Raw genomic sequence first — 57,671 nt, forward strand, 5'->3', positions numbered from 1 at the left:
AAGCTTACTAAACTGAACGAAGCCTGGCGGGATGTTCTGTAGCACTTAGGAGGAATGAACGCCTTATTTCCCGTATTATCGCAAGCCACGATTTTTAAGTTCGGTATTAACTATTTTGGCTTTGGCTTTGACTTTCGTAAGTATGAAGCCATCGCTGCTATTTCGTCTAACAACTCCAGGCATGTGCCTAACTTGGCTATTAAAATTTATCAATTCCATTCGCAGTTCATTTACTGTCATTTTCTGAACTCTCAACCGATAAAGCTTCTTATCTTCTTGGGTTTTAATAAAGCCTCTGATTGTTATGACTGCTATTACAATCATGAATAACGCAAATAGCGCTTCCATCTCTTATGGTTTAGCTATTAAATTGATATCGGTTTCAAAAGGTACAGAAACGGATTGCCATTCATTTAGTGAATAAGTTACCTCTGAAATTCTACCGAAACTCTTTGTGATGGTCAATGTTGTACCCCCGTCTCCTAGATATTCGCCACTGGGGAACAACCTTAAAACAACAGGCTTTTGTCCGGCAATAGTTAGTTTCAACGACTTCTCATAGAATACTAAACTAAGTTCTTTACCCAGCATTCGTTCGGCGACTTTACTATATCTATCATCAGGCTTAACCTGAACATCCGTTATTTTTAAGGTATTCGTATTACAAGAAAATAGTATCACACTGAAAAGTATAAGAGTGATGTGATTTAAGTGTTTCATGCTATGCGGTTTTATATTTGGTTACTTAATTATCGGAAAGACTATTTTAGTAAAATACTGCAATGCGATGTAGTCTGAAAGTGATTCCGTCACCCAATCCGGGTAAACCTCTACAGAGTAGGAAGTTGTTGAATTACCCAAGTCTTTAAACACAGGTTTAGCAAACCCTCTTGTCAAAGTCATGTCGATGATTAGTGTATCTTGCGGGTCGATGAATCCGGGAACATCACAGGAAATTTCGAATTGGTGACGAATTGTGATTGGGGTACTTGCCTGCACTTCTAAAGCTATGGCTTGCGAGTATGCGGGATTGGATTTAGTTAGAGCATACTCCGCTGTCATAACATTGCCAAATGCAGTTTGTGAAGTTAGTTGAGCGGCATCACCGGTGTTAACAGCATTTACTTTAATAAGTACGTCTTTATTGAACTGGTCTAATGATAGCAAATTATTTTGCTTGGTTATAGATAAATACCCTTTCCAGGGCCAGCTTTGATTGGCAGCTTTATAAAGAACTGTGCCGCTGGTTAATGAGACTCTTGAGGGCATTACGTTCGAATCTCTATCGAAGTCCATCGTTAAGTTTTCACCTATGATAGTAACTTTATTAATTCCGGAACCTCCACTGACTGTCGCTATAGCAGCATTAAAGACTTTCTTATTGCAATCAGCATTAGGATTAAAGGTAGAATATTCGACAATAAGTGATTTATCGACTGCCCCCGCATGAATAAATTTAGCATCAATAGCAGCGTTGAGTGGCGTTTGAGGTTGTGCTGGTTGCGTTCCTGACTTCTTACAGGATGCAATTGTTGCCCCGGCGAGTGCGAGGATTAGGAATCTTTTGAACATAAGGTTAATGAATTAAGTTAAGGCACCGATTAGTCCTTATCGGTAGGTTATAAAACACAATAAGCGCAAGGACTGAGCCAGTCCGCGTCTTAAAGGTACCGCAAAGAACCCGACAACAACAAACCAGTCAGCACCTCACGCTTATTTGCGTGGGTGTTGAACTAATTTGTTCTCGTTGTCTAATTAAATTTGCGGTTTCTTAAGACAAGAACAATAAGCTTAACACTTATATCTTTATATGTAATGTTCCTTTATGTATTCAAATAGCTTGATTTTAGTTTTAAATTACAGAAACGAAATTAACAATTAATAGCAAACAAATAAGGTCCGTGGTTGCCCTTATTTGTTTTATCAAAGAGAAGTTGTTACTGCTCAAACTCACTCATCCTCCTTTTGAAGTAATCGTATGCGCTCGAACAAAATTTAATGTCCAAACAGTTCTCAATCATTATCTTAGTGTTAGCTTGCATCGTATGTTTAAAAGCTAATCGGAGTAAAGCATTACTGCTTAACCCACTTCCTTGCTGGTAAGCTTCCTTACCAATAATTAGCAACATTGAGTACTCGCCATTAACACGGGTGATTAACAAGGAACAAAACGAACAAACAAACTCCCTAACGAGGTTTGTGTAATTTAACTGGTGAGAGTGTTGAAACTCAACATATTCTTGTTTCTCTTTAGAAATATGATTGTGTAACATGGCCCTCAAATCCTTTGCGGTGTTGCTGTAGGCATTAAGAATTTCGTGGTTACGTGAGTCATGCGGATTAGTAATTGTGGCAGCATGGGCTTTATTCTGCTTGGGTTTACGTGTTTTTACTTCTGACATGGTAGTGGGTTTAAATTAATAAATGAGTTAAATGAAAACTGCCTGGCGAGTTCGCCAGGCAGTTGAGTTGTTAAATAAGTAAATCCTCTATGCCGGTCGTAGGTGGCTCAATTAATAAAGAAGTATTCAGTGTTTCCCCCTCTAATAGTCGACCGGTCCAATAATCATAATGATTGACTTTCTCGGTGTTCACCTGTAAGCAACCTTCAATATTATATTGTGTGGTTTCCCACATTGTTGCGCGGTAAGCTGCCCTTAAAAGCTGGTCGTAGTTATATCCACCAATCCACTTCTTAATTTCATAATCAGTGTCAAGTTCAATTATTCGGCAATCCTTATAAATTGATAATCGTAGACTGCACATGATGCAGACGAATTCGAAAACTACGTTATGAGTGGATTGCTCTTCGATTGGGGTGTAGCTGACTAAATAACGCCTAGCTTCTTCATGGGTGAGTCGGGAAAGCAAATAGCGGATGTCCTTGTTGATTCCGTTGTAAACTCGGGAGATTTCAAGGTTCTTTGCATTAAGGTCATTTGAGGGAGTTAATTTAACAATTTGAAGCGCCGAACTTTCATAATTCGGCGCTTCCAGAAACTTGATGATTTCCTGGTTCATGATAAAGGATAGCCTAAGCCTCTTTCTTTAGTAATTCGACTGTTACCTTTTTGCAGCCAGCAAAACCTTTATCAAGCAAGTCTTTAGCCTCCTTGTAATCCTCGGTTCTGAACATGCACACATTAAGCGAATCTTCGATGTTCACTTCTGTTGCCGATGCAGCTGTATTTTTAAAAATAACTCTGGTCAGTATTGTGTCCAAGTAGTTCCCTACTTGCTGTTTGAAGTTAAAGTTCTTGGCATAGTAGATAGAGCATTCACCTGTATGGCCCTCGAACCGTAGGTGAATTAGTGGAGAGTAGAAGCCATAATTGTTGCTGTAGCCTGTGCTTGAGTAATCTACCTCTAAGTATGTACGTAAGTACTCACTGGAGTAAAGTGGAATCAGCTGTTTAATCTCTGATAAGATGGCGAAGAACGCTTTCTTTACAGCTTCATTTTTAGCTTTAAGAGTTTCTTCTGCTGTTGCCTCCGTGGATGGTGTTACTACTGTTGTTTTCATTTTAATGAATTTTAATGGTTAAGAAATAATGATATGTTGGGATGGAAAAGTGGGTGGTTGGATAAGTGGGTGGGGTTCACTTATGAGCGAGGTTGAAAAGCTGCTTTTTACCTGTGGGTGGCAAGCAATAGGTGTTGTTTTAGTAAAACAGCTGAACCGGTAGCTCCTCGATAACTTGTCGTTGAATGAAAATCGTTTGTTCTACAGCCTAACGAATTCCATGAGCACGGGGATTTTCAAATCGATGGGCACTATGGATTAGTGATTTAGCCTGTGGGAAACGATTTTCAATCAAGCTTATGGGGAGGTACTATCGTGGTATACCCGGGGGACATGTAGCTCACAGTGAATTTTTAAAATGAAAATAAATTTGGTAATGAAAAAGCCTTGGCTTATTCGGCCAAGGCTGGGTAAAGACACTATTTTAGATAGGGGTATAAGGAGAGCATTTCCAGAAAACTTGTCTTATCACACAAATTTCGACCGTAATATCCGGCGACCTTTAACCTCTCTACCGTCGTGTGTCCAACCCAATGTAGTTCGTGGGGAAATATCAAAGTAGTGTGCTAATAACTTGACGCTTGGCCGTAATCGCAAACCGTGCCTTTTAATGCCATAGTCGAGTATTTTAATAATTTTGTTTGTTGAATAACTATTTCCTACCCTAAAAGCACGCTTTAATAAAGTGATAAATTGAAAACTATTTTTATCTACTTCTTGCTTTTTATCTTCTACAGCATTATTAATCAATGCCGGCTTAAATTCCAGTTCAGCCATTTTATCGTAACCTAATAATCTATATGCCTCGCATATTGCAGGGAACAACTTCTGAAGCTCACTTTTAACTAAATAAGCACTGAAGTTATATTGGTGCGATTTCAAGTCAATGTTGCTTAATGATTCTGCTACCGCTTGATAAACGGCTTTTAAGGATATACCCGATTTCAGTTTATTATTTTTAATATCATCAAGCGAATATTCTTCCGGCTGAAAGTTTATTGTAAAGCGCTTTGTGATTTCGTATGCATGTCTTAACGTTTCTGCGGTGTGATAATATCCATTTACTCGATTAATATGGATTTCATTATCTACCATATAGTAGTTTTTATTCCCGTTGTTCTGATTGATAAATCGGGCAAATTCAACAAGCTTTAAACACTCGTCTAAGGTGTCCCTTGCGCCCTGAGTTGTCGCAGATGTTCTTAACAATTTTATGGTATTATATGCGGACTCACACCCATCCAAATAGCTTAGTACCTGGTCTTTCGGTCTTGCAATAAGCGTTTCTTTTAGATTTGAGATATGTGTTACGTCTTTCACGCCGTTACGTAACCTGCCAACAATTTGAATAACCTCCGTATAAGGGTCGACCATTGAGTGCAATGCCTTTTGTAAATCTGAAATAATTAAGATATTGGGTTTAAAATCAACCTTTAAATCTACAGCCGAGAAGAACCTGCTTGAGAAGAAATTGTACTTTTTCAGTTTAGTAGCATCAAACATATCGCTAACGCACATAATATCATTAACTTTTAGTTTTATCTTACTTTCCCGTGCACAAAAGATATAGCTTTCACTCTTAATATCTAATGTTTTAATAACTGAGGCAATAGTCTCGGTTGAGTTTAAAAATATAAAGTAGTGGTCACTATGTTTAGTTTTAAAGTACTTCTTTAAAGATAACAAAATGTTATTAGTCGGTATCAAGTCGATAGGCATAGGTGTGTCAAAATTAGGCTTGATATAATAAGGTTTAAACTTATTAAGAGTAAACCTCGGGTCGGATGGCATTATGGGGGTTGCAGAAATGAAAGCACTATTTTTAAAAATAAAGAAGTCATCCATAGGCAATATAATATTCGGCCTGTAACTAACGTCTTGTATGGTTCGCTCGCACTCGTCGAAAAGCAGAAAAAAGTCATTATATAAATCCATCCCTACTTCTTCAATCGCATCTTTCACTTTCTGGTACGATTCAGGCGTAACCAATATCTTTTTGTATTCAACATCAGAATTGAGATAATCTATTACGTCCTCTTTATAAATACCCTCTGACACCCCAAATATTTCTTTTGTGCGCTTGCCAACAATTACAGGCACATTAGGCTCAATAAGAATACTATTCCGTTTGCAGATGGTAGCATCTGCTTCTAAAGTTGAGGCACCTATTCCAGTTAAGGTTTTAAAAATGATTGATTTTGACGGTAATTTATCCAGTAAATCACTTAGATACTGGCCTTTAGATATGTAAATTGTTTGTGGCTTTTTCATGTTATTATGGCAATAAAAGTCCTATAGGCATTATTAAGCCTTTTCGGATTGATTAAGAATTTGATTGATAATAAAAAGGGGGCAGGTGCGCCCCCTTTTCTTAGTTAGGAATTTGTTTCCTGTGCTTCAAGAAACAATTGGTTTATGTCAAAATCAGGAACAATAAGACCTAATTGATAATGCTTAACAAATGTGTCAAGTTCTCCAGCCATAACCACCTTAAACTCTTGCCTTGATTGTGCAAGTGCGAAGATTAGCCACATATATTTATTACCGTATTTGTCGGTTCTGATATATGGTAAGCTGTTTAACTTTTGCTTGTTTTGCATATATTCAAGCATAAGCTTGAAATTACGTCTTTCATTGTCCCGCAATGAAGTAAACCACGGTGTAAACGACTCCTTTTTAAAGTAACCGTCATTTTGGTCGGTACTAAAGAATAGACTTGCCTTTACTTTATTAGCACTTGTTCTATCTTTCGTTGCGAGTAAATCGCATATATCGATTTTGCCATCCTTGAGGCTATCGATTTCGGCTTGCTCTAAGCCGGTTTCCATTGTTTCTGACATTTATTTATGTCTTAAGTTGTAAATAACTCTGTTGATTAGCAAAGGGCGCGCGCTCCGTTGTACAACACAAAGGATGTGCACCTCCCCGTGTTGGTTCAACAAAATTAGATAGCTCCAGATATTTTGTTTCAGAAACGAAATGTTCGTAGGTGAGTTTGTTCTGCCAACTTAATGGCGATTATTTATATAAGGTGTCTCTTATCTTTTCCCTGTAGTTCTTAATATGGTCACCATCAACTTCTATTTTCGGAGTTACCAATCCCAAAACTTCAAACACATCATAAATTAATTCAAGCTGGCGCTTAGAGCCTAATCTGGCTCGTTGATTAATTAATAAGTTATTATCATTTAAAAATCTAATGAGAGTGTCGGCCCCTTTTAAAATGTAGTACTCTCGGTGGTCAATAACCTTTTTGTTATATTCATTTGCTATTGATTTAAGTTTTGAATTAGATGTTAGGGGATTGTTTAACAACTCTAACAAGGGAATGCCGGCTACATCAGAACCGGAAAGTTGAAGCGAAGAAGTCATGGCATTCATTACGTTTTCTAATAATGGATGCATCCATTGTAAATTATTGAAAGTCGCTGTGGTGCCATCTTCTGATTTAATTATAATCTCAACATTATCAATGTTGCCGCGAGAAATTCGTTTTGCGGTAAAGAGGTTGGCTATATTGATTTTGCGGGCGTTATCGAGGTATAGATACTCCGGTGTGCAATCTAATCCCGCTTTTATATATAGCGCCATAAATAGTAAGTTATTGCAATTTATGGGGTCTATCAGTTTTTCCTTAAGAATTTGGCTTATTTGACTGAACTTTCGTTTCGCAACATTCAGCATTAAGTCATAATGATTTTGCCCCTCCTTATATAAGGGTTGTAGCTTTATTTCATTTATAGTAATAAGTTCATCTTCGCTGAAACTAAACTCAATTTGACAGATGTCTTCATCAATTATATGAAAGACCAAGTTTTCAAAGTCTGTTTTAACGTAATCTAGTGCCTTCTTTTCAATTCTTATATAACCCATTCGCTACTGATATTAAAATAAAGGTAAATTAAAAATCCCGCCCCTCTGAATAGGAGCAGGATTTAAGTATCAAGCATCAAACATTTTATTCTCCCAACTTTCAATTACTCCCTTTTCAAATTCATCGAGGTAGGTCTGCGTCTGCTCTTGTGTGGCGTGGCCTAAGGCCTCGGTTATATAACTTGTATTAGCGCCCGAGCGTTTTAAACCTGTCGCGTAACTATGTCGCCCCACGTTTGTCGTAAGCTTCAAATTAGGCTCATCTATTAATTTAGCTAGCTTTTTAAGGTTATCGTTTACGGCTTTAATAGCAGTTTTCTTGCGAGTATATTGCTGTTTAAGGGTTTTGTGAATTAGTGGGTTAAGTATCGGGAAGACGTAGCCACCTGTAATTTGATAACGACTTTTAAAATATTGCAATATAGGTTTATTGTAATCATTTAAAGGGATTTCAAATTTACCTCTCGTCTTCTTACGGGTATAAGATATATGAGTTTCCGATATATCTTTCCATGTAAGATAAGTCATATCTACAAAATTCATCCCTCTTGTATAATAGCTAAACAAGAACATTTGTTGGGCTAAATGCTTACCCGAATCCTCTTTTAAAACGAGGGCTTTAAGCTTGCTGATTTTGTCCAGTGCAATAGCTATCTTCTTTGTTTTGCTATCAAGGCGTTTGTTAATGCTGTATTTCTTTTCTCCAAATGGGTAGGCCTCTCGTTTGAAAAACTTGTCCTCAATAGCCTGGTTAATCACTCTCTGTAAGTTGCGCATTTTTACACTAATAGTAGTGTCCTTATTCCCACGCTCGTTACGCATCCAATATTCAAAGCTTTCAAGAAAACGGATATTTACATCGGAAAGCAATGCATTTGGTTTGAACTTATGTAAAATGCGTTGAACTTCGAGATATAGGCCTGATAAACCCACTCTGCCTTGTTCATCTAAGATGTTAATCTGTAGAGTATAATAATCTTGTAGAGATGTAATTACAGTTACTTCTTTATGCTTCAAATCTGATTCAAACAATTCAAAGTCAAAAGCAATTTGCTGTTCATCGTAACGTTTCAGTATCGCCCGGGCTTCAGATAGCTTGGTTTCAAGAATTACATTAGCTTCTTTATAAAGGCTATAACTCTTTCTGAATTTCCCCAATCCGTTATCCTCTGCTTGTGCTGGTTTCCAATGTACTAGGCTGCATCTAAATTTAATAGACTGATTGGTTAATAAACTGTTAATTGTAAAATATTTTCTTTTGTAATCGTGAGTCACCCTTAAAGTAACGGGATGTTCGTCATTAGAAAGCTTTTTAGTGTTGTTTAAAATGATAGCTACATTGGCCATAAATTTGGTTGTTGTAGCTTAGAATTTGGGAGTACAAACAGGAGTACAAATACTGTTTAAATCGTTGACTTATTCAGTATGTTTAAGATGTAAAAAGTGTTCAGATTGCTATTTAAGGCTGTTTTTACGATAACTTGGAAAGCACCCCATGCTGGCGCGATACCGGGCTACGCTACATCCCGAAAGGGCTACAAATATATATTATCCGGTAGAAATTCCTAAAAAATCATTTAAATCTTTGCGGGTGCCTGTTTTTAATATTTGACCGTTTGTGTCAATTCAAAAATATCAAAATTTTAACATTTATAGGGGACAGACAAAACCTGAATTGACATTTATGACTTCGTGCGATTTATGGAGCGATGTTGAGACTTGCGTATAATTAATTTTGAATTACAAATTCAACCATGCTGCTATAAGCACAACGAACGGCTTTCCCTCCTCTACGAGCTGGTTTCCATCTACCAGAACTCTGAAGAAGTCTAAGAGCTTCTTTGTCTAAATCTGGATCAATTCCTCGAGCTATTTTAAGGTTAGTAAGGCGGCCATCCCTTTCAACTACAAATGACATTATGACTCTGCCCTGGGTACTTTCCTTTTTTGCTTTTTCAGGATACTTAAGGTTCGCTTGTACAAATTTATTCCAATCCGTATAGCTTTCGCCAAACATTGGTACAACCTCAACACTTGTGTAGATACGATTTGTGTCAATAGGAGGTTCATTTACTGGCTCGTCTATGATAACATCCCGGTCTATTCTCTTTTGTCCGTGATGAACGTATTCGTAAAACTCTTCGCTTTGAATCGATTGTGATACATTTTCGTCATAGATTGATTTGTTTTTATTCCAATCTTGTATGTTTCGTTCAGATAAATCAAAGGTAGCTTGATCGATTTTAATATATAGTGTATTCAGGTCAGGATTTACCTTAATGAAATATTTATGCTTATCAACGCGGTAATACAGCGTCAACATTACGGGTACGTCCGGAAAGTGAAATGTGAAATGACCTTTAGCATCTGTTGTGCTACCGATACCAGTTCCTGCGAAGAGTAAAGTACAATCACCAACAGGTTGATTGCTTTTGTCCACTACTGTGCCAATGATAGTTCGGAATTTATAAACGTGACGCTGTTGAGCGACAGCCAAAAGGCTGCTTAGCAACATCAACAGAGCTATGTGATACTTCATGAGTTTAAGTTTGATCAAAGATATAATATGATTAGGAATATGCAATTTTCTTATCTTATAGCCGCAGTTCAAATCCTGAATTGAGATTTCCAACTTTCCAGTTTTGCATGCGACATTGCCCTTGTATAGGAGATTACAAACTTTAAGGAAATATTGGAAGCTAGTTAAGATATGCATTTAATAGGTTCGTGATTCCATTTGGTTCTATTCCAGATACAAATGACGCCAAACGCCCAAAATCCACGAATAAATCAGGGTTGGCTAAAAGCAATGAAAGGTATCAGAAGCAAGAACTTTTACTACGAGTGAATATACAAGTGGCGTTGATAGTTCATTCTTTTACCCTCCCATGATAATCACCCCTTCCACTGCAAACATTTCTATCGTATATTTGTAAGGTAAACTTATTAGTTTGCTTTACTATTAAATGAACAATCAAACAAACATCCAATTTGCATCCGACTTGAGGACAGCAACAACAAGGCTGATAAAAAAACTCCGCAAGGAATCGCCAACCGGGTTACAGCTATCGTTAACCGAGCGGTCGACCATGGCGCAGCTTTATCAAAACAAAAGCATGTTGCCCAGCGAGCTGGCGGCTAATGAGATGATTACCAACCAATCCATGTCGCAGGTTTTAAATCATTTGTTTGAGCTTGGGTATATTGTGCGTGTGGCCTCGGAGACGGATAAACGCAAAGTAAATGTTTCGCTATCCGAACACGGGGAGCACACTTTGCTGCAATTCCGGCATGAGCGGGATGAATGGCTGGCGGCAGCTATAACGGTTGTGTGTTCGCCGGAAGAACAGGCGGCGCTGAAGGTGGCGATAGGGGCGCTGGTGAAGATTGTGGGACACACTCAGGGCGTCATTGAGGAACGATCCGCCAGCTGGCGGACTGCACATGCAAATCAATGAAGCAAAAGCATTTTGTTGACCTATCAGCCGCGTTTTGGTCACCCCAATTATCCGGGTTAGTGAATGTCCTAAGTAGAGGTTGCTTCGTTCCTCGCAATGACGAGCTAATTAACTCGCAATGAAATGGTTATAAGATTAACGGGGGAGAGATATAATTAATGACAACAGAAACACTAACATCATTCAGACTATTCAGGGCTTTTAAGAGTCGCAATTACAGTTTATATTTTGCCGGGCAGTCGGTTTCGTTGATCGGCACGTGGATGCAGCGGACGGCGGTTAGTTGGGTTATCTATTCGCTAACACATTCAACCTTGATGCTGGGGGTAACGCTTTTCGCCAGCCTTTTTCCTTCTTTTTTATTTTCGCTGATAGGCGGCGTGGTGAGCGACCGCTATAACCGTTACAAGGTATTGCTTATTACACAAATCGCCTCGCTGGCGCAGGCGGGACTGCTGGCCATATTGATATTGCTTAACCATTACCAGGTTTGGGAAATCATCGGCCTCAGCGTTTTGTTGGGGATCATTAATGCCTTTGATGTGCCGGCCCGGCAGTCGCTGGTTTATGAGATGGTCGACGATAAAAAAGATTTGCCTAATGCGCTGGCATTAAATTCGTCGATGGTAAACTTGTCGCGCATTGTTGGCCCGGCGCTGGCCGGTTTGGTGCTGGAAGGGTTGGGCGATGGTATTTGTTTTTTACTAAATGCGCTAAGTTTCGTAGCGGTAATTGCATCGTTGTTAATGATGCGGTTGGCCAAATTCATTAAGAAAGAGCACAAAAAAGACGTTTTCGGCGAGTTAAAAGAAGGTTTTGCTTATATAAAACGTACGCCCTCGATTGCTTTTGTACTGGTGATGCTTGCCCTGGTGGGCCTGATGGTTTTGCCGTTTAACACACTGATTGCCTATTATGCAAAAGACGTATTTAAAGGTACAGCATCAACATTCGGTGTAATTGACAGTTTTATCGGGCTGGGTGCATTTTCGGGGGGCATCTTCCTGGCATCGCAAAAGGCGGGGGCTAATCTTAAAAAAATATTGTTTATCAATACGCTGGTGTTTGGCACCGGGCTTATTTTGTTTTCGCACGCGCACATTTACGGGCTTGCCCTGGCTTTTGCCACAATAGCCGGCTTTGGGATGATGTCGCAAATTACGGTGAGTAGTACCCTGATACAAACTACCGTGGAGCCCGATATGCGGGGCCGGGTTATCAGCTTTTATGTGATGGCGTTTTTTGGGATGCAACCGCTCGGTGGATTGCTGGTGGGTGTCGTTTCCAAATGGATTGGCCCTGCCGACACCCTGATGTGCGAAGGCATAGCCGCATTACTGATCGGTCTGCTGCACTGGCGCTATTTACGCCGCGAGAAACTTAAACATGCCGCGGATTTAGTGTTGAAGAAAGAGGAAAATCAGTTGCAAGCCGTTTAATTATCCGCCGCATTAAAATCTGACACTACAATACAGCCCCGGGCGCTCTTTCTAATTATTATCAGGGGGTTATGACACCTGCATCAATCTTTAATTGTGAGGCATCGTTGACGTATATTGCGGGCTTGCCTTTATAATCTACAATTTTACCGGAAAGGCATACACTGCGGCCCTTAAAGTCGCGCTCGGGGTGCCAATTGAATTTGGGGTTTTCGGGCCCTTTTACCAGTGCCGTTAAATATTGACCAGTTTCGCTGCCCAGGTAAAGCAGTGTAACGTTTTCGCCTTTTACCACCGCGGTGGCGTAAACTTTATCACATATCATCAAAGTTTCGCCCGAATGCTTTAAGGCATCTTTAGCGGCAATCTTTTTTTGTGCCGAACAGCTAAATGCGAGCAATATAAAAGCGGGGATCAAGACTAACGATTTCATTAGATAAAGTTACTAAAATGAATGTACACCTATAAACGCTGTTTGGTAAAAAGAATTGTTTTCGAAGATGCCAAATAAAAAAGCCGCCCTATGTTTAAAACAAGGCGGCTTTTCTATTTAAATGAAGCTTACTTCTGAGTTTTCACAAGTGTCGAATCTTTTTTCTTGCTTGTTGAATCCTTCTTCATTGGTTTGGTTTTCTTTTTCTTTGATGTGTCAGTTTGCATTGTGTTTGTTTTGCTTACTGTTGCATGTGCATATACACTTCCGAATGAGATTGCTGCTAAAGCAATCATACTAATTAGTTTTTTCATGGGTTTTTTCAATTTAGTGATAACAGTATATACATAACGGTGCCAAACGGCTGAATTGCCGCCAATTGCCTGATTGTTATATTGTTATATATTCTGCATTAAAAACGATGTGTGGAGTTTCGCCACAATCTGGCGATGTTTTCACCAAAAAATGGAGGAATAATGTCTGTTTGCTCAATTTGTCCCGGGCGGCGTGACAAGCCTTGGAAGGGCATAGGTGCGCTGGTTCCGTAAAAAGCGGCGCAGGTTGGCGCGTATCATAGCTACAAATTCGTACTCAGTGGCTGTCTTGGTGGTATAAAATCCCGGGCGGTAGCGCGTCATAAACGCCGTAAGCTTATCATCTGCCAGGCCGGTAATATGGCCCACGTAGGTGCGGTTAAAACGGTAGTCGATGGTGTTTTGCTCAAAGTCGGTCTCGATGGTGTTGCGCAGACGCTCGGCATTGCGGCCGCTTTTACTGATGGAGTTCCACAAAGCGTCGATGCTTAACCCCGCGCCACTACCCGGCGATGTGCTCAAAAAATCACCGTATGCAAGTGAGCCATAGGCCTTGCTGAATTGCTGTTTGGTGGCTATCAGCCTGCGCTCAGGACTAAACGCAGTATCGTGTATGGTTACCTCGCGCAGGCGTATGGCCTGAGGCGCCATGTAAATGGCCAGTGGGGTGTTGTCTTTAATTTTAACGGTATCGGGGTGGTACTCGGCGCGGGCAAAAACGAGCTGGTCGCCGGCCTGGGCCGCTATAGTAAATTCGCCTTTTAAATTGTCATACGCAACTATGCCTGTGGTGATGTTATGGACGCTTACGGTTGCAATGCGGTCGTGGCTCTCTTTATCGAAAACAATACCCGAAACCGTTTTTCCATCGCCTGGCACAGCAACCGCAGCTGCTTTATCCTGCGAAAAACATTTGCCTGCAATTATTAAAAAGAAAAAAATTAAACCCCATTTCATTTGCGACACTAAAACTACAGCTTTCAGCTAATCTTACGGATACTATTTAACAATAATTAACAGCATTTCGACGAATTTGGCAGGGGGCTTAAAAAACAATATCGAATGATGAAGCATAGCCACCATTCGATATTCAAGATTTATTGTTTGTTTAAAAAACCTCTCTTCGTTGTTTTAATGCGCTTCCTTACCGCGTCACCACAATCTTCTGACCAACTTTTACAGTATTACCCGCAATATTGTTAATCGATTTCAGGCTGTCGACAGCTATCCCAAAACGTTTGGAAATGTTGTATAGTGTGTCGCCGGGTTTTATAACGTATGTTTTAGTGGTTATTGGCGGATTTTGGATCGAGTCTTTCGCGGCCTTATCTTCTTTTTTGTCGATAGTCGTGAACACGCGGTCTACCCTTTTAATTTTAGCTACTTCGCTATCGGGGCTATCGTACTGGTCAAGGTTATATTTTTCGATGATATTAATCAGCATCTGAGGGTATTTAGGGTTGGTGGCATAGCCGCCTTTTTTAAGCCCATAAGCCCAGCCTTTATAATCGTTTTTATCAAGCTCAAATAAATGTGCGTAATTTTTCTTCTGTAGAAAAAGGGAGTGATCGCGGAAAGAGTCTTCCGGTTTATCGTACACACGGAAAGGATCGTTGGCGTTATCATCATCCTTGTAATACACTTTACCCGTCCAGGTTGGCGATGTTTTGATGCCGAAATGGTTATTGGCAATACGGGCCAGCGTGCCATTACCGCTGCCCGACTCAAACAAGCCCTGCGCCAATGTTATACTTGCGGGTATGCCGTACTGGTTCATCTCCCGTATGGCGATGTCCTTATATCTTTCAATATATTGTACTGATGTTTGCGGCTTGAAATCAGCCGCTGCGGCCGCGCCACGCTCTTTTTGAATACTCCGGTTATTTTTACGGGCAGCCCTGTCATTAACGGAACCTTTACGTGCCGAACAACCCGTTGCAAAAAATAACCCTATAAATAAATATACGATTTTCCTCATCTCAATAATAAATCAATATCAAGGGCCTGGTTTGTCCGGGCCCTAATTATGCCTTATAACGGAGTTTGTGGTAAGTAGGTTGCATTAAGCAGCAAAAACCGGTGTTTTTTACCTGTTTTGTGCTATTTCGGCCTGGTTTGACTGATTTTCAGCCGCATCCGGGTTTTCGTCGAAATTATAAAGATGGTATTTTTTGATGATGCCCATTACCTGCGATGCCCAGGTATGACTGCTGCAATAGCCGCGTTTTTGAATACCACGCGCCCAGCCTGTATAATCTGTATGGGTAAATTTAGCGGCCAGGCCACTAAACTCGCTGCGCTCGGTCATGATGCGGGCGAAATCCTGGAAGGAATCATATACCGATTGGTAGCGTTTATATTTTGTTTTTACAACCTTGTTATGTTTAACGAATGTTGCGCCGCCGCCGCCCTTTACCCCAAACTGGTTGTTAAGGTTTTGCGCCAGCGTGCTGTTGCCACAACCCGATTCGTGCATGGCAACTCCTAAAACTATGCTGGCCGGCACGCCGGTTTGGTGCATAATTTTTATGGCATCATCTTTAAACTGATCGATATACGATTTGGGGGTGTGTTTTTGCGCAACGGCCAATAGTGCTGAAGACAGCAACATTGTAACTAGTACGAGTTTCTTCATAATTTACTTTTTTCTGATGACCAGCAATCCATCACGCACGGGCAGAATCATTTTTTCTACACGGCTGTCTACGGAAATGCGGTCATTTAGTTCGCGGATGAGCGCTGTGTCGGCGTCATTATCTTCGCCATACACTTTCCCTTTCCACAAAACATTATCAATTATTATTAATCCTCCGGACCTTACTTTGTTAAATACAAGTTGAAAATATGTATAATTATTCTTTTTATCGGCATCAATAAACACCAAATCCCATTTTTTAACGTCTAAAGCGGGAATTATTGCGGTGGCATCGCCAAAATGCTGTTTTATTTTTTTGCTAACATTTGTTAACTTAAAGTGTGAATTGAGCATCGGCTCCAATTCGCGGTTAACTTCTATAGTATGGATAACGCCGTCTTCGGTTAAGCCTTCGGCCAGGCAAATGGTAGCATACCCGGTAAATGTGCCGACCTCCAAAATTGATTCCGGCTGCACCATTTTACTCAAAAAACTAAGTACCCGCCCCTGGTAATGGCCCGATAGCATATGCGGCCGCAACACCTTTAAATAAGTCTCGCGGTTGATAACCTGCAGCGCTTCCGGCTCGGGCTCGCAGTGGTTATCGAGGTACGTTTGGAGGGCGGGATCCAAAATTTCCATGGCGCAAAAATAGGAAATTTATTTTTAATGGGAATTTATCGTCAATCCAATTCCTGCTAAATAGCTATATATTAATATATTGCGATCAAAAAAGCCATTAAAACATTCGCCGGTTCATATAGGATTGTAGTAGTATCACGGCTGATATCGTATCCACCAACTCCTTATTTTGCCGGTGTTTTTTGTTCATTCCGCTTTGGGCAATAGTGGCTGATGCCATTTTTGAGGTAAACCGTTCGTCGAGCATTTCGACGGGTATTTCGGGAAAGGTTTTGTTGAGCAGGTTTACAAAACCTTTTACGTGTATGGCCGATTGGGAAGGGGTATTATCCATCTGCTTGGGTTCCCCTACAATAAAGCGTTCAACCTGTTCGGTTTGGAGGTATTTTTTCAGGTAGTCGATAATATGCATAGGGTGCACGGTGTCAAGCCCTGTTGCTATGATCTGCATCGGGTCGGTAACGGCAATGCCGATACGTTTGGTACCGTAGTCGAAGGCCATTATTCTCATTTGGTTGGAGAGATTAGCGGTTGGAGGTTAGAGATTAGGCTGTACATGTGGCAAAGATAAACCGTTGATTTTTATGATTGGTGTTGATTGCTCCGATTTTTTTACCGTTGATTTCTTTGATTGCGTTGATTTCGCTGGCATGGTGGGCAGGAATTTATAAATGAAGAAACAACACAAAAGCCCCAACGGGGCACAATCCGTCAGCACAGGTCGCAGGCCTGTGCGATGCGAAAGGCCCCACATAACTTTTTTCTTCTTTTAAAATAAAATCTCCTAATTTCAATGATAATTATAAACAGGCCTTTCGTCCATCTTTCCATTCCGCCTGCATTACCGATATAAAACCAATTATCCCGATGAAACCCTATATAGTTGTAGTGGGAAGCTCAAATACCGACATGGTTGTTAAAGCCGCGCGTTTGCCGGCGCCCGGCGAAACCGTTTTAGGCGGCACCTTTATGATGAATGCTGGCGGCAAAGGCGCCAACCAGGCCGTCGCAGCAGCACGGCTTGGCGGCAATGTTATATTTATCGCCAAAACAGGCGAAGACATTTTTGGGAAACAGGCAATTGAATTATTCAAGCAGGAAGGCATAGACACAAGTTTTATTATCCCCGATGCTGAAAACCCATCGGGTGTGGCGCTGATAACGGTTGACGCTAACGGCGAGAACTGTATCGTGGTGGCATCGGGTGCCAATGCCGCCTTAAAACCGGCCGATCTGCAACCTGCAGAACATATTATTGAAAATGCCAGCCTGGTATTGGTACAGCTCGAAATCCCCCTGGAAACAGTTGAATATGTTGTAAACCAGGCAGCAGCAAAAAATGTAAACGTAGTCCTCAACCCGGCCCCGGCATGCTTTCTGTCTGACGATCTGCTGCGCAATATTTCTATCATCACCCCAAACGAAACCGAGGCCACTTTACTTACCGGCATTAAAGTTACCAGTCGCGAAAGCGCGGAAGCTGCAGCCAGGGAGCTTGCTGCAAAGGGCATCGAAATGGTTATTATTACTATGGGCGCCGAAGGGGCCTTGCTGCTGCACAATGGCGCGTGTGATTTTTTTGCTGCGCCGGTTTGCAAGGCCGTTGATACCACCGCTGCCGGCGACGTTTTTAGCGGGGCCCTGGTTGTAGCACTTTTTAACGGGCAAGGCATTTTGGATGCTGTGCCATTTGCCATCCGGGCTGCATCCATCTCCGTGTGCCGTATGGGGGCACAGGCTTCAGCACCGTACCTGCACGAATTAAACGGATTTTAAACCTAATTAATTACGATATGTTTATCATTTCAACCTATCCTGTAGCCGTAATATTTTGTGTCATCACCATGATTTGCTGGGGTTCCTGGGCCAACACCCAGAAAATTGCCGGCAAAAACTGGCGCTTCGAGCTGTTTTATTGGGACTATGTTATCGGCGTGGTGCTTTTTTCGCTGCTTTCGGCATTAACGCTGGGCAGCTATGGGCATGGCGGACGCAGCTTTTTAGCCGACTTAAAACATGCCGACAGCAGCAACCTGGTCAAAGCCTTAATAGGTGGCGTAATATTTAACGCGGCAAATATTTTATTATCGGCGGCCATTTCTATTGCGGGTATGGCGGTGGCCTTCCCCGTGGGTATTGGTATTGCGCTGGTGGTAGGTGTTGTGGTCAATTATGCATCGGCGCCGCAGGGAAACCTGCAGTATATTATTATCGGCATAGTTTTAATTATGGCCGCCATAATTGTAAACGCCGTTGCCTATCAAAAATCAAATAAAAGCAATAAAAAGCTCTCGTTCAAGGGGCTGCTGTTATCCGTATTGGCGGGGCTGCTGATGTCGTTGTTTTACCGGCTTATTGCGTCCTCAATGGACCTGTCGAATTTCGAGCAGCCAGCCGTTGGGAAAATGACGCCTTATACCGCGGTGTTTATTTTTTCGCTTGGCATATTTATCAGCAATTTTGTATTCAACAGCATCCTTATTTATAAACCGTTTGAAGGCGCCCCAACCAGCTATGGCGCCTGGTTTAAAGGCAAATTCACGCTGCATCTTACAGGCATACTCGGTGGACTAATCTGGGGTGTCGGTAATTCATTTAACCTGATTGCTGCCGGCAAAGCCGGGCCGGCCATATCATACGGCCTCGGCCAGGGCGCAACTATGGTGGCCGCTTTTTGGGGCGTTTTTATCTGGAAAGAATTTAAACAAAAAGACACTTCAACTAGCGGACCGATTACGGCGATGTTTCTGCTATTTATTGCAGGGTTGGGAATGTTGATCTATTCGGGGGTATAGCGGCACACGCCGAAAGCGTTCCATTTTTACACGCGGAACACCCGGAACGCTGTGAAACATGCTGATTATCAGCTGCTCCAGTTTTGCCGTAAGTGTAGTTAGCTGATGATAACCTGCGGACAAATACATCTACCCAAAACACCGCGGCAAAACTTATAAAATAAATCCCCTCCGGATTATGGTACCTTCGAATGACTATGCCTGGAGACTCTGTCTCCACAATTTTCCGCTGTGCCCCAGGCACGCTTCTGTGGGCCATTGGTTAAATTCAAGTTATCAATCACTACTTTTGATATTTGAACGGGTTTATGGAATCCGCATGTTAATTGCATCTGATAATAACAGCTGTTATTTATACTTAAAATGATGAAAAATTTAAAGGGTGCATTGAAGGTATCAGGCTTTCTTATATCGATATGGTTTTGTCCCGGCTTTACCGCCGGCTACGCACAGGCCCACAAGAAATTACCGCCCGACGTAACGGACCCTTGCGGGTGCCCGGTAATGATCTATACAAAGTCGCCGCCACCAAATTATACACCATTATCCGGGCACATTTCCTATGCTGAGTTTCAAAAGTTCAATCAATGGAAACTGCCAAACGGCGTTACAACCTTCAATTCACTTTCGGCCACGGGAGAATCGTATACAGGACACGGAGACGATTTTTTTGAGAGATTAAACATCATATCTTCAAGCGGGCCTATTAAGCTTGTTCATCCCGCAGGAACTTTCTCCCTTAACCTCACTCCCTGCGCAGATCAATATCACAGTTACGTTTTGCCTGTTTCTGTCGGCTGTAAGCCATCCTTTGCCGGTGAAATAAGGGACTTTGATTTTACAAAATTTGAAAACACCTCCCTGGGCTATGTACACCTGTATTTTCGAATGGCCTGGGTGTCACCCTATAAAATGATCCGTTCAGCATTTAAGCAATGGGCACAAAATTATGAGCTAAATGGCGTGAATGGGGCTATAACAAAAATCAACCTGGCCTACAACACCAGGATACCGCTGACTACAGAGAAAAACTACGCCGATTCGCTGATGATCTCGGCTGTTATAGATTCCGTGGTTTCAAAAAAGTTAAACCCCGAACAAGTTTTCAATACCGGCTTTGTCCTTTCTGAACCGGGTGTACATTCGCCAACCTACGATGAAAAATACCACATCGAAATACTCTTTCAACCATATGCCCCTTACAGGGCTGCCGAGTTATTTAATATACGGAAATTTCTTCCCGATTACACTGTCGAGCTTGAAACCAGGCAGGCTTTAGTAGAAATATCATCAAAAATTCTGTCCCCGGCTATCCGTTCGAAAGAAGGCCAGGCGCCATACACTAACATTAATATAGAAATGTGTTCGGCATTTTTCAATAACGAATCGATGATAAGGATCGATTGTGAATCTGACGCTTGCCTGCCTTCTTCTGTTATTACAGGTACAAATATTACTGTCGACTTTGATCATGCTTTTTTATATTCCGAACAACTTAATACCATGCCCGGTTGGGATTGCGTTCCGTACGAGGAATTTGCCAGGGACACAAACGCTTACAAGGCGTATCCGCCAAAAAAGTGGGAATTGTACGATACTCTGTTCACCCATTTCACCGGCCTTGTGATACGCAATGCAACCTTCAGGATGCCGTATGGCAAAACCCGGCTCGTATTTAAAGGCCATGATGTCATCATTAACAATCGTGTAATAGCCGGCCATCTCGACATCGACCTTGATCTAAAGACAAAAGCAAAGCCGTTTTACAAAAGGCCAACGGAAGGACACGTATCGTCCACGTATCTGAATTATTAACGGCGCTGAATAAGGAAGGGTTGAACAACCTGGTTACTAAAACTGATCAAAAACAGTTACATGTATACTTCAAGAAAACACCTGGCTAATCTTCTTTAAGGATTCATCCCCCGCTCCTGCAAGCGTTTTTCCTCTTCGCTTCCGCCTCGATTTATCAGGGTAGCTCGCTGACAGGTAACAAAGCGACAACTATCGCTTGACCTCAATTACCGAGATTATTGTCGCTGCCAGGTTTTCGGAGCAGGCCCGACAAAATTTTTATTGATAAACCTGAGATTGCTAATATGATAAATAGCGGGAACCAACTATTTCATCCATGGATTTATTGAGTTTATAAGTTAATCCATTTACCTTGATCCGGTGACCGTTACAAACTACCAGTCGCTCATCTTTGTCGGTATAAGTTATTTTTAATAAATATGTGGTCTTGAACACAGCCGGATCTAGTTCTCCTTTATTTAGTTCTCTCATCATCTTTCCTATTTCGTTCTGATCTGAAACAATTTTAAAACTTGAAACATGGTTAAAAGTCTGAATTTCAACGGTTTTAATATTATCTGATGGAATTACCTTTGACTGCCTAACACATCCTGAAATTATGTTAATAATTAACGCCGATATAAAAATTGATTTTCCTTTCATGCTTTCATGACAATTTGCTTAATTTACTATCTTTTCTGCCTTTTTTTGCGTCATACCGCCCCCAGCTCCCGCAGCGTTTTCATTTCTCTGCCGCCGCAAGGCTCCAGACTTGTGGCCCGCTGACAGGTAACCAGGCGACAACTATCGCTTTACCTCAATTACGGGAATCCCTGTCGCTGCCTGGTTTTCGGAGTAGGCCGGACAAAATTTTTATTGATAAACCTGAGATTGCTAATACGATAAATAGCGGGATAACAATTGCATAATCCCCGATCTTTACTTGCAATATTTCGTAAAAGAAATATACGAAAGAGATCAATATAAAAGAAATGAGCAAGATTAACACATTTCTTAGGGCGGGTCTGCCTTTACACTGAAATATTATTAATAAGGTTCCTGTCAATGAATAAAGCCCGATCAAAATTAAATACAGTACATTCTCCGCATCCTTTAAACTTATAGAATGTCCGGACGCCCCGAATAATATTATCAGAAAGAAGGCAAATAAGTACAAAAGTATACTGAGTATATAAATGGTCTTTTTCATCCGCTACTTTTTTTTCGTTTAAGAATGTAGTCGTTATACTCTGCTCCCGCAAGCGTTTTTCCTTTTCGCTGCCGCCCCGATTTATCGGGGTGCCCCGCTGACACGTAACCAAGCGACAAGTATCCAACCAGCCATCCAACAACAAATAAAAGTACAAATTTCCATCACTAACCACCTACTTTAAGGGGCAAAACGTAGCTGTTTCAACATTAAGCGCCGCATCGGTTAGCTGCACCTTCACCCATCCGCTCATCTGCCCACTGTAAAAATCTCGCGCCTCACATCTCAAATCTCATATCTAATAGCTAATTTGCACCGATGCAGTTTAAGCAAATAGTTGGTCAGGATGCTATAAAGCAGCGCCTGGTTACTTCGGTTAAGGAGAACCGGGTAAGCCATGCACAGTTGTTTTTGGGGCCGGGCGGGAGCGGGAGTTTGCCGCTGGCAGTGGCGTATGCGCAATATTTATCGTGCGAGGACAAGCTGGCCGACGATTCGTGCGGCGAATGTTCATCGTGCCGTAAATACCAGAAACTGATGCACCCCGATCTGCATTTTTCGTACCCTTTCTTCGCCAAACATAAAGAGGATACAGCCATTACTTTTATTGAGCAATGGCGCGATGCATTTTTGGCCAACCCTTATTTAAGCCTCGACGCCTGGCGCGGCTATTTGGATGCCGAAAATAAACAGGCCAACATCAATATTGCCGAGTGCCACCAGATCATCAAAAAACTGAGCTTTAAGCCGTTTGAGTCGCCCTATAAAATTTTGATTTTATGGCTGCCGGAATACCTTGATAAATCGGGCAATGCGCTGTTGAAGATCATAGAAGAACCGCAGCCCAACACGCTGTTTATATTGGTGGCCCAAAACCAGGACCAGATTTTAAATACCATTTTAAGTCGCACACAGCTGATAAAAATTCCACCATTGGAATTTGAAGATATAAAAAAACACCTGATAACGCAGCACAACCAAACGGTGGAAGCCGCTACCGAAATTGCCTACCTGGCCGAGGGCAGCCTTACCGAGGCGCTGAACATGTTGCAATACGATAACAAGGGCTACCACGAACAATTTGTGCAGTGGCTGCGCCTGTGTTTTGCCAACAAGGGGCTGGAGGTGATGAGCTTTGTCGACGTTGCCGCCAAGATGGGCCGCGAAAACCAGAAGAACTTTTTGCGCTATGGTATAAACTTTTTGCGCGAGTGTTGTTTATTACTTTCAGGAGCGGGTAGCCTGGTGCATTTACCGGCTGGTGAGCTGGAAACGGCACAAAAAATGGCCAACGTGATGATTGTTGAAGAGGCAGAGGCCATAGTTGCCGAGCTTGAAAAGGCCCATTATCATGTTGAACGAAATGGTAACCCTAAAATTTTATTTTTAGATGTATCTTTACAGATTATAAAAATACTTAGCTTTAAAATTATCCGCCAGGGGCGGTCTCAATATATGCCGAATTAATTATGGGATGTGGAAGTTGTTCAACGGGGGGCGGATGTTCGCCTGCCGGCTGCAAAAGTAACGGCTCGTGCCTTACTAACGGTTGCAGTAAATTAGATGTTTACGATTGGCTGAGCCACATGGACATGCCGACAAATTATAAGCCTTTTGGCATCGTTGAAGTAAAATTTAAGGGGTCGAGGAAGGAGTTTTATCATAACCCGGATAATATTTACCTGGAGGCCGGCGAACTGGTTGTGGTTGAAGCTGCCACCGGCGGCTACGATGTGGGCCATGTATCGATAACCGGCGAACTGGTGCGCATGCAGATGGTAAAGCGCCGTGTTAGGGAAGACGACGTTGCCAAAAAAATATATCGCAAAGCCACCGTTGCCGATGTCGACAAGTGGAAGGCTGCCAAAGATTTGGAGTGGGAAACCATGCACAAATCGCGCACGCTGGCTCTTCAGCTTAACCTGAGCATGAAGCTGAGCGATGTGGACTACCAGGGTGATAAAACCAAAGCTACTTTTTACTATACTGCCGAAGGCCGCGTGGATTTCCGCGAGCTAATTAAAAAAATGGCCGAAACATTCCGTATCCGTATCGAGATGCGGCAGATCGGTATGCGCCAGGAGGCGAGTCGTTTGGGCGGGATTGGATCATGTGGCCGCGAGCTTTGCTGCTCCACCTGGCTTACTGATTTTAAAACGGTATCGACCTCTGCAGCACGCTATCAAAACCTTTCGTTAAACACGCTGAAACTGGCCGGCCAATGCGGCAAGCTGAAGTGCTGTTTAAACTATGAGCTGGATACGTATATGGATGCGCTGAAGCACATCCCCGATAATGTAAACGTGCTGAAAACCGAGCGCGGCGACGCCCGTTTGCAAAAGACGGATATATTTAAAAAGCTGATGTGGTTTAGCTACCCGCGGGAAGAATCGTGGATACCGTTGCCGATCAGCCGTGTCAAGGAAATACAGCAAATGAACCGCGATGGCGTTATCCCGCCTGATTTGGGTGTGGTTGTTGAGGTAGAATCGGCACCGGTTAAAGTACTTGACTACGAAAACGTGGTTGGCCAGGATAGCCTTACCCGCCTCGACGAGCGCCGCAACCAAAACAAGAAGAAGAGCAAAAACCGCAACAGGGGCGATCGTCCCGGCGGGCAGCAGGGTGAGCGTGGCGGGAATCCCCGCCCGGAAGCCGGCGCAAACCATAACCAGGGACCGAGGCCGCAACAACCACCGCGTCCGCAGCAACAGCCGAGGCCACCACGCCCGGAAGGCGCAGCCCGGCCGGAGGGACCACGACCAGAAGGCGGAAGGCCTGAAGGTGGCGGCAACCCGAACCGCAACAGGAAAAACAGGCCAAACAGGAATAATCAAAACCGCGGCGGCGGACCAAACGGGAACCGTGAGGGCGGAAATCAGCCAGGTACTACGGAATGAAAAAAGGGCTAATTTTATGTTTTTTAATGCTGTGGGCAAGCGTGCAGCTGTTTAGCGGCTGCACCGACCGCAATACAATCATCGATCAAAACTCGGAAATAACAGGGCATAACTGGACGTATCTAAACCGTTTTAAATTCACCTTTAAAATTGATGACGAGAACGCCGCCTACAACCTGTATGTAAACCTGCGCGTTACCGGCGACTATAAATATTCTAATCTCTTCGTGCTGGTTTCGCAAACGGGCCCCGGCATAAAGGATGCCGTTAAGCGCTACGAGATGAAACTGGCCAATAAAGATGGCGAGTGGCTGGGCAAAGGCTCGGGCAATTTGTACAGCTACCAGGAGCCGTTTTTAGTGAACCATAAATTTGCCGCCAAAGGCACATATACTTTCATTATTGAGCAAAATATGCGCGATAACCCACTAAGGGAAGTTAGCGATGTTGGGCTGAGGGTGGAGAAGAGCCCCCGGACCCCCTGAAGGGGCGTTTGACTAATACGTTTTGTACTTGTCACCATTGAATGACTGGTGTTAGCTGTTCTTACTCCGCGCGTCATTGCGAGGAACGAAGCAATCTCTGCACGTGCAAATCAATGGAACAATAGCTTTAGGGTGACCTATCAGCCGCATTTCGGTCGCCACAAACATTAAGGTTCGTTATCGTCCTGCGTAAAGATTGCTTCGTTCCTCGCAATGACGCGGGGGAATATCTAATACTCTTACAAAAATGGAATTATACATTTTAATCGCCTCGATTATCATCCTTTTACTTGCTGTTGTTTTATTTTTAAAGAAGCCGAAAAGCAGCAATGGTATATCATCAGATGATATGATGTTGCTGGAAAAAGAGAACCGGGCACTCCAAATTGAACTTGCCACATCCAGGCAATATGCCACCGGGTTAATCGCCGAAAAAGAGAGCATTACAAACCTGTTAAAAGAAGAGAAGGGCCGCTTGCTGGACGAGTTGGTTTACGAGCGGTCGCAATTGTCGACGGCAAACCAGTCGCTGGAAAGTGCGCGGGCATATTATAAATCACAACAGGAAAAAATACAGGAGCAAAAAATTGAGGTCGACCAGATCCGGAAGGATTTCCAGCTGGAGTTTCAGAACATCGCCAATAAACTGCTCGACGAAAAATCGCAGAAGTTTATTGAGACCAACCGCAGCAATTTGGATGTGTTGCTAAATCCGCTAAAAGAAAACATTAAGGCTTTTGAAGATAAGGTAGAGAAGGTTTACAACATGGAGGCCGCCGAGCGTAACACGCTAAAGGGTGTTATTACCCAATTGATGGATTTAAACAAGCTCATCAGCAGTGAGGCACAAAACCTTACCAAAGCACTAAAGGGCGATAACAAAAAGCAGGGCAACTGGGGCGAGGTGATCCTCGAAAAAGTACTGGAACGCTCGGGCTTGGTGAAGGGCCAGGAGTACCGTCTGCAAGCCAGCATTACCACAACAGACGGCACCCGCCTGCAACCGGACGCGATTATTGATTTACCGGACGATAAGCATTTGGTGATCGACTCCAAGGTATCGTTAATTGCTTATGAACGATTGGTAAACTGCGAGACGGAGGAAGAGCGGAGGTTATTTTCAAAAGCGCATGTAGAGTCCATTCGTGGTCATGTGAGTAATTTGTCCGCTAAAAACTATCATGATCTGTACCAGATAAACTCCCCCGATTTTGTGCTGCTTTTTGTGCCGATAGAATCATCGTTTAGTTTTGCCGTGCAGCTGGATGCGGAACTTTTCAGCGATGCCTGGGATAAACGGGTGGTAATTGTTAGTCCGTCTACTTTGCTTGCCACATTACGCACTATCGCCAGCATCTGGAAACAGGAGCGCCAGAACCGCAACGTGCTGGAGATTGCACGGTTGAGTGGTGCCATGTACGATAAGTTTGTCGGCTTTGTTGGAGATATGGAAGGCATCGGCAAAAACATTAAACTAAGCCAGTCGGCTTATGATAATGCGCTTAACAAGCTGAGTGAAGGGTCGGGCAATTTGATAAAAACAGCGGAAAAAATTAAAGGGTTGGGCGCAAAGGCAAATAAGCAGATTGACCAGAAATATGCCCCCCAGGCTCCGTCAGATGGCGGGGGAGCAGAAGAATAACTGCTGTATTTTATACCTTTTTAAATAATTCGTGAAATTCGATTTAATTCGTGCTAATTTGTGTTTTATATGGCAGCGGAGTTAAAAATAATACCGACACTTCTTTTGGATGAATACCGCCGGCTCGTCAGTATCGATTTACAAACCTCCTTTGAAAGTTTGAAGGAAGCCGAAATATCCACCGAAACTTTCAGTTTCTACACTTCCGTATCGGCAATCGCTTCGTCCCGTATTGAGGGAGAACAAATGGAGATAGACAGCTACATAAAGCACAAAATGCTGGATATTGAATACCTGCCCAACCTTGTCGAAAAACCAAACGATCTATACCTGGCATATGTTTTCGCCCAACAAAACCACTTGACGGCAGCAAACTTTTTGCATGCGCATAAATTGCTCGCCACGCACCTTTTACCTGCACGCAAACAAGGCAAATTTCGCACCGGCAATATGGTTATAATGGAACATAATACCGGTCGCATACAATTTGAAGCCGCGCCGGCTGGCCTGGTAAGCGGGCTTCTTGATTTGTTATGGGATGACATCGAATATTTGAAAACACAATCTTTAAGTTGCGCTGATGTTTTCTATTACGCTTCCTTTATTCATATTGTGTTTGTAAATATTCATCCGTTCGAAGATGGCAATGGGCGTGCGGGGCGACTGCTTGAAAAATGGTTTATTGCCGAAAAGCTGGGCAGCAAGGCATGGTTCCTGCAAAGCGAGTTAAACTATTATAAGAACGTAAACAACTATTATAAAAACCTTAACAAGCTCGGCGTATTTTATGATGACCTCGATTATTCAAAAGCCTTGCCTTTTTTGTTGATGCTGCCTAATGCCTTTTCCCCCCAGCCTCCGCCAGCTGGCGGAGGAGCTTCTGAATAAACGCTTACTGCTGTTCGTTCTGCCGCTAAATAATTCGTGTAATTCGAATTAATTCGCGCTAATTTGTGGCCATGAATATCGGCATTTTCACCTATGGCACGCGCGGCGATGTGCAGCCTTATATTGCTTTGGCTTTGGGCCTTATGGCCCGCGGTCACCTGGTTACCATAGCGGCACCGGAAAACTTTAAAGATTTGGTTGATGGGTATGGGGTGGCATTTCACCCGCTGTACGGCAATGCCGAAGAAATGATGAACCGGCCCGAAGGACAAAGTGTGTTGAAAGCTGAAAACACCATTAAGCTGATGAAGTATTTTTTTAAGGTACTTAACAGCGCCAAAGTCCCGCTGCGGCAATCATATATTGAGGGTTTTGCTAAGGTCGACTTTATTATTGCAAACCTGGCTACCCTGCAAATTACCGGGGCTCTTGCCGAAAAGCAGGGCAAGAAAATAGCTCTTACTTATTTTATGCCGCCTGTGGTTCCCACTGCCGAGTTTCCGCTGGCCGACTTTGATTTTTTTAACTTTCCCTGGTATAATAAGTTTACTTATAAGCTGGCCCATGCTTTTTATTGGAAGTTTGTTAAACAGGAAACAAACGAGTTCAGGCAGGAAATTGGTTTGGCCCCGTTAAAGGAAACCCTTGTTCAGCACATTGCGAAGCAAAACCCGCTGGACTTATACTGCCTAAGCCCCAACCTTATACCTCAGCCAAAAGATTGGGCAGGCAACTCCAAAATAACCGGGTTTTTAACCGTGCCCGACGTTCCGCAGGAAAACAAAGATGACGCTGCGTTGAAAGCCTGGCTTACAGAAGGCGGCAAGCCGGTATACATGGGCTTCGGCAGTAATGGCGTGGGTAATACCGAAAAATTTGAGGCGATACTAAACGACGTATTAACAAAAACCAACGAGCGTATTTTGTTTTGCACGGGATGGTCGGTGTTTGATAATTTGCCGGTGCATAAAAATCTGTTTGTCACCAAATACGTAAATCACCACACGGTTTTACCGCAATGCAAAGCCGGCATATTTCACGGCGGGGCGGGCACGCTGGCGGCTATGCTGCGAAATAATTTGCCGGTAATTATTATTTCGTTTTATACCGACCAGCCAACCTGGGGTAAAATAATTGAACGGATGGGCCTGGGGGTTCATATCCCTGTTAAAAAACTTACTTCGGGCAAATTGATTGATGCGTTGGTTAAGATTGATAACGATGAAGTTCAGGAAAATGTATTGATAATTGGCGAAAAGATCAGGAATGAGAATGGGTTGGAAAATGCGGTAAGGGAGATTGAGGGGTATTTTTCCGTGGTTTAATTTTTTTGTCATTGCGAGCGCAGAGCGGCAACCGCGAACTATACATAGCGAAGTGAACGGTATAAAATATGCTGGACTATTCTTTTTGCTCGACACCAAATCGCTATTTTAGTTTATGAAAGTACATGCCTATTATATCTATATAATCACGAATAAAGCTAACACGGTTCTTTATATTGGGGTTACAAATAGTCTTGAATCACGCATTTACGACCATAAACATAAAACGTTCAACGGTTTTTCTGCTAAGTACGAGTGCAATAAATTGGTTTATTATGAAGAGTTTCAGTGGATACAAGATGCAATTGCACGGGAGAAGCAGCTTAAGGCGGGTTCTCGACAAAAGAAAGTCGATTTGATTGTGAGGGATAATCCGTCCTGAAACGATTTAAGTGAGGGGTGGTACGATTAGCCAGCGGATTGGCTTGGGGGAGATACATAGCGTGCGGTTGCCGCGCTCGTTCCTCGCTCGCAATGACAAATTTTTTAGCCCCATCCTGTCATTGAGGAACAGAGCCGTCGCGAACTATGCATGACAGCTCTGTAAAGTTCGCGGTTGCCGCGCTCGTACCTCGCTCGCAATGACAAATTTTCAGACTCGTCCTTATCCAACCTGCGTACCAAACGCATTCCACCCCTGCGCCTTTAACTCATGCACAGTTCCGCTTTTGGTGACTAAATTGCAGCCCGCTGAGGGCTCGGTGATATAGCCGATGATGGTGATATCCATTTTAAACTTAATCTTGTCGTAGTCGGCTTGCTTTACGGTGAAGAGGAGTTCGTAGTCTTCGCCACCACTCAGGGCGCACACAGTTGGATCGAGGTTAAATTCGCGGGCGGTTTCGAAGGTCATTGGGTCCAGCGGGATTTTTTCTTCGTACAGGTTGCAGCCTTTGTTGCTTTGTTTGCATATATGCAGCAGCTCGGATGCCAAACCATCGGAGATATCGATCATCGCTGTTGGCTTCACTTCTATTTCTTTTAGCAAGTCGATGATGTCTCTCCGGGCCTCTGGTTTTAGCTGGCGTTCAACTATGTAGTCTTTGCCTTCAAGATCGGGTTGAATTTTGGGGTTCTCCAGGTAGATCAGCTTTTCGCGTTCCAGCAGCTGCAGGCCGGTGTAGGCGCCGCCCAGATCCCCGGATACACAAATCAAATCGCCCTCTTCGGCCCCATTGCGGTAAACCACATCCTTTTCATCGGCATAACCAATAGATGTTACGCTGATAACCAGCCCCTGCTTTGACGATGAAGTATCGCCGCCCACCAAATCAACATTATATTTATCGCAGGCCAGGTAAATGCCGTCATATAATTCTTCCACGGCTTCCAGCGGAAATTTGCTGCTGATACCGATTGAAACCGTTACCTGCGATGCGGTGCCGTTCATGGCGTAAATATCGCTCAGGTTTACCTGTATAGCCTTGTAGCCCAGATGTTTCAATGGTGTATATGCCAAATCAAAATGGATCCCTTCTAAAAGTAAATCCGTTGATATCAGCGTTTTCTTGCCGTCAAAATCAAGCACGGCGGCATCATCGCCAACACCTTTGGTGGTGCTTTTCTGGGTAAGCTTTATATTTTTCGTCAAATAGTCTATCAGGCCAAATTCGCCTAACGCTTCAATATTTGTTCTTTCTTTATTATCAAACATAGTTTTACTGGTGATTACACCGATTGTTTTTTTGATTACACCGATTTTGAAAAATCGCGCAACCTGGTTAACATCATATTCTCCGGAGGCGGGAAAAATTTTTTAGATTTTAACCCCTTATCGGCGAGCCTGCAAAAATACGAAAGGAAAACGCATTTATGGCTATAAGCCCATCTAAATCCAACAGCAGCAGGTTGCGGGACTGTGCAACCAACCTTTTCTTAACACATAATATAAATTATCTTAATATTAATATAATAATTATTAAACAATATTTGCGCTTGCTATATTTACCTTTAAATAAATTATTTAACCAAATTTTTATCTATGAAAATCATTTACAAATTTCTTCATCCCGCGTGTATTGCATTTGTTGCAGGTTTATTACTGGTTGGCTGTAATAAAAATCAAATTGCGCCTGTAAAAACAGCTGCTACTGAAAACATCGCCGGCACGAAACTTCACACTGATGCTGTTTCGCTAACCCAGGGTTTCGAGGTTGGTGCAACCAGCCCAAAAACAGCTTATGATGTTACACCGACAGGGTCATCGAGCGGCGACAACGTAACGCTTAGCGGAAATTCGTGGAATATGTTTGATGCGTTGATCGGCAACCTGGCCGGCGATTTAAAGGCTGGTTCATGGTCGGCACGCATACGTAACACAGGTAAAATTACCATGTTGTTTGATGTTACTACCGGTATCAGCACAGTTACTATAAAACATGGAACCTACAGCAGCGACGGTGCCAGCACCTGGGGTTTATGGTATTCTGTTAATGGTGGCAGTACCTGGACCCAAAGCGGCAGCAATATCACCACTACTACTACATTGCAAACTCAATCGTTCACCATTACCCAAACAGGTAATGTACGTTTGGAAATACGCAAGCTTACCGGTGGCACCAACCGTATCAATATCGACGATATCACTATTAACGATAACAGCGGTGGTGGCGGTACCGGCGGCGGTACAATTGTTACCGGGAAAAAATTCTTATTTGATGCTACCAAATATGAAAATGCAGGCAGTGCAGACTGGCAGATTGATGCCGACGGTACAGAAAATGTTCCGCTTTATACCGGCGGCACAACAGTTGAAACCAAGGCACAGCGCGTACCAACACCTTCTTATACCGGCATAACATCAACCACTGCCGAAACTTATTGGAAAGGTGCACTTTCTTCATGGGCAGTAGCGCTTGTTAAAGACGGCGAACTTGTTGAAACGCTGCCAAATGGTGGCGCCATAACTTACGGCAACTCAAGCAACGCACAGGATTTAAGTAACTATGATGTTTTTGTGGTGTGCGAACCAAACCGCTTATTTTCAGCAGCCGAAAAAACTGCCATTATGAATTTCATCGCTGCCGGCGGCGGCCTGATGATGGTTGCCGACCATACCGCGGCTACTACCGGCGGCACCGATGCCAATGGCTATAACCCAAGCGACAGGGACGGTGATGGTTTCGATTCTCCACGCGTTTGGAACGATTTGATGACCAACAACGGCATCAACAATACCCATCCTTTCGGCTTTAATATCGATTATATCGACATTAACGATCAGCCAAGCAGCAACGTTTACACCGGCACCAATACCAATGCACAAAAAGCGTTGAACGGCGCGGCAGGTACTGCATCGAAAATGGCTTTTTATGATGGCACAACAGCTACGCTATTCCCTGGCGACAATGCTAATGTGCAGGGCCTTTTCTGGCGCAGCAGCTTTACCAATGGCGGCACTACCGGCGTAATGGCGTTATTATCAACTTATGGCAGCGGTCGTGTTGTGTTTATCGGCGACAGCTCGGATGCTGATGATGGCACGGGCGACACCGGCGACAGCTTGTTTAACGGCTGGTCGGGCGATGCGCCATCAGGGTTTACTTCGCACCCTGCGTTTCATTTAAACGCTTCATTGTGGCTGGCTAAAGCTATATAGTTTTTGTGATTTCACCGATTATACTTTTGTGATTTCACCGATTAAAAAAAGATTAGTCTGATTTAGAAAAAACACCGGTTGTTGATGAAGCAGCCGGTGTTTTTTGTGGTGTTTTTTTAACCCGGCGCACCCTGAAATTACGAATAAACAAAAGTTATCAATAAACAATATATTGTAGCAGTTTTGAATATAAACTACAATATTCACGAAGATGGCAACAACTATTTCTTATGAAAATGATCTTGAACAACCAATCACGGCAGTACAAAAGGAACAACTTGATCGCTATATTAAAGTAACTACTGTGGCTGGGCTTGTTAAGATTAAAGAGGAGTTTTATAAAGACGCGATAGTTTATTTAATATATTATAAAGACCCTTCTGAACTTACAAATAGAATTTTAGAAACTTATTACTCCATTCCGGATGTAGAAATTAGAGAACGGCAAGCCGTTGGAAACTATACGCTGGTAAATGCCGAAGGTTATAACCGGGGAATTTTAATATTCAAGGGTAAGGTTGTGTTTGATCAGGCAGGGCGTGAAATTTATTCAAGTCCGATTGACGCTATTTCTAACATTCATAATTTCGAGGAGACTAATAAGTATTTTTATGATCCTGTAACTGGGGAACAAATGTATGTTTTTTGGTATGGAACAAATGGCGCACTAAGCTCTATGGATAGCTACAATCCTATTCACTACGCTTATATCAATCCGTTTAAAGATCACTTTCACCCACATGAATTACCTACGTTGAAAGGTTTGGATTGGCCGAATATGACTTACTTCCACGCAGCAGACCCGATTATACCTATAGAAGTCCATTTAGAAACACATTTACCGACTGACACACACCTGTCGATTGTAACTAAGATTCATAGGATTTTTCGCAGATTTTTTTTACGGCGTTGAAGATGGGTTTGCTGTAAGTAATTTGGTTTTGTAATAAAACATCGATAATCGATGAGGCCATCGATTCTTTTTTTCACATTTATTGCAGTTGGCGCAGAAAAATCGCGCAACCCGGACCATTATATCCGCCGTAGGCGGGAAAAATTTTTTGTGTTTTACGCTGTACAAAATCTACACTTGTCATTGCGAGGTACGAAGCAACCGCGAACTGTGCAAGTCCGCCCTGTACAGTTCGCGGTTGCCGCGCTCGTTCCTCGCTCGCAATGACAATTTTTTATACCGCCGATTGTAGATGGCCTAAATACAATAGTTTACCAGTTCCGCTATCTTACCCGTTCCAATATAACTCATCTTATCGGCCGCATAAAACTCCCCAATGAATGTGCGTGGCGCCGGTGGGGCGTATACCGGTCGCTTAGGTTTTGCCAGCGTATTGGTCACCTTTTCAAACCGGCTGGTAAGTAAACGTACCAGCGCGATTTTATGGCGTATCGCATATTCAATTGCACCGGATTGGAAGCCTGATGTAGAAAATAATATACCCTTCTGCGCTCCTGTCGACCGTAACTTATCGTTTAATATTTGAATCTTTTCCCTGGTAACGGGGTTCGTGTAATGTTTGCATTCTATCAGCACAATCATATTAACGTTTAATTCTGTATAGCTAGCCAGTATATCTGCCTGGTAAATGCCATCGGTACCGGTTACGCGTGTATTGTGTGCTACCTTAAATCCCGGTAGGTTTTGGCCGAGCTCCGCAATATACTTATATACTGTTTCTTCAAACTCTGTGGGCGTCATTTGCTCCACGTAGTCATCGCCGGCTATGCTGGTGCCGGTGAATGAATTATCTCTCATTTATCGGTTTTATTTTGTGTGATAGAAAAGTAGAAAAAATCGTGCAACCCGGACCATTATATCCGCCGTAGGCGGGAAAAATTTTTTGGATTTTAGGGCTTCTACCTATCACACTCGTCATTGCGAGGAATGAAGCAATCTCTACGTATGCAAATCCAAGAAGCAATAGTTTTATGGTGAACTATCAGCCGTTTTTAGTTCACCATCAGGATAAAGTTTCATGAATGTCCTAAGTAGAGGTTGCTTCGTTCCTCGCAATGACGCGCGGGAGGGCTGTTTTATAACCCCAACCTGGCCGATATCTCCAGCATTCGCTCAATAGGTTTTACCGCCTTTTCAATAATATGCTGCGGTACGGTAACTTCAGGATAGCCGTTTTTTAAACATAAATACAGTTTCTCCAATGTATTACGTTTCATGTGCGGGCAATCGTTACAGGCGCAGTTGTTGTTTGGAGGGGCCGGGATAAACGTTTTATCCGGATTTTCCTTTTGCATCTGGTGCAAAATACCCGCTTCGGTTGCTACTATAAATTCTTTATCCGGGTGATTGGTTGCGTATTTTAATATGCCGGTTGTTGAACCTATGTAATCGGCCATCTGCAAAATAACTTCCTCGCATTCAGGATGGGCCAACAGCTTGGCACCAGGATGACGCTCTTTTAATTTGGTTATCTTCTCTCTCGAAAATATCTCGTGTACCATACAGGCGCCGTTCCATAAAACCAAATCACGTCCCGTTTTTTTGGCTACATAAGCCCCCAGGTTTTTATCAGGGCCGAAGATTATTTTCTGGTCTTTTGGCAGGCTTTCCACAATCCCTACAGCATTGCTGCTGGTGCAAACTATGTCGCTCATAGCTTTTAGCTCGGCTGTGCAGTTTACGTAAGTTATTACCAAATGGTCTGGATATTGCTCCTTAAACTTTTTAAACAAATGCGGTGGACAGCTGTCGGCTAATGAGCAGCCGGCCTTTACGTCGGGTAGTAAAACTTTTTTTGAAGGAGATAAAATCTTTGCTGTCTCGGCCATGAAGTGCACACCGGCGAAAACGATAATGTCGGCATCAGTTTTTGCAGCTTGTTGCGATAGCCCAAGGCTGTCGCCAATATAGTCAGCAATATCCTGTATATCGGGTTCCTGGTAGTAGTGAGCAAGGATAACAGCATTTTTTTCCTTTTTAAGTTTATCAATTTCATCAAACAGGTCCAGTGAGGGGTCAATATCTTCCTCAACAAAACCTTTCACATTTATTTCTTCGAAGGTATCCATTTCAACAATTCAATTAATAACAACTAATTTTATATATAAATAAAACTATTATTTATTAGTGTGTTAGTTATGTTTAAAACTACTTTTAAAAGATGGCTAAAAAGTTTTTTTTAATAATTTATTAACATTAAATGTACTTTTTATTTCATCTATCCTTTTGATTTTTAGATTTCTATAATAAGCTAATTTTACTTTCAAAAGTTATTTGTTAATACTTTTTTACTTTTCAAAATGTTAGCTTTGGCGCTTATCGGGCTCATAAGTCAGTTAAAATTAGTTGTAAAAGTGGCCAAAAATTGGAGTTATCCACTAAGCAAATACTTATTAGGTTTTTGCTTACACAAAATTAACATCTTTTACCCGGCTTATTAACAACATATATAATTTTACACATAGTACATATAAATGATGGCCAAATCTGTTGATTTCCTGGTGGTAGGTTCGGGTATTGCCGGTTTAAGTTTTGCCCTTAAGGCAGCCAAACACGGTAAAGTTCTGATAGTTACAAAGAGCAATGAAGACGAGTCGAACACTAAGTATGCCCAGGGCGGCGTTGCGGTAGTTGTGGATAAAAAGGAAGATTCCTTCGAAAAACACATAGAAGATACCTTAATTGCCGGCGACGGCCTTTGTGATGTTGAAGCAGTGCGTGCCGTAGTTACTGAAGGCCCGGCAAGAATTAATGAAATTATTGACTACGGAACCAATTTCGACAAGACAAAAGAAGGTATCTACGACCTGGCCAAAGAAGGAGGTCATTCCGAATTCCGTGTGCTGCATTATAAGGATATCACCGGGTATGAAATTGAACGGTCGTTATTAGAACAAATACACAATAACCCTAATATTGAAATACTTACCCATTATTTCGCGGTTGATTTAATTACGCAGCACCATTTAGGTGAGTTTGTTGATAAATCTTCTACCGATATAACCTGCTACGGTATTTATGCATTCAATAATGAAACAAAAAATGTTGAGAAAATACTCTCGAAAATTACGGTAATGGCATCAGGTGGGGCTGGGCATATTTACTCTATAACCACCAATCCTACCATTGCTACCGGTGATGGTGTTGCCATGGTTTACCGGGCAAAAGGAAAAGTAAGGAATATGGAATTTATCCAGTTTCACCCTACTGCTTTATATAATCCCGGTGAATATCCTTCTTTCCTTGTGTCTGAAGCTGTAAGGGGCATGGGTGGTGTTTTAAAACGCACTAATGGCGAAGAATTTATGCAGGAATATGATGAGCGTAGATCATTAGCACCCAGGGATATTGTTGCCAGGGCCATAGATGCCGAGATAAAAAAATCGGGTGAGGATTTTGTTTATTTGGATATAACCCATCGCAGTAAAAAGGATATCCTGGCGCATTTTCCTAATATTTACGCTAAATGTTTAGAGATAGGTATTGATATGACACGTGATATGATACCGGTTGCACCCGCCTGTCATTATATGTGCGGCGGTGTTATGGTCGATCATGTTGGCCGTTCATCCTTAATGCGTTTATATGCCTGTGGAGAATGCTCGTCAACTGGTTTACATGGTGCTAACAGGCTGGCATCCAATTCGTTATTAGAGGCTTTGGTATTTGCGCACCGTATTTATAAAGATGCAATTGAACAAATTAAAGATATAACCATTCCTGATAATATACCCGACTGGGACGAGAAGGGTGTGCAGTTGTCGAATGAAGACATCCTGGTTACCCACAACGTACGCGAAATGCAAAAGCTGATGAATGACTACGTGGGTATTGTAAGGTCAGATTTCAGGCTCGAAAGGGCTATGCGCCGCTTAGGGTTGTTACACGAAGAAACTGAAGACTTTTATAAAAAAACAAAACTTTCTGTAAAACTTTGTGAATTAAGGAATTTGATACAGGTATCGTACCTGGTAGTCAAATCTGCGATGATGCGGAAAGAAAGCAGGGGGCTGCATTATACTACTGATTATGCTCCGCATGCTCAGGAAGTACATGATACGGTTTGTTAAACTAAGATTTTTTGGATTTGTAGGATTATAAGATTCTGTTAATGAGCTTATTTAATTTTTTTAGAAGAAAAAAGAAAGTAAAATTCGATATAAATAATAGTTCTTTAAGTGAACTGCTTGGTCATGGATTATTATTTGAAGACAATAGTAAGTTTCTGGAATGGGGTGTGCCAATAAAACAACTATCGAAAGAGATAGAAGTGAAGGAAAAGCTTTTTGCCGATAGGTCTGTTTATAACTGGGGCGAACATACTATTTTAAGAGGGCTTACTTTACCATTTACAACTACTTACTGGAACCACCGCGAGGATAGTGTTTATAAAATATTTAACTCAATAATTTTTTATGTAACCGGTAATGAAGAAGCAAAGCAGAGTTTAGATCTAATAAAGACCCATATTCAAAAATTATTTGGTGAGCCGCAAAATAAAGAGATAACGGAAACAGAAATAATTTTAGAATGGATTGTAAATAATACCAGGCTATGTATTCATTACTTTGAGCAATACACCAATAAGCTGACGTTTGAGATAAACAGGCTCTAGTGACAAACCACTGTCAGCACTTTTTTAAAGTGCTTATGCCAATATTTGAATCTGTCCGGAGATTTAGTGAGCGGAAAACGGGATTCGAACCCGCGGCCTTCAGTTTGGGAAACGGATGCTCTACCAACTGAGCTATTTCCGCTTATAAGTTTAACGTTCAAATATAGTATTAATCAGATAATTTATTAATTAACTTTTATATCGGAAACTTTCCCCTTGATATGAGCTTTGTCTTGTTTTGGATGATGTGTTGGATAAATTGATATTATGCTGATGTATTCCATTCCGGTACTTAGTTCTTTTTTAATACCTGCTGATTTAATAACTTCAGGATCAAAATAATATGTAGCTGGTTTATTTGCTATTGTGCTGTCAATAAACACAGGTAAATTTTTATTAGTGATTCTAAAGCCCTCAAGTAATTCGCTAAGTATTTTAATTTTAAGGACTTTCTTTGTTTTTAAAATTATAACGCCGTTTTTTGCTTTTTGGCCGTATTCTTCTACCGACGCAATGTCTTTACGCACATTTATAGATTCAATATCTTCAGGTTTTATTACAATACCCGAGGCCTCTATTTGGTTGGTAAGCGGTGGTTGCAAAATATAAAGCGGCGCATTTTTAAAGTGAGTGGTATCTTTGTTGAGTTCGTTATGGGTTTGTCCATAGGAAACCACCAATCCAAACAAAAAGAAAATTGTTAACGATAACTTTATCATAGTTGGGAGGTTTATAAGTAAGTTTGGGTTTTATCAAACTTACTTAAATAATTAGAATAACTCACTAATTCACTAATTAAAAGATGCCTGTAATCCTGCCGGTTAAAAATATAAGCCCCTCATGGGGAAATGATTGTTTTATTGCGCCAAATGCTACCATTGTAGGTGATGTCGAGATTGGTGATAACTGCTCCATTTGGTTTAATGCTGTTATACGCGGGGATGTACATTATATTAAGATTGGAAATAATACCAATATACAGGATGGTGCCTGTATCCATTGCACCTATATGTATGCACCAACCCACATAGGTAACAATGTATCTATTGGCCACAACGCCCTGGTACATGGCTGCACGCTTAAAGATAACGTGCTGATAGGTATGGGCGCTATAGTGATGGATCACGCCATTGTTGAAGAATATGTAATTATTGCTGCGGGGTCGGTTGTGCTCGAGAAAACGATCTGTGAATCTGGTTTCCTTTATGCAGGCACACCGGCAAAAAAAATAAAACCTATAACTCCCGAGCAGCGCACCTTGCTTGATGAGTTGCCCGGAAGATATATTATGTATTCCGGTTGGTTTAAGGAGTAGTTGGTTCCCTGGGCACAGTTATAGGCGTAACCTGTTCCCAGTTAGCCCGAAGGGTTATGGGGGTCTCATCTATCCAAATATTTTCGGGTTGCTGTTTCAGCTTCACATTGCCGCTATCCCATCTACCGTTGTTGTTAGCGTCATAAATCACTTTAACATTGTACTTCCCTGTTAAGTAGTTTTTATAAACCAATGATGCAGTTTTATGTATAGCATCGCTGCGTAAAAGTTGTTTATTTTCGTTATATAACTCAACAATGTATGATTTACCGGTATCTGAGACGGTAACTGCGAGGGTAAGCAGGCTGTAATTTTCCTGCTTATCTATTGTGAATTTTTTTACAGGGGGACGTTTATTTTTTTCTCCATAAATATCAGTTACAGCACTGTTTTCGATGGTGAGTGTATAATTGTCATTTTGCTTCCAGCGATATTTCAATACCAGGTTTCTCAGGTCGGTGGTATCTTTCTGTATGGTATAATTACTTGCTTCTGCAGAATCTTCTTTCAAACTAAAAAGGTTGCTATCAAAATTCTCAATAGGATAATTTGATTTTATAATGAGGTCGGTTCCCGGTTTAAGATGATTATCGTTGGTAATATTATAACTGAAATAAATAGTACGGCTATAGGTTTCTTTTAAACGTTTCCGAAAGTAAACGGTATCGATAGGTTTATTTTTATCGAGTATAGCAACACTCAGGGAGTCGAATGCCAGGTTACGCATAAACAAACTTACGGTGTCGTGAGTGGGGGTAAAGTTTGCAATTTTGTACTTGTCGAAATCGGCGGGATATAGAATCTTTAAAGAAGGGTTATCCGGTCTGCGATTAAATGTCATTACCATCCGGCTGTCGGCGTCACTTCTTCGCTCAACCCTGAATTTGGCCGGCGCTTGTTTAAATAGCTTTAATTCAATATTTGCGCTGTCACGTTCCAGGTGGATAATCTTTTTACTAAAAGCAATAAGTTCATCGTCCTTATTATAAATTTTATCAGGGGCCTGTTCTTTCAAAGCGTAGATACGATAATCGTCGGGATGCAGGTTGTTTAAAGAAAAATTACCGGCGCTGTCGGTTGTCGCGTAAATGCTTGGTTTCTTTTTGCCAAATAAAAGCGAATCCTGTTTTAATGTAAAAAGCATAACCGTGGCATCTTTTTCTTTTAGCCCGGTGGATGTATTAAACACGGTTCCCGAAACACTCAATGAATCGATGTGTTCGCCGGTTGAAAAAACGTACGTAAAGTTTTTTAAAACGTTCGACTCATTTACGTCGCCGATAGCTTTACCAAAATTTATTACGTAGGTCGTATTTTTTTCCAGCGTGTCTTTAAGATTTATAATTAAGCTCTTGTCTTTTATTTTATACTCGGGTAATTTAGCCGGGGTAGGGCTCATGGTAACTTCCGAGTAGGTATTTGTCATTCTAAAATATTCGTCAAAATCGAGCTTGATTGTTTTCGCCGAAAAATGCCGGGTCATATTTTCCGGGGTCGCCTTCAATAATTTTGGTGGATCGTGGTCGCGTGGCCCACCCTGGGGTAATTGGCGGTTTGCACACCCAAAACTGAGTAAAATGGCACAAAAAACACAAAATAGTAACCCGGAAAAAGGCGGCTTTTTATTTAACATGGTTTTTAAACGCTATAATCGATTTTTTTATTTTGACGAGCTGTAATATTAAAAATTTAAAATAATTAATCTAACGAGAAATTTTTATAAATGGCTAATTATCAATTAATTATAGTACTATCTGGTGATGTGAACCATTAAAACCGATATGTCCGACGGTGTTACCCCCGAAATCCTGGATGCCTGCCCTAAAGTGCGTGGTTTTATTTTCATCAATTTTTCACGCGCCTCTTTCGACAGGGAAACCAGGTGGTTGTAATCGAAGCCGGGGTTTATTTCCTTGTCTTCCATTTTCTTCATCTTGGCCACAATCTCCAGTTCTTTTTCAAAATAGCTTTCATATTTAATTTTAATTTCTGCTTGTTCTATTGTTTCTTTATCGTAGACAGACAGCAACTCATTAAGTGATGTATCCGCCTTACGCAAATCTTCAAAACCAATTTGTGGGCGACTTATTAAATTAAACAGTTTTGTGTTTTGGGTAAGGGAACTGGTGTCAAGGCTTTCAAGCAAAGAATTAACGTCGGCCGGTGCTATTGATTTTGATCGGGTATAGGCAACTATTTCGTCGGAGTTTTTTATTTTGTTGTTTACTTTTTCAAGCCGCGCGTCATTGACCAAACCAAGTTCATGGCCTATTGGGCTCAACCGAATATCGGCATTGTCTTGCCTTAATAATAAACGATGTTCAGCCCGCGATGTAAACATGCGGTAAGGCTCTTCGGTTCCTTTGGTCACCAGGTCATCAATCAATACACCGATGTATGACTCAGAACGCTTCATAATGAGTTCGTGCTTATCATGGATTTTTTGATGAGCGTTAATACCCGCAATGAAACCCTGTGATGCGGCTTCCTCGTAGCCTGTTGTTCCATTAATTTGCCCGGCGAAATATAGATTGCTTATCAATTTTGTTTCGAGTGTTAAGCCAAGTTGGGTAGGGGGAAAGTAGTCGTACTCTATGGCGTAGCCCGGCCTGAACATTTTTGCTTTTTCAAATCCGGGTATTTGTATCAGTGCTTTATATTGTATATCCTCTGGTAGTGAGGTGGAAAATCCATTAACATAAATTTCGACGGTATCCCAACCTTCAGGCTCAACAAAAATCTGATGGCGGTCACGCTCTGCAAAGCGGTTTATTTTATCTTCGATTGATGGGCAATACCTGGGGCCTAATCCTTTTATACGCCCGGTAAACATGGGTGACTTTTCGAAACCCTCTTTTAATGTTTCGTGTACGGCTGTGTTGGTATAGGTTATCCAGCAGCAGCGTTGTTCTTTTGGTTGTTCAACGTCGGTAAATGAAAAGCGGCCACGTTCTTCGTCTCCCCATTGTTCTTCCATTAAGCTATAGTTCAGGCTGCGACCATCAACACGGGGAGGGGTACCGGTCTTCATCCTGCCGGATTCGAAACCTAATTCAACCAATTGCTCCGTTAGGCCGGTAGCTGCTTTCTCTGCAGTACGACCACCTCCAAACCTTTTCTCGCCTATATGTATTAATCCATTCAAGAATGTGCCATTGGTTAGTACTACAGCATCGGCTTCGATCTCAATACCCAGTGATGTTTTTACGCCGGAAATGGTGTTGTTTTTTACTAATAGAGAAGTAACCGTATCCTGCCAGAAGTCGACATTAGGTATGCGTTCTAAAGCCAGGCGCCATTCTTCCGCGAAGCGCATGCGGTCACTTTGTGCACGCGGACTCCACATGGCGGGGCCTTTCGAGCGGTTGAGCATACGGAACTGAACCGAAGTTTTATCTGTGATAATTCCGGAGTAACCCCCCATAGCATCAATCTCGCGCACTATTTGCCCTTTAGCAACTCCGCCCATAGCAGGATTACAGCTCATTTGCGCTATAACCCCCATGTTCATAGTGATTAATAGTACAGATGAGCCAAGATTGGCCGCTGCCGCAGCTGCTTCGCAACCGGCGTGACCGGCGCCTACAACTATTACATTATACTTTTTAAACATTTTAATTATATGTTCCACGTGGAACATGTTTTAATTATTGATCTTTTTCTGTCGATGTTCCACGTGGAACATTAAACAATGATAGCAGAGCTACGAATCCCCAAACACCTTCCAGTATAACAAAGGGGTAAAACTTTATTAAATAAGATGAAAGGCAACATATTCCCGCACCTATAAAATTGATTAAACTATAAGTTTTACTCTGGGAGGGTAGCTTTTTATATAAATTTAGTAAAAAGGCTACGAGTAATATTATTACACCAATAGAGGCCAATACATCCGAAGTTTTCATAGTTAAGCCTCTTTTAATTCTGTTAACTCAATCCAACGGAAGCTTTTTTCATCCAGTTGGCTATTTAGTGTTTGTATTTGCTGTAGTATTTCGTTTAATTTCGCCGGCTGTATACCTACCACATTAAGCGCATCATTCCGTTCTTTTAATTGTTTTTCAATTGATGCTATCTCGCTTTCGAGGTTATCCAGTTCTTTTTGCTCCTTGAAATTAAGTTTATTCTTTTTTACTTCTGCCTTGGGTGTTTCAATAACGGGGTTGCGCTTGTTTTGTTGCTTGTTTTCTTCCAGCTCAAGCCTGTACGAGGAGTAATTTCCATTGTATATTTTTACATGGCCGCCGTCTTCCATAATAAAAAGCTGGTCGGTTAACTTATCGAGTAAGTACCTGTCGTGCGATACTATCATTAGAACACCGGTGTAGTTGGTTAAAAATTCTTCCAGTACGTTCAGTGTATCGATATCAAGGTCATTTGTCGGCTCATCCAGGATAAGAAAATTTGGATTTTTCATCAGGATACTCATCAACTGCAAACGTTTTTTCTCGCCGCCGCTTAGTTTTGATATAAATCCATACTGTTTGGCCGGGGGAAAAAGGAACAATGTGAGTAGGGCAGAGGCAGAGATTAACTTGCCGTCGGCCATAGTAATAAACTCAGCTACGTTTTTTACGATATCGATAACGCGCTCGTCTTCTTTAAAAGTTATTCCCTGCTGATGAAAATATCCAATTACAGTAGTCTCTCCTTTGTCTATTACACCCTTATCAGGTTCCAGGCCACCGGTTATTAAGTTTAGCAGCGTTGATTTACCACTACCGTTTTTTCCGGCTAAACCAATCCGGTCACCTTTTTTGAATATATAGCTGAAGTTGTTTATGAAAGTTTGGCCGCGGAATGCCTTATAGAGGTGGTTCATCTCCATAATTTTATTTCCCTGGCGCGCTGTTTTCACACTTAATTCAACTTTTTGCTTAGCGCCACCATTTTTGGTTTTCTCCTCCAAATCGTAAAAGGCATCAATACGCGCTTTTGATTTGGTACCCCGGGCTTGTGGCTGACGGCGCATCCACTCCAGCTCTTTGCGTAATAAATTACTGTTTTTTTGGAAAGATGCTTCATCAGCACTTTCGCGTTCCGCCTTTTTTTCTAAATAATAGCCGTAGTTGCCTACATAGGGGATTATCTTACCCTTATCTATCTCTAAAATTTCGTTACACACATTATCCAGGAAGTACCTGTCGTGGGTAACCATCAGGATGGTTTTTGAGCCGTCAGTCAGTAATTTCTCCAGCCATTCAATGGTGTCTATATCCAAATGGTTGGTTGGCTCATCCAAAATGTAGATGTCCGGATCTTCTATCAATAGCTTAGCAAGTGCCAAACGTTTCTTCTGACCACCTGATAGTGTATTTATTTTTTGATTAAGGTGATGAATATCCAACCGGCCCAAAATGGTCTTTATTTTATATTCATATTCCCAGGCATCCACATTGCTCATTTCTTCCATCACATTGGCGATGGCCTTTTCGTTTTCAGGGTCGTTTTCCAGCAATTCTTCATACTTGCGTATCATTTGCTGCTGAATATCGTCCGCGTGGAAGATATAGTCGCTTATAGTTACTGCATCTTTAAACCAGGGGTCTTGTTCCAGATAGCCCAGGTTTAAATCGCGCATTTGGGCAACTTTGCCCTCGGTTGGTTTTAAGCTACCGGACAGTAGTTTTAAAAGCGTGGTTTTCCCCGCTCCGTTAATGCCCACAAGGGCTACGCGACGGCCACGGTTAATGCCGATGGACACATTTCTGAAAAGCCAGTGGTCGTGAAAGGAGTGACCTAAATTTTCTGCTGATATATAATTACTCACGCTAGTTCTTTTATTTTATCTGAAGGGTAAATGTGTACCCCTGGTTCATTCTTTAATGATTGATTGTACATGGCTTTTGCAACTGTGGCAGCAGCTATGCTCTTGTATTTTCTTAAACTTCCAAACAACAGTGGGTCGACTAACTTCATCACTACTGAAAAGAAACTTTCCATTGGCCTGCTCTCGTTCCGCTTACCTGCTAAAAATGATGGCCGGTAAATATGCAATCCAGGCAATCCGACCTTAATAATATCCTGCTCCGTTTCGCCTTTCATTTTTGTATAAAAATTAGACGAACCAGCGTCGGCGCCAATTGCCGACACTAAATGGTATTGGCTTATGTTATTAGCCAGGCCAATTTGCGCCAATTGCAGCGGATAATCATGGTCAATCTTCCGGTATTCGGTTAAGTCAGGCGTTTTTTTCCGGTTGAACCAAGACAGCAAAACAGCGTATCGCCTGTAATTGCTGCCGAATAGTGATGCAACCTATTAAAATCAACAACCAATTGTGTTAACTTAGGGTGTTTTAGCGATAATTCCTTTCGCACTAAAATTAAAACCTCATCATAGCCGGGCGAAGAGAGTAAAATATTTAAAAGTTCGCCGCCCACTAATCCGCCTGCACCCACCACTATAGCCTTGTTAACCATTTGGCACCCAATTTTTTGCAAAAATACGAATAATTAAACTGGACTATCTATCGGTATTTTAAACAGGACTGGCTGTTTTATAAGGGAATTGCTATGAAACACTATTTATACGATCCTTGAAATTGTATATAAACAATTGATTTACAGAATATTATAAAATATTTAGAGCTAAACAACTTTACTTGTTCTTCCGGAGATGCGGGTATCAAACAGATTTAATGAAAGATAGCAAAACAAAATAAGCGATATGCTGACACTGTTTTGACAGCACTGCATATTCAATCACCCCAGTCGGCATAACTGTTTTGTTCTAAAATAAGCTTAAATATTGTAGTTCAAACCGGTAGATTCAAGCTAAATATCGCATTCACACAATCCGCTTCTTATTGTCCTGCACAAAAGTATCCCAGCCGGAGTATGATTTTTTGCTGCCACCGCCTTTGCCCGTGGGTACGCGCTGGAATGAATGACAAACAGCCACTGCCAGTCCATCTGTAGCATCAAGAAAATCGGGAGTTTCGGTAAATTTGAGCAGGGTTTGCAGCATGGCGGCAACCTGCTCTTTTGTGGCGTTGCCATTACCGGTGATGGATTGTTTTATCTTTCGTGGCGCGTATTCGGTAATATCCAAATTCCGCGACAGTGCGGCTGCAATAGCCATGCCCTGGGCCCGGCCAAGCTTCAGCATCACCTGTATGTTTTTACCATAAAACGGGGCCTCAATGGCCAGGCAATCCGGGTTGTAGTTATCAATAAGAGCGACGGTTTTTTCAAAAATGCGCTGCAGCTTCAGCATGTGGTCGTCAATTTTTTCCATCTTCACCACACCAAGGCTTATCAGTTCAATTTTAGTGCCTACCTCTTTTACCAGGCCGTAGCCCATTACCGCGGTGCCGGGGTCGATGCCTAGTATTATTCGTTCTTTTTTGGTCTCCATGCTTTAAGTTGGCAGTTTTGAGTTGGCAGTTTTACAGTGAAAAAATGCTTGAATGCCAGGTGCGGACCGGCAACTGCAAACTACGGCATTTTTTGGTGGGAATAAAACTGCATTTTATACCGAAGGGCTTTCCAGTACCGATGTATACTCCGAACGGCTTACTATTCTCGCACCCATCGATTCCAAATGCGGGGTGTGTACCTGGCAATCTATCAAATTATATTTCCCGCTTTTGCACAAGTAAATCAGCGCGGTCTTTGAGGCATTGCTTACTTTGCTAAACATGCTTTCGCCGCAAAAAACGTTGTTTACTTGTACCCCATACAAGCCGCCAACCAGTTCGCCATTCTCCCATACCTCAACAGAATGGGCATAGCCTTTTTTATTAAGGGTGATGTATGCGGCCTGCATGTCTGCCGTTATCCACGTACCGTCCTGGCCTGGGCGCGGGGCTTTTGAACAGGCTGCTATAACCGCTTCAAAAGCTTTATTTATGGTGATGCTAAACCTGCCCGATTTTAACACCCGCTGCATTGATTTTGACACCTTCAATTCATCCGGGTAAAGCACAAACCGCTCGTGCGGCGAAAACCACAGGATCGGTTCGTCCTCGCTGTACCAGGGGAAAATGCCATTTTGATAGGCCAACATCAGGCGTTCGGTCGATAAATCGCCGCCGATAGCCAGCAAGCCATCATCCTCGGCTAAAGCCGGGTTGGGAAACAGCAAACGTTCATCGAGCCTGAAAATCATCAGGCAAATTTACGCCTTGCGCTTTATTACCCGCTTTAATAATTGTGCTTAATTTTTTATGAGTAAAAAAATTCAATATCGTATAAACCAGGAATCCGATCGAGAAAAATATGCCGGTATCTAAAGATTGTGAGAAAATATATGTTATTAAAACAATTAAGACAGCAATACCTATGGCAATTAACGCCTTAAACAGGTTTTTGAGTCGATATAAAACCCTAAACAAGGTGATTTGCAAAACAATACCTATAAACAAAAGAAAACAGAACGCCAAAATAAATCCACCACCGGGAAGGAAATCAACCAGGCTTCTGTTTTGTTTAAAATAAAGATCTTCCACAAAACTTACAACGTCGCAAAGGAATAATACGCCTAATACTCCAACTACTGAGCAAGTTATACCCAACAATGCTTTTTTCTGATTCATCGGTTAGTTTTCTTCAAATCAAGCATCAATTTTGTTAAAAATTCCGGTAATCAACAGTATCAAATTTACGCCTTGCGCTTTATTACCAGCTTTTTATTTTGTGCCCGGGCCACTGCGTCAATATATTGCTGCAGCTCGGTGTATTTTGCAGCTGGTATAACGTGGTTGTTTATGTTAAACTTGGCGGTGCTCACTACCTGGTTTTTAGCTGCATTATAAACGTAGGTAATGTCATAATTACCATATGTAAATTTCAACGACTGGTTAGCCGGAAGTGTTTCCACCTCAAAACCTGCCGGTAATTCAATAGTGGTAACGCACGATTTTTGCATGGGCGAGTTAAAGTAAAAGTCTGATTTCCTTTTTTCCTCAATCGGTACGCTAAAGGCGCAAAGATCAAATGCCCGGGGCTTATAAAACTGTTTATCGCCAGCCATTACATCGCAAAACTTATCGTACTCCAGTTCCAAATCCACTTCCTTAACGCCGCCAATATCGTTGCCGCTGGTGATGTTAAATGTACTCGGCTGTTTAATATTCAGCATGCGCAAATAAGATTCCTTCTGGTCGTCAACTTTTGTTGCAGCCAGGTTTATATAATCAAAGCGGTATTCGCCGGTTGATAAAATTTTTACCTGCGTTTTAGCACCACCATCGGCACCCAATACTATGTGGGCCTCACTGTTAAACTGGTTGTCTTCCATTTTGCTGCGCGGGGTATTTACCAGCTTACCGCCATCGTCACTAATTAACAATGCTGTGCGGTTTTCAGTAAACGGGCCCAATTTGCCAAATTTGGTTATACTGCTGGTGCATTCCAGCCATGTTGTATCGCCCTTAAATGGGATACACAAAATAACGTGGTTAAACCCGTTATACGGAAACGAAAAATCGGCCGGCTCTTTATTTGCCTCTGCATTTATTACAGCATAATTCGATGGGATATGAACCGCCTTAAGTAATGCATACATATAATTTGAAAGTGCTTTGCAATCGCCATATTTCTGTTGGTCAACGAACGTTGCGGGGAATGGCTTCAGGCCGCCAATACCCAGCTGCACGCTAACATATCGCATGCTTTTTTGCATATAATTGTATAAAAACTCTGCCTTCGCCTTGTCGGTTTTTATTGTGTCGGTCATTCGCCGTATTTCTTCCACGCGCTGCGGCGATAACGAGCACACATCGGCATTGAGGCCTTTTATAAACTTGCCGAACTCGGTCCAAGTGCTGAAATTGCCCTTTACCCCATAAAACTCAAAATTATTATCAGCAAAATATATACGTGGCAATACCCGCCACGGCACCGCGCCATCTTCAATTTTAAAAGCCTTTATGTTGCTTACTTTCCAGGTGTAATCATCAAGGTTTTCGACAGCCTTCTTTTCGGGTGTTATTTTGATGTTTTTTGCGAGGTAGCGAAAACCTGCATCGTTGCTAATCTGCAGGTGCACAAACGCATTTTGTACCGATTGTTCATTACCCTGAAAATCCCATCCGCCTAAATCAACCAGGCTGGTAATGTCTTCTTCATATTCAGTTTCAACTGTGGCCGGGTATGAGGCTATGGTATGCCTTACGCCTAAAAAACGCTCATCGGATACCAGTTCACCGCCGCTTGCGGCACCGTCATACATATCGCCTTTATGATATTTTTTTAGCGATACGCCTTTTTCGTTATAAATACGCATCTCAATATCGCTAAAGGTGTCGTACTTTTTGTTGTAGCCCAGCACCATCACCGCTTCGCGGTCGGCCTTTTCATTTAAAACGGTCACAATATTATGCACACGCTTGATCATCTTACCCGGCCCCTTAACAACTATATCAGTTGCTGAATAACGTACTACCGAGTTGGCGCCCTCCTTTAACGAGTCGGGTATGCTGGCGGCACTGTATAGAGCGGGGTCTATTTTTTTGTCCTGGCTATAGGTTTTTGCTGACAGCGTTATCGCTGCTGCAGTAATTAAAAGATAGCTTAAATATTTATTCTGCATGGTTCTTATCCTTTTTTCAACACAACTTGTTCATTCAGCATTTCATACATTTTCTTTAAAAATTCATGAAATTCTGCATAGTTCTCCTTAAAATATATCGACCGCCTAAATGATATGTAGTAGCGCATCGCAATTGTGCCGTCTTCTTCGCTTACAATCCGTTTGAAGCTGATACTGTTATCTGGCATAGTCATGGTGGCGCTCTTTGGCAGCGCATCGGTTTTGTAGCCGGGTGGAATTTTAAACGTGCCGTTTAGCGCATAGCTGTTCGGGTAGCTAAAATCAATGTCGGTAACACGGGTATCACTTAAAAAAGGGTTTTTGCGGAACTGCGTAAACAGGTTTGAATTAAAGTAGATATAATTTTCGTCTGATCCGGTAAGTTCCTGGTTAAAGTCAATAACCTGTAACAATGGCAACGAGTCAACCTCCATATTCTCAAACTTTAGCGCTCCTATGCCCAGGCTGTTATCCTTATCCAGCAGGTACTCGATATACTTTTTTTCACCATCGGTTTTATATCTTTTTATGGCATCAATCCGGTTCTGGCTATAACTGTTTATATGGGCGTTGCCGGTCATTTTACCGCCCGGCTTAATTTCGGCATTTATGGTGACCATTTGTTTTACGGGTTCCGTTTTATTTAAAAAAAACAGGTCGTATTTTTCGTGGTCGTCGTCGATATAAAAACCCATCCCGTTTAGTAATGGCACCGGTATTTCGTTGTAAACGTTGTATTTACCGGTGGCATCAAGCACGTAAAAATTTGCATCATCGCCAGGCACGTAGGCAACTGTGCGGTTAAATATGTACGGATTAGGGTACCCCGGGTTAACCTTACCATGTTCGCGTGTACTCACCATCATCGGCAGCGCATTTATGCCCGCCTTATGTAATAAATGATACAATATTAAATTGATTTCGGTTGAGTTGCCCGATTTCTTTGTCCACGCTTCCGAAGTACCGTCTTGTGTGTAAGGTTCATCAATCTCATTCCACTTCATGGCATTTTTTACCTCGTTAAATATAAAAGCAATTTTTGCCGAGGTATCTTTTATGGCCTTTGCCTTATCAAGTATAACGCGCTCTCCGGACAAGCCCCTGTCCATTTGCTGCCCGAAGTCGGTATACCTGATTTCAGCCTTCCCTATTTGTTTCCAGGTATTGCCGTACTCGTTTGTGCCCCCCGAAATACGTTGCGCGCTTCCCAAAAGATACTGAATGTGCTGCAGGTTGTCTTTACGGGCGCCCATAAAGGGCTCATCCCGTAATGATGGGATATTTACCATCGCTTTAATTTCCTCGGTATTTTTAGCGTATGGCTGGCTAACTTTTTCCAGTGGTTTGTAGTAAACCTCGCCGGGTATAGCCGCCTTAAACTCGCTGTAACGGGTAGGTATCGACGATTGAAAATACCAATCGGGGAAAAGGTTAAGGTTATGCGAAAAGACGGTGTATTGTATATCGAGCACAGACCCCGGCTGAACATTAGGCAACGAAAATGCTATGGTATAGAACGTCCTGTCGGCCCGCTGTTTGTATAAATCTTTTTTATCCACCTTAAAAATCTCAATGTTTCCATTGTTGAGGTTTATCGTTTCGGCTTCAATGTCGGTAATCTGTTGAATTTCACTGACCCCTATGTACTCAATCTTCTGGCTTCCCCAGTCTTTGCCTCTGTCATTAAAAATCTTGATGCGCACATGCCTTTTATAGGCAATACCCGCACTAAACGATACATCGCCTTTGTCAAAAAGCACCTCGGCATTGGCATCGGGCTCAAAATCGCACGACTTCATCTCCAAGTCCTCCTTGCTTACTTTGCCAAATGGCATGGTAACAGGCAATTCGCCTGGCGACTTTTGCCCTTTAGCATTAAACCCAATTATGCATATACTGCATATTAAAAAAAGCTTTTTCATTATTTAACCCTTGTTCTTTTCGTTCAATTCCTAACTCTTTTCTCTTGATTCTCGACTCTTGATTCTTGGTTCTTGACTCTTGGTTCTTGACTCTTTCTCCCTATCCCTTTTTCAAAACAATTACTTCGTTCAGCATTTCGTGCATTTTCTTAAAAAAGGCATAAAAATCGGGGTAATTGGCTTTGGGATATTCGGGCACATTATAGTACACGTTGTAGCGTATTACTATTGAACCATCCTGTTCAGCCAGTATTCGTTTAAACGTGAAACTTCTATCAGGCATAGTCATGCTGGTGCTCTTCGGCAGCGCATCGACTTTGTACCCTGCCGGTATTTTAAAAACACCGTTTATCGAGTAGCTGCGGTTATAGCCAAACTCAACGTCTGTTTGCCGGTTTTCACTTAAAAAGGGGTTGGTTTTAAGTGCCGAAAACAGGTTAGGATTTAGGTAGATATAGTTCTCGTCCGAACCTGCAAGGTCAAGGTTAAAATCGAATTTTTGCATCAGCGGCAATGAGTCCACCGCCATATCTTCCAGTTTCAGGTTGGTAACTTTTACGTTATTATCGTCGTGGCGCAGGTAGTCGATGTATTTTTTTTCGCCGTCAGTTTTGTAGCGATCCACCACATTTATTTTGTTGTAGCTGTTGCTGCTTATCTGCACGGAGCCCTCAACTTTGCCTCCCGCCTTTACTTCTGCATTTACAAAAACCGACTCGCGCACGGGCTCATTTTTTTTTAGGGTAATGATGTCATACAAATCATTCGATTTATCAATATAAAGACCTGATGAGTTCAGCAATTCTGCCGGGGTTTCGTTATACATATTGTATTTACCACTCGCATCGAGCACATATCTTTTTGCGGTATCAACCGGCACATAAACCACGCCCCGGTTAAACTGCACCAGCGAAGTGTAAAACGGCCTTACCCTGCCATGTTCGCGTGTGCTTACTACCATCGGGTATGCCCCGATGCCTGATTGCTTAAGTAAATGATACAGGATCAGGTTTATTTCGGTTGCATTTCCTGTTTTGTTTTCCCAGGCTCGGTAGGTTCCGTCTATCGTATACCAGCGGTCGCTGCCATTCCATTTCATGGTGTTTTTTACCTCGTTAAAAAGATAGGCTATACGCTCGTCGGTCGATTTTATGGCCTTTGCTTTTGCTATTATGGCTTCCTCGCCATTTACTTTCCTTTTCAGCTGCCCGCCAAAATCGTCATCATCGGCCAGAATCGTACCCACTTTTGCCCAGGTATCCGAATGGTTAACGGCAAAACCACCGATTGGCTTGATGGTAACCAATTGAAAACGGATGGCCTGCACGTTATCCCTGTACGACGACATATAAGGCTCATCGGGCAACGACGGCACATTTACCAATGCACGCAGCGTATTTTCCAGGGTGTATTGGTAGGCTTGGCTTCCCTCTAACAAGCTCCGTCCATCGGATGTGGTTTTATACTTTGCAAGGGCCATTGAAAGGTTTGTGTTTGCCCTGAAATAAAAAATATCGGGTATCGCAGTGTATAACTCGCTGTAACGTACCGGTATATGGTCCTGGAATTCCCAGTCGGGAAAATTGGCGAATGAATTGGTGTTATAGTTATATTTATACTCCAAAATGCTGCCTGGTTTTACGTCAGGAAACGTAAAGGTTATTTCGCTGTTATTTTTGTCGATGACTTTGGTGTAGATCAGTTTTTTATCCAGTTTGATAATCTCAGGTTTGCCATTAACAAGGTTTATTGTTTGCGCCTGCAGCCCGGTGATGTACTCCAGGCGGTTGCCGCTGTAAAATTTAATGTGTATGTCGGCCTCTTTTTTGCCATTGTCGTTAAATACTTTTATCCGGCGATGTATTTCGTTGGTTATCGACATTAAATCGGCGCCGAAATAAACATTGCCTTTGTCAAAGAGCACCTCGGCGTTTGCATCTTTTTCAAAATCGCAGGCCTTCATTTCAAGGTCGGCAACATCAATTTTTCCGAAAGGTTGTGTGGTCGGGATTGCCGCTGCCGGCGTTTGCGCCTTTACGGTAAAACAAACAAAGGCCAGTAAAAAGGCGGGTAAAAGTTTATTCATTGCGATACAATTTGGTATTTAAATATAGTTAATTGGTTTTATTATTATTTTATTTTTTTATCCTGATATTATTTAATATCGATATTTAATTCTTCTTCAATACAATTTGCTCGTTAAGCAAATCGAACATCTTTTTATAGAAATCGCGGATGCTGGGGTACTCATCGGCGGGGAAAACGGCTCTTCTATAATTAATGGTATATCGCACTGTTATTAAGCCCTCCTGCTCGGCCACAATGCGTTTAAATGTTATGCTGGTATCGGGCATCATCAGCGATGTTGCTTTAGGCAGAGATTCTGTTTTATATCCTGCCGGAATTTTGTATACACCATTAATGGCATAGTAATTTAAGCTGCCAAAATCAATAGCCGAATTGCGCCCTTCACTTAAAAACGGGTTGGTACGAAACGAGGTAAATAAATTGGGGTTGATAAAAATGTAATTATCGTCCGAACTGGTAAGGTCGAGCTGAAAATCAAAACGTTCAATTAATGGGAGCGAATCTTTTTCAACGTTTTCGCGCTTGTATGATGTTATTTTAAGGTTATTGTCATCATCTCTTAACGCATCAACATACTTTTTTTCACCAAGCTTTTCATATTTCTCCAGGCTGTTTTTACGGGCATAACTAAACCGGTTAACCTGGGTATTGCCCTCCAGTTTTCCATTTGGTTTAATGGTTGCCTCCACAAAAACAACCTTTCGCGATGGGTTATCATTTTTAAGGGGCACCAACAAGTTTACGCCGGTGTTATCCGGGTCGATAAAAAAGCCTGTTGTATTTAAAATTTCAAACGGGGCGTCTGTCCAGGTATTAAATTTACTGCAGGCGTCAAGCACGTAGTTTTTCCGGGATAGTGTTACGCTAACCACAATTTTGTTAAATGCATTAATATCCGGGTAGCTGGTGTTTATTTTCCCGTTATCGCGTGTGCTTACAAACAACGGGGAGCATTTTATCCTCGCCTGTTTCAGAAACCGGTATAAGATCAAATTTACTTCGGCGCTATTCCCTTGTTTTTTGTCCCATGCCTTTTTTATGCCCTCGCGTGTAAACCATACATTTTCGCCGTTCCATTTAATGTCACTTTTTATTTTATTAAAAATATAGCTTGTTTTTTCCTCATCGGTATTAAATGCTTTTGCCCGGGCAACTATATTGTCGGCATCGTGGAGCGTTCGGGTTAATTCCATGGCAAAATTGCGGTCATTCATAAGAGCAGATCTTAAATAATCCCAGTTCATCCACAGCCGGGGATGGTTACTGTTAGGAGAAAACCTTCCGGCCGATAATACAAAGCGGATGCGTTGCAGGTTATCCTGGCGCGAGGTGGCGTTTGGTTCGTCGGTAAACGACCGGATGTTTTTCAGGGCCCATACATATTTAATCCCTATTGTATCGCGCTTTCCTTTAACCCACGGCTCACGGGCCTTTTTTTCATATTCACCTAATACATGGGGGATTATTTTATACGAGTATTCATTCCTTACGGCGGCGTTTAGTTCACAATATTTTACCGGTATATCCTGCTGAATATCCCAAGCGGGGAATATACCCTCGTTATCAAGCGTAACGTTATAGGTATATTCAATAATAGAACCCACCTTAACCTGGGGAAAAGTAAAAGTTATTTTCTTAATATTTTTGTCGGCAGTTTGTTTAAAAAACTGCGATTTGTCAACTTTAAGGTAAGTTATTTTGCCGTCGTCAAGATTAACGGTTTCGGCTTCAATGTCGCTTACGTTTTCAAGGTCATGCCTGCTTACGTAGCTTATGGTAACATTAGCCTCGTCGGTGCCTTTGGTCGTTAATATCTTTATCCTTACATGCTTTAACACTGTCGTGGATGATAAACCGGTGTTGACATCGGTTTTATCAAACAAAACCATAGCATTTGCATCTTTTTCAAAATTGCAGTTAGATAGTTTTAAATCGGCCGTATCAACTTTACCGAATGGCTGGCTTTTACCGATCATGGCTGTGTCGGATTTTTGCGCTTTTAACGCGAGGCCCAACAGGCAAAACAATAAAATGAGTGTAAGTTTATGCAATGGTTATGGTATTAGGTTTTAGCTTTTCTTCAGCACAATTTGCTCATTCAGCATCTCGAACATCTTTTTATAAAAATCGCGAATACTGGGGTATTCATCCACACTAAAAAGCGACCTGGCGAAATCAATATTAAAGCGGATTAAAATCTGCCCGTCCTGTTCAGATACTATCCGTTTAAACGCGATGCTTTTGTCGGGCATAGCCATCGAAACGCCTTGCGGCAACGCATCAATTTTATAGCCGGCGGGTACTTTATACAGGCTTTTAATAGAGTAGCTGCCCTGTATGCCAAAATCAATGTCAGCCTGTCTCTTTTCGCTTAAAAATGGGTTTTTGTTAAACGAGGTAAACAAGGTAGGGGTAACATAAATATAACGTTCATCCGAGCCGCTAAGGTCGAGCCGGAATTCTGCGCTCTCAATTAAAGGCAGGGAATCCGCCTCCATATTTTCCCTTTGCAGCGAAAGGATTTTCAGGTTGTTATCGCCGCTCCCGAACTTCTCTTTATACTTAATTTCGCCCATGTCGGTGTAATCCTGCAACTTTTCCGTTTTGATGCAGCCGAAGCTCGATATGTGTGCTGTTCCTTCCAACTTTCCGTCGGGCTTAATTTGCGCGTTAATAAATACCGCCTTTTTAACTGGGTTTTCGTCCTTTAATAGCTTAAGGTCATACTTTTTAGTATCAACGTTAAGCGTTAGCGAATAACAATTAAGCAGTTTAAATGGTACAGAGTCGTAGGTGTTATATGGGCTGGTAGCGTCAAGTATATAATTTTTTTTGGCGGATGTTGTTACGCTCAGTACCATGGTGTTAAAATCATTCATGTTGGGCAAATCAACATCTACCCGTCCATGGCTGCGTGTGCTTATATAAACTAAATTGCACTTAATGCCCGCCATTCTTAAAAAATCATACAGCATCAAATTAATTTCCGCGCTATGACCTTCCTTTTTCTGCCACGCGCTTTTTACATCGTAAGTAATCCAATGGTACCGTTTGTTCCATTTAACATTGTTTTTTATCATGTTAAACATCAGGCGGATCTTCTCGTCATCGGTTTTTAACTGTTTAACGGCAGGCAGTATATTATAATCGTCTTTTAAACTTCGTTTTAAATCCTCTATCAAATTATCATCTCTTAACAGCAAGTCGACAACTAAGGGCCAGGTGTGTGGTGTCGGCCAAAGCTTCATATCGGCATAAGGGGTCTGCA

53 protein-coding genes and 1 tRNA gene (1 of these 54 running past the window's edge) are annotated in these 57,671 nt (G+C 42.1%); 17 read left to right on the forward strand and 37 right to left on the reverse strand.

Annotated elements, in window-relative coordinates:
- Nucleotides 1–75: 75 nt before the first annotated feature.
- From Q0R52_RS12810 to Q0R52_RS12860, 11 genes are all read right to left on the reverse strand, one after another.
- A complete protein-coding gene (locus tag Q0R52_RS12810) occupies nt 76–348 on the reverse strand; it encodes a hypothetical protein (RefSeq protein ID WP_295795066.1) in 273 nt (90 codons plus the stop codon).
- A 3-nt stretch (nt 349–351) separates the two neighbouring features.
- Nucleotides 352–720 (reverse strand): hypothetical protein, encoded by a 369-nt coding sequence (locus tag Q0R52_RS12815; RefSeq protein ID WP_295795067.1) that lies wholly within the window; start codon nt 718–720, stop codon nt 352–354.
- Nucleotides 721–741: 21 nt separating this feature from the next.
- Nucleotides 742–1,572: a hypothetical protein gene (locus Q0R52_RS12820; protein ID WP_295795068.1), complete on the reverse strand. Its 831-nt coding sequence runs from the start codon at nt 1,570–1,572 to the stop codon at nt 742–744.
- A gap of 365 nt (nt 1,573–1,937) precedes the next feature.
- Nucleotides 1,938–2,402: a hypothetical protein gene (locus Q0R52_RS12825; RefSeq protein ID WP_295795069.1), complete on the reverse strand. Its 465-nt coding sequence runs from the start codon at nt 2,400–2,402 to the stop codon at nt 1,938–1,940.
- Nucleotides 2,403–2,472: 70 nt separating this feature from the next.
- Nucleotides 2,473–3,021: a hypothetical protein gene (locus Q0R52_RS12830; protein ID WP_295795070.1), complete on the reverse strand. Its 549-nt coding sequence runs from the start codon at nt 3,019–3,021 to the stop codon at nt 2,473–2,475.
- A gap of 13 nt (nt 3,022–3,034) precedes the next feature.
- Nucleotides 3,035–3,523, reverse strand: coding sequence for a hypothetical protein (locus tag Q0R52_RS12835; RefSeq protein WP_295795071.1), 489 nt, complete (start codon nt 3,521–3,523; stop codon nt 3,035–3,037).
- Between the two features lie 468 nt (nt 3,524–3,991).
- Nucleotides 3,992–5,794 (reverse strand): hypothetical protein, encoded by a 1,803-nt coding sequence (locus tag Q0R52_RS12840; protein ID WP_295795072.1) that lies wholly within the window; start codon nt 5,792–5,794, stop codon nt 3,992–3,994.
- A 104-nt stretch (nt 5,795–5,898) separates the two neighbouring features.
- Nucleotides 5,899–6,351, reverse strand: a complete 453-nt coding sequence (locus tag Q0R52_RS12845) for a hypothetical protein (RefSeq protein ID WP_295795073.1) — start codon at nt 6,349–6,351, stop codon at nt 5,899–5,901.
- A 190-nt stretch (nt 6,352–6,541) separates the two neighbouring features.
- Nucleotides 6,542–7,396: a hypothetical protein gene (locus tag Q0R52_RS12850; protein ID WP_295795074.1), complete on the reverse strand. Its 855-nt coding sequence runs from the start codon at nt 7,394–7,396 to the stop codon at nt 6,542–6,544.
- A gap of 69 nt (nt 7,397–7,465) precedes the next feature.
- Nucleotides 7,466–8,743, reverse strand: coding sequence for a site-specific integrase (locus tag Q0R52_RS12855; protein WP_295795075.1), 1,278 nt, complete (start codon nt 8,741–8,743; stop codon nt 7,466–7,468).
- Between the two features lie 382 nt (nt 8,744–9,125).
- Nucleotides 9,126–9,935 carry a TonB family protein gene (locus Q0R52_RS12860; protein WP_295795076.1) on the reverse strand — a complete coding sequence of 270 codons (810 nt, stop codon included), beginning with the start codon at nt 9,933–9,935 and terminating at the stop codon, nt 9,126–9,128.
- A gap of 427 nt (nt 9,936–10,362) precedes the next feature.
- Between Q0R52_RS12860 and Q0R52_RS12865 the strand changes: the two genes are divergently transcribed.
- Together Q0R52_RS12865 and Q0R52_RS12870 are read left to right on the forward strand one after the other, a co-directional pair.
- Nucleotides 10,363–10,854, forward strand: a complete 492-nt coding sequence (locus tag Q0R52_RS12865; RefSeq protein WP_295795077.1) for a MarR family transcriptional regulator — start codon at nt 10,363–10,365, stop codon at nt 10,852–10,854.
- A gap of 158 nt (nt 10,855–11,012) precedes the next feature.
- Nucleotides 11,013–12,293 (forward strand): MFS transporter, encoded by a 1,281-nt coding sequence (locus Q0R52_RS12870; protein ID WP_295795078.1) that lies wholly within the window; start codon nt 11,013–11,015, stop codon nt 12,291–12,293.
- 61 nt (nt 12,294–12,354) lie between these two features.
- Here Q0R52_RS12870 and Q0R52_RS12875 read toward each other — a convergent pair whose 3' ends face one another.
- The 7 genes from Q0R52_RS12875 to ruvX all read right to left on the reverse strand — a co-directional run bounded on the left by Q0R52_RS12875 (nt 12,355) and on the right by ruvX (nt 16,828).
- Nucleotides 12,355–12,726 carry a hypothetical protein gene (locus Q0R52_RS12875; RefSeq protein WP_295795079.1) on the reverse strand — a complete coding sequence of 124 codons (372 nt, stop codon included), beginning with the start codon at nt 12,724–12,726 and terminating at the stop codon, nt 12,355–12,357.
- A 128-nt stretch (nt 12,727–12,854) separates the two neighbouring features.
- Nucleotides 12,855–13,040 (reverse strand): hypothetical protein, encoded by a 186-nt coding sequence (locus Q0R52_RS12880; RefSeq protein ID WP_252793408.1) that lies wholly within the window; start codon nt 13,038–13,040, stop codon nt 12,855–12,857.
- Nucleotides 13,041–13,214: 174 nt separating this feature from the next.
- Nucleotides 13,215–13,997 (reverse strand): hypothetical protein, encoded by a 783-nt coding sequence (locus Q0R52_RS12885; protein ID WP_295795080.1) that lies wholly within the window; start codon nt 13,995–13,997, stop codon nt 13,215–13,217.
- Between the two features lie 187 nt (nt 13,998–14,184).
- Entirely contained in the window at nt 14,185–15,018 is an 834-nt protein-coding gene (locus Q0R52_RS12890; protein ID WP_295795081.1) for a glucosaminidase domain-containing protein, read from the reverse strand.
- Between the two features lie 108 nt (nt 15,019–15,126).
- Complete coding sequence (locus Q0R52_RS12895; RefSeq protein ID WP_295795082.1) at nt 15,127–15,675, reverse strand: glucosaminidase domain-containing protein; 549 nt, start codon at nt 15,673–15,675, stop codon at nt 15,127–15,129.
- A 3-nt stretch (nt 15,676–15,678) separates the two neighbouring features.
- Nucleotides 15,679–16,317, reverse strand: coding sequence for an O-methyltransferase (locus Q0R52_RS12900; protein ID WP_295795083.1), 639 nt, complete (start codon nt 16,315–16,317; stop codon nt 15,679–15,681).
- Nucleotides 16,318–16,414: 97 nt separating this feature from the next.
- The gene (ruvX, locus tag Q0R52_RS12905) at nt 16,415–16,828 is read right to left on the reverse strand and encodes a Holliday junction resolvase RuvX (protein WP_295795084.1); all 414 of its coding nucleotides are present in this window, start codon (nt 16,826–16,828) and stop codon (nt 16,415–16,417) included.
- A gap of 356 nt (nt 16,829–17,184) precedes the next feature.
- Here ruvX and rbsK point away from each other — a divergent pair, with 356 nt between their 5' ends.
- From rbsK to Q0R52_RS12920, 3 genes are all read left to right on the forward strand, one after another.
- The gene (gene rbsK, locus Q0R52_RS12910) at nt 17,185–18,093 is read left to right on the forward strand and encodes a ribokinase (RefSeq protein ID WP_295795085.1); all 909 of its coding nucleotides are present in this window, start codon (nt 17,185–17,187) and stop codon (nt 18,091–18,093) included.
- Between the two features lie 17 nt (nt 18,094–18,110).
- On the forward strand, nt 18,111–19,112 hold the full coding sequence (locus tag Q0R52_RS12915; RefSeq protein ID WP_295795086.1) for a GRP family sugar transporter: 1,002 nt from the start codon (nt 18,111–18,113) through the stop codon (nt 19,110–19,112).
- Nucleotides 19,113–19,475: 363 nt separating this feature from the next.
- On the forward strand, nt 19,476–20,927 hold the full coding sequence (locus Q0R52_RS12920) for a hypothetical protein (RefSeq protein ID WP_295795087.1): 1,452 nt from the start codon (nt 19,476–19,478) through the stop codon (nt 20,925–20,927).
- A 279-nt stretch (nt 20,928–21,206) separates the two neighbouring features.
- Here Q0R52_RS12920 and Q0R52_RS12925 read toward each other — a convergent pair whose 3' ends face one another.
- Nucleotides 21,207–21,569, reverse strand: a complete 363-nt coding sequence (locus tag Q0R52_RS12925; protein WP_295795088.1) for a hypothetical protein — start codon at nt 21,567–21,569, stop codon at nt 21,207–21,209.
- Between the two features lie 865 nt (nt 21,570–22,434).
- On the opposite strand from Q0R52_RS12925, the gene Q0R52_RS12930 reads away from it, so the two are divergent.
- The 7 genes from Q0R52_RS12930 (at nt 22,435) to Q0R52_RS12960 (ending at nt 29,738) form a co-directional block, all read left to right on the forward strand.
- Nucleotides 22,435–23,583, forward strand: coding sequence for a hypothetical protein (locus tag Q0R52_RS12930; protein ID WP_295795089.1), 1,149 nt, complete (start codon nt 22,435–22,437; stop codon nt 23,581–23,583).
- Between the two features lie 2 nt (nt 23,584–23,585).
- Nucleotides 23,586–25,016 carry a regulatory iron-sulfur-containing complex subunit RicT gene (ricT, locus tag Q0R52_RS12935; protein ID WP_295795090.1) on the forward strand — a complete coding sequence of 477 codons (1,431 nt, stop codon included), beginning with the start codon at nt 23,586–23,588 and terminating at the stop codon, nt 25,014–25,016.
- Nucleotides 25,013–25,501 (forward strand): gliding motility lipoprotein GldH, encoded by a 489-nt coding sequence (locus Q0R52_RS12940; RefSeq protein WP_295795091.1) that lies wholly within the window; start codon nt 25,013–25,015, stop codon nt 25,499–25,501. The genes ricT and Q0R52_RS12940 overlap by 4 nt, the downstream gene beginning before the upstream one ends.
- 247 nt (nt 25,502–25,748) lie before the next feature.
- Nucleotides 25,749–27,143: a DNA recombination protein RmuC gene (locus tag Q0R52_RS12945; RefSeq protein WP_295795092.1), complete on the forward strand. Its 1,395-nt coding sequence runs from the start codon at nt 25,749–25,751 to the stop codon at nt 27,141–27,143.
- Nucleotides 27,144–27,212: 69 nt separating this feature from the next.
- Nucleotides 27,213–28,031: a Fic family protein gene (locus Q0R52_RS12950; RefSeq protein ID WP_295795093.1), complete on the forward strand. Its 819-nt coding sequence runs from the start codon at nt 27,213–27,215 to the stop codon at nt 28,029–28,031.
- Between the two features lie 71 nt (nt 28,032–28,102).
- A complete protein-coding gene (locus Q0R52_RS12955) occupies nt 28,103–29,356 on the forward strand; it encodes a glycosyltransferase (RefSeq protein WP_295795094.1) in 1,254 nt (417 codons plus the stop codon).
- A 115-nt stretch (nt 29,357–29,471) separates the two neighbouring features.
- Nucleotides 29,472–29,738, forward strand: a complete 267-nt coding sequence (locus Q0R52_RS12960) for a GIY-YIG nuclease family protein (RefSeq protein WP_295795095.1) — start codon at nt 29,472–29,474, stop codon at nt 29,736–29,738.
- Between the two features lie 222 nt (nt 29,739–29,960).
- Here the strand turns inward: Q0R52_RS12960 and thiL are convergent, their stop codons facing one another.
- Nucleotides 29,961–31,010 (reverse strand): thiamine-phosphate kinase, encoded by a 1,050-nt coding sequence (gene thiL, locus Q0R52_RS12965; RefSeq protein ID WP_295795096.1) that lies wholly within the window; start codon nt 31,008–31,010, stop codon nt 29,961–29,963.
- 327 nt (nt 31,011–31,337) lie between these two features.
- Between thiL and Q0R52_RS12970 the strand changes: the two genes are divergently transcribed.
- The gene (locus Q0R52_RS12970; protein WP_295795097.1) at nt 31,338–32,954 is read left to right on the forward strand and encodes a hypothetical protein; all 1,617 of its coding nucleotides are present in this window, start codon (nt 31,338–31,340) and stop codon (nt 32,952–32,954) included.
- A 211-nt stretch (nt 32,955–33,165) separates the two neighbouring features.
- Entirely contained in the window at nt 33,166–33,867 is a 702-nt protein-coding gene (locus tag Q0R52_RS12975; protein WP_295795098.1) for a hypothetical protein, read from the forward strand.
- A 297-nt stretch (nt 33,868–34,164) separates the two neighbouring features.
- On the opposite strand, the gene Q0R52_RS12980 is transcribed toward Q0R52_RS12975, so the two are convergent.
- Complete coding sequence (locus Q0R52_RS12980) at nt 34,165–34,725, reverse strand: restriction endonuclease (RefSeq protein WP_295795099.1); 561 nt, start codon at nt 34,723–34,725, stop codon at nt 34,165–34,167.
- A 278-nt stretch (nt 34,726–35,003) separates the two neighbouring features.
- Nucleotides 35,004–35,996 carry a quinolinate synthase NadA gene (gene nadA / locus Q0R52_RS12985; RefSeq protein WP_295795100.1) on the reverse strand — a complete coding sequence of 331 codons (993 nt, stop codon included), beginning with the start codon at nt 35,994–35,996 and terminating at the stop codon, nt 35,004–35,006.
- 405 nt (nt 35,997–36,401) lie between these two features.
- On the opposite strand from nadA, the gene nadB reads away from it, so the two are divergent.
- A complete protein-coding gene (gene nadB, locus Q0R52_RS12990) occupies nt 36,402–37,997 on the forward strand; it encodes an L-aspartate oxidase (protein ID WP_295795101.1) in 1,596 nt (531 codons plus the stop codon).
- Between the two features lie 41 nt (nt 37,998–38,038).
- A complete protein-coding gene (locus Q0R52_RS12995; RefSeq protein WP_295795102.1) occupies nt 38,039–38,542 on the forward strand; it encodes a hypothetical protein in 504 nt (167 codons plus the stop codon).
- A gap of 69 nt (nt 38,543–38,611) precedes the next feature.
- Here Q0R52_RS12995 and Q0R52_RS13000 read toward each other — a convergent pair.
- Nucleotides 38,612–38,684 (reverse strand) — tRNA-Gly (locus Q0R52_RS13000).
- A 43-nt stretch (nt 38,685–38,727) separates the two neighbouring features.
- Entirely contained in the window at nt 38,728–39,261 is a 534-nt protein-coding gene (locus Q0R52_RS13005) for a hypothetical protein (protein ID WP_295795103.1), read from the reverse strand.
- A gap of 83 nt (nt 39,262–39,344) precedes the next feature.
- Between Q0R52_RS13005 and Q0R52_RS13010 the strand changes: the two genes are divergently transcribed.
- Complete coding sequence (locus Q0R52_RS13010) at nt 39,345–39,857, forward strand: gamma carbonic anhydrase family protein (RefSeq protein ID WP_252792883.1); 513 nt, start codon at nt 39,345–39,347, stop codon at nt 39,855–39,857.
- On the opposite strand, the gene Q0R52_RS13015 is transcribed toward Q0R52_RS13010, so the two are convergent.
- The 13 genes from Q0R52_RS13015 to Q0R52_RS13075 form a co-directional block, all read right to left on the reverse strand.
- Nucleotides 39,847–41,490: an Ig-like domain-containing protein gene (locus Q0R52_RS13015; RefSeq protein WP_295795104.1), complete on the reverse strand. Its 1,644-nt coding sequence runs from the start codon at nt 41,488–41,490 to the stop codon at nt 39,847–39,849. The genes Q0R52_RS13010 and Q0R52_RS13015 overlap by 11 nt on opposite strands.
- Nucleotides 41,491–41,607: 117 nt before the next feature.
- The gene (gene mnmG / locus Q0R52_RS13020) at nt 41,608–43,470 is read right to left on the reverse strand and encodes a tRNA uridine-5-carboxymethylaminomethyl(34) synthesis enzyme MnmG (RefSeq protein ID WP_295795126.1); all 1,863 of its coding nucleotides are present in this window, start codon (nt 43,468–43,470) and stop codon (nt 41,608–41,610) included.
- A gap of 294 nt (nt 43,471–43,764) precedes the next feature.
- A complete protein-coding gene (locus tag Q0R52_RS13025) occupies nt 43,765–45,627 on the reverse strand; it encodes an ABC-F family ATP-binding cassette domain-containing protein (RefSeq protein ID WP_295795105.1) in 1,863 nt (620 codons plus the stop codon).
- Nucleotides 45,624–46,073, reverse strand: coding sequence for a hypothetical protein (locus tag Q0R52_RS13030; protein WP_295795106.1), 450 nt, complete (start codon nt 46,071–46,073; stop codon nt 45,624–45,626). The genes Q0R52_RS13025 and Q0R52_RS13030 overlap by 4 nt, the downstream gene beginning before the upstream one ends.
- Nucleotides 46,034–46,279: a hypothetical protein gene (locus Q0R52_RS13035; RefSeq protein ID WP_295795107.1), complete on the reverse strand. Its 246-nt coding sequence runs from the start codon at nt 46,277–46,279 to the stop codon at nt 46,034–46,036. Before Q0R52_RS13035 ends, Q0R52_RS13030 begins: the two co-directional genes overlap by 40 nt.
- Before the next feature lie 367 nt (nt 46,280–46,646).
- Nucleotides 46,647–47,216 carry a crossover junction endodeoxyribonuclease RuvC gene (ruvC, locus tag Q0R52_RS13040; protein WP_252792877.1) on the reverse strand — a complete coding sequence of 190 codons (570 nt, stop codon included), beginning with the start codon at nt 47,214–47,216 and terminating at the stop codon, nt 46,647–46,649.
- 114 nt (nt 47,217–47,330) lie between these two features.
- The gene (aat, locus tag Q0R52_RS13045) at nt 47,331–47,969 is read right to left on the reverse strand and encodes a leucyl/phenylalanyl-tRNA--protein transferase (RefSeq protein WP_295795108.1); all 639 of its coding nucleotides are present in this window, start codon (nt 47,967–47,969) and stop codon (nt 47,331–47,333) included.
- Nucleotides 47,950–48,396: a hypothetical protein gene (locus Q0R52_RS13050; RefSeq protein WP_252792875.1), complete on the reverse strand. Its 447-nt coding sequence runs from the start codon at nt 48,394–48,396 to the stop codon at nt 47,950–47,952. The genes aat and Q0R52_RS13050 overlap by 20 nt, the downstream gene beginning before the upstream one ends.
- 65 nt (nt 48,397–48,461) lie before the next feature.
- Nucleotides 48,462–50,393: a DUF3857 domain-containing protein gene (locus Q0R52_RS13055; protein ID WP_295795109.1), complete on the reverse strand. Its 1,932-nt coding sequence runs from the start codon at nt 50,391–50,393 to the stop codon at nt 48,462–48,464.
- 5 nt (nt 50,394–50,398) lie between these two features.
- On the reverse strand, nt 50,399–52,315 hold the full coding sequence (locus Q0R52_RS13060) for a DUF3857 domain-containing protein (protein WP_295795110.1): 1,917 nt from the start codon (nt 52,313–52,315) through the stop codon (nt 50,399–50,401).
- A gap of 100 nt (nt 52,316–52,415) precedes the next feature.
- Nucleotides 52,416–54,401 carry a DUF3857 domain-containing protein gene (locus tag Q0R52_RS13065; protein WP_295795111.1) on the reverse strand — a complete coding sequence of 662 codons (1,986 nt, stop codon included), beginning with the start codon at nt 54,399–54,401 and terminating at the stop codon, nt 52,416–52,418.
- An 85-nt stretch (nt 54,402–54,486) separates the two neighbouring features.
- Nucleotides 54,487–56,454: a DUF3857 domain-containing protein gene (locus Q0R52_RS13070; RefSeq protein WP_295795112.1), complete on the reverse strand. Its 1,968-nt coding sequence runs from the start codon at nt 56,452–56,454 to the stop codon at nt 54,487–54,489.
- An 18-nt stretch (nt 56,455–56,472) separates the two neighbouring features.
- On the reverse strand, nt 56,473–57,671 hold the 3' portion of the coding sequence (locus tag Q0R52_RS13075) for a DUF3857 domain-containing protein (protein ID WP_295795113.1). Its footprint extends 736 nt past the window's final position; the window shows 1,199 of its 1,935 coding nt (coding positions 737–1,935); its start codon lies off the right edge, out of view — the gene reads right to left on this strand; the stop codon is at nt 56,473–56,475.

Origin of the sequence: Mucilaginibacter sp. (assembly GCF_025359345.1) — a bacterium.
Lineage (GTDB): Bacteria > Bacteroidota > Bacteroidia > Sphingobacteriales > Sphingobacteriaceae > Mucilaginibacter.

Coding starts and splice junctions, on each gene's coding strand:
- Q0R52_RS12850 (WP_295795074.1), bottom strand. CDS start 7,396: ATGGGTTATATAAGAATTGAAAAGAAGGCACTAGATTACGTTAAAACA.
- Q0R52_RS12970 (WP_295795097.1), top strand. CDS start 31,338: ATGAAAATCATTTACAAATTTCTTCATCCCGCGTGTATTGCATTTGTT.
- nadB (WP_295795101.1), top strand. CDS start 36,402: ATGATGGCCAAATCTGTTGATTTCCTGGTGGTAGGTTCGGGTATTGCC.
- Q0R52_RS12865 (WP_295795077.1), top strand. CDS start 10,363: ATGAACAATCAAACAAACATCCAATTTGCATCCGACTTGAGGACAGCA.
- Q0R52_RS12845 (WP_295795073.1), bottom strand. CDS start 6,351: ATGGAAACCGGCTTAGAGCAAGCCGAAATCGATAGCCTCAAGGATGGC.
- Q0R52_RS13065 (WP_295795111.1), bottom strand. CDS start 54,401: ATGAATAAACTTTTACCCGCCTTTTTACTGGCCTTTGTTTGTTTTACC.
- Q0R52_RS12840 (WP_295795072.1), bottom strand. CDS start 5,794: ATGAAAAAGCCACAAACAATTTACATATCTAAAGGCCAGTATCTAAGT.
- Q0R52_RS12895 (WP_295795082.1), bottom strand. CDS start 15,675: ATGAAGAAACTCGTACTAGTTACAATGTTGCTGTCTTCAGCACTATTG.
- Q0R52_RS12825 (WP_295795069.1), bottom strand. CDS start 2,402: ATGTCAGAAGTAAAAACACGTAAACCCAAGCAGAATAAAGCCCATGCT.
- ricT (WP_295795090.1), top strand. CDS start 23,586: ATGGGATGTGGAAGTTGTTCAACGGGGGGCGGATGTTCGCCTGCCGGC.
- nadA (WP_295795100.1), bottom strand. CDS start 35,996: ATGGATACCTTCGAAGAAATAAATGTGAAAGGTTTTGTTGAGGAAGAT.
- ruvC (WP_252792877.1), bottom strand. CDS start 47,216: ATGGAGACCAAAAAAGAACGAATAATACTAGGCATCGACCCCGGCACC.
- Q0R52_RS12960 (WP_295795095.1), top strand. CDS start 29,472: ATGAAAGTACATGCCTATTATATCTATATAATCACGAATAAAGCTAAC.
- Q0R52_RS12870 (WP_295795078.1), top strand. CDS start 11,013: ATGACAACAGAAACACTAACATCATTCAGACTATTCAGGGCTTTTAAG.
- Q0R52_RS12915 (WP_295795086.1), top strand. CDS start 18,111: ATGTTTATCATTTCAACCTATCCTGTAGCCGTAATATTTTGTGTCATC.
- Q0R52_RS12975 (WP_295795098.1), top strand. CDS start 33,166: ATGGCAACAACTATTTCTTATGAAAATGATCTTGAACAACCAATCACG.
- ruvX (WP_295795084.1), bottom strand. CDS start 16,828: ATGAGAATAATGGCCTTCGACTACGGTACCAAACGTATCGGCATTGCC.
- aat (WP_295795108.1), bottom strand. CDS start 47,969: ATGATTTTCAGGCTCGATGAACGTTTGCTGTTTCCCAACCCGGCTTTA.
- Q0R52_RS13050 (WP_252792875.1), bottom strand. CDS start 48,396: ATGAATCAGAAAAAAGCATTGTTGGGTATAACTTGCTCAGTAGTTGGA.
- Q0R52_RS12835 (WP_295795071.1), bottom strand. CDS start 3,523: ATGAAAACAACAGTAGTAACACCATCCACGGAGGCAACAGCAGAAGAA.
- Q0R52_RS12945 (WP_295795092.1), top strand. CDS start 25,749: ATGGAATTATACATTTTAATCGCCTCGATTATCATCCTTTTACTTGCT.
- Q0R52_RS12940 (WP_295795091.1), top strand. CDS start 25,013: ATGAAAAAAGGGCTAATTTTATGTTTTTTAATGCTGTGGGCAAGCGTG.
- Q0R52_RS12830 (WP_295795070.1), bottom strand. CDS start 3,021: ATGAACCAGGAAATCATCAAGTTTCTGGAAGCGCCGAATTATGAAAGT.
- Q0R52_RS12875 (WP_295795079.1), bottom strand. CDS start 12,726: ATGAAATCGTTAGTCTTGATCCCCGCTTTTATATTGCTCGCATTTAGC.
- Q0R52_RS13015 (WP_295795104.1), bottom strand. CDS start 41,490: ATGTTAAATAAAAAGCCGCCTTTTTCCGGGTTACTATTTTGTGTTTTT.
- Q0R52_RS12810 (WP_295795066.1), bottom strand. CDS start 348: ATGGAAGCGCTATTTGCGTTATTCATGATTGTAATAGCAGTCATAACA.
- Q0R52_RS12815 (WP_295795067.1), bottom strand. CDS start 720: ATGAAACACTTAAATCACATCACTCTTATACTTTTCAGTGTGATACTA.
- thiL (WP_295795096.1), bottom strand. CDS start 31,010: ATGTTTGATAATAAAGAAAGAACAAATATTGAAGCGTTAGGCGAATTT.
- Q0R52_RS12980 (WP_295795099.1), bottom strand. CDS start 34,725: ATGAGAGATAATTCATTCACCGGCACCAGCATAGCCGGCGATGACTAC.
- Q0R52_RS12995 (WP_295795102.1), top strand. CDS start 38,039: ATGAGCTTATTTAATTTTTTTAGAAGAAAAAAGAAAGTAAAATTCGAT.
- Q0R52_RS12925 (WP_295795088.1), bottom strand. CDS start 21,569: ATGAAAGGAAAATCAATTTTTATATCGGCGTTAATTATTAACATAATT.
- mnmG (WP_295795126.1), bottom strand. CDS start 43,470: ATGTTTAAAAAGTATAATGTAATAGTTGTAGGCGCCGGTCACGCCGGT.
- Q0R52_RS12955 (WP_295795094.1), top strand. CDS start 28,103: ATGAATATCGGCATTTTCACCTATGGCACGCGCGGCGATGTGCAGCCT.
- Q0R52_RS12900 (WP_295795083.1), bottom strand. CDS start 16,317: ATGGAAATTTTGGATCCCGCCCTCCAAACGTACCTCGATAACCACTGC.
- Q0R52_RS12930 (WP_295795089.1), top strand. CDS start 22,435: ATGCAGTTTAAGCAAATAGTTGGTCAGGATGCTATAAAGCAGCGCCTG.
- Q0R52_RS13055 (WP_295795109.1), bottom strand. CDS start 50,393: ATGCAGAATAAATATTTAAGCTATCTTTTAATTACTGCAGCAGCGATA.
- Q0R52_RS13035 (WP_295795107.1), bottom strand. CDS start 46,279: ATGGTTAACAAGGCTATAGTGGTGGGTGCAGGCGGATTAGTGGGCGGC.
- Q0R52_RS12885 (WP_295795080.1), bottom strand. CDS start 13,997: ATGAAATGGGGTTTAATTTTTTTCTTTTTAATAATTGCAGGCAAATGT.
- rbsK (WP_295795085.1), top strand. CDS start 17,185: ATGAAACCCTATATAGTTGTAGTGGGAAGCTCAAATACCGACATGGTT.
- Q0R52_RS12855 (WP_295795075.1), bottom strand. CDS start 8,743: ATGGCCAATGTAGCTATCATTTTAAACAACACTAAAAAGCTTTCTAAT.
- Q0R52_RS13010 (WP_252792883.1), top strand. CDS start 39,345: ATGCCTGTAATCCTGCCGGTTAAAAATATAAGCCCCTCATGGGGAAAT.
- Q0R52_RS12890 (WP_295795081.1), bottom strand. CDS start 15,018: ATGAGGAAAATCGTATATTTATTTATAGGGTTATTTTTTGCAACGGGT.
- Q0R52_RS12920 (WP_295795087.1), top strand. CDS start 19,476: ATGATGAAAAATTTAAAGGGTGCATTGAAGGTATCAGGCTTTCTTATA.
- Q0R52_RS12820 (WP_295795068.1), bottom strand. CDS start 1,572: ATGTTCAAAAGATTCCTAATCCTCGCACTCGCCGGGGCAACAATTGCA.
- Q0R52_RS13005 (WP_295795103.1), bottom strand. CDS start 39,261: ATGATAAAGTTATCGTTAACAATTTTCTTTTTGTTTGGATTGGTGGTT.
- Q0R52_RS12880 (WP_252793408.1), bottom strand. CDS start 13,040: ATGAAAAAACTAATTAGTATGATTGCTTTAGCAGCAATCTCATTCGGA.
- Q0R52_RS12860 (WP_295795076.1), bottom strand. CDS start 9,935: ATGAAGTATCACATAGCTCTGTTGATGTTGCTAAGCAGCCTTTTGGCT.
- Q0R52_RS12950 (WP_295795093.1), top strand. CDS start 27,213: ATGGCAGCGGAGTTAAAAATAATACCGACACTTCTTTTGGATGAATAC.
- Q0R52_RS13060 (WP_295795110.1), bottom strand. CDS start 52,315: ATGAAAAAGCTTTTTTTAATATGCAGTATATGCATAATTGGGTTTAAT.